59 protein-coding genes and 1 rRNA gene (1 of these 60 only partly in view) are annotated in these 53,124 nt (G+C 71.7%); 22 read left to right on the forward strand and 38 right to left on the reverse strand.

The features are described from left to right. Positions 1-148: 148 nt before the first annotated feature. Both rrf and ACWC9R_RS18710 read left to right on the forward strand, forming a co-directional pair. A 5S ribosomal RNA gene (rrf, locus tag ACWC9R_RS18705) occupies positions 149-265 on the forward strand. Between the two features lie 84 nt (positions 266-349). After that, entirely contained in the window at positions 350-883 is a 534-nt protein-coding gene (locus tag ACWC9R_RS18710) for a GNAT family N-acetyltransferase (RefSeq protein WP_450732818.1), read from the forward strand. Between the two features lie 12 nt (positions 884-895). Here ACWC9R_RS18710 and ACWC9R_RS18715 read toward each other — a convergent pair whose 3' ends face one another. The 6 genes from ACWC9R_RS18715 to ACWC9R_RS18740 all read right to left on the reverse strand — a co-directional run bounded on the left by ACWC9R_RS18715 (position 896) and on the right by ACWC9R_RS18740 (position 8,477). Continuing rightward, entirely contained in the window at positions 896-2,530 is a 1,635-nt protein-coding gene (locus tag ACWC9R_RS18715) for a type VI secretion protein (protein ID WP_450732819.1), read from the reverse strand. Then, positions 2,497-3,939 (reverse strand): ATP-binding protein, encoded by a 1,443-nt coding sequence (locus ACWC9R_RS18720; RefSeq protein ID WP_450732979.1) that lies wholly within the window; start codon positions 3,937-3,939, stop codon positions 2,497-2,499. The genes ACWC9R_RS18715 and ACWC9R_RS18720 overlap by 34 nt, the downstream gene beginning before the upstream one ends. 29 nt (positions 3,940-3,968) lie before the next feature. Beyond that, a complete protein-coding gene (locus tag ACWC9R_RS18725) occupies positions 3,969-5,531 on the reverse strand; it encodes an SCO6880 family protein (protein WP_362611311.1) in 1,563 nt (520 codons plus the stop codon). After that, complete coding sequence (locus tag ACWC9R_RS18730) at positions 5,528-6,844, reverse strand: hypothetical protein (protein ID WP_450732821.1); 1,317 nt, start codon at positions 6,842-6,844, stop codon at positions 5,528-5,530. The genes ACWC9R_RS18725 and ACWC9R_RS18730 overlap by 4 nt, the downstream gene beginning before the upstream one ends. Beyond that, positions 6,834-7,688 (reverse strand): hypothetical protein, encoded by an 855-nt coding sequence (locus ACWC9R_RS18735; RefSeq protein ID WP_450732823.1) that lies wholly within the window; start codon positions 7,686-7,688, stop codon positions 6,834-6,836. Before ACWC9R_RS18735 ends, ACWC9R_RS18730 begins: the two co-directional genes overlap by 11 nt. A 480-nt stretch (positions 7,689-8,168) precedes the next feature. Further along, positions 8,169-8,477 (reverse strand): hypothetical protein, encoded by a 309-nt coding sequence (locus tag ACWC9R_RS18740; protein ID WP_362611306.1) that lies wholly within the window; start codon positions 8,475-8,477, stop codon positions 8,169-8,171. A gap of 442 nt (positions 8,478-8,919) precedes the next feature. On the opposite strand from ACWC9R_RS18740, the gene ACWC9R_RS18745 reads away from it, so the two are divergent. After that, positions 8,920-9,909 (forward strand): C40 family peptidase, encoded by a 990-nt coding sequence (locus tag ACWC9R_RS18745; RefSeq protein ID WP_450732826.1) that lies wholly within the window; start codon positions 8,920-8,922, stop codon positions 9,907-9,909. 206 nt (positions 9,910-10,115) lie between these two features. Next, complete coding sequence (locus ACWC9R_RS18750; RefSeq protein ID WP_450732828.1) at positions 10,116-10,829, forward strand: phosphatase PAP2 family protein; 714 nt, start codon at positions 10,116-10,118, stop codon at positions 10,827-10,829. 122 nt (positions 10,830-10,951) lie between these two features. Here the strand turns inward: ACWC9R_RS18750 and ACWC9R_RS18755 are convergent, their stop codons facing one another. Together ACWC9R_RS18755 and ACWC9R_RS18760 are read right to left on the reverse strand one after the other, a co-directional pair. Next, on the reverse strand, positions 10,952-12,550 hold the full coding sequence (locus ACWC9R_RS18755) for an FAD-binding oxidoreductase (protein WP_450732830.1): 1,599 nt from the start codon (positions 12,548-12,550) through the stop codon (positions 10,952-10,954). A gap of 250 nt (positions 12,551-12,800) precedes the next feature. Further along, on the reverse strand, positions 12,801-12,995 hold the full coding sequence (locus ACWC9R_RS18760; protein ID WP_450732831.1) for a hypothetical protein: 195 nt from the start codon (positions 12,993-12,995) through the stop codon (positions 12,801-12,803). A gap of 172 nt (positions 12,996-13,167) precedes the next feature. On the opposite strand from ACWC9R_RS18760, the gene ACWC9R_RS18765 reads away from it, so the two are divergent. Together ACWC9R_RS18765 and ACWC9R_RS18770 are read left to right on the forward strand one after the other, a co-directional pair. Then, positions 13,168-14,031, forward strand: coding sequence for a hypothetical protein (locus ACWC9R_RS18765; protein ID WP_450732833.1), 864 nt, complete (start codon positions 13,168-13,170; stop codon positions 14,029-14,031). A gap of 145 nt (positions 14,032-14,176) precedes the next feature. Further along, positions 14,177-14,395: a hypothetical protein gene (locus ACWC9R_RS18770; RefSeq protein ID WP_362611292.1), complete on the forward strand. Its 219-nt coding sequence runs from the start codon at positions 14,177-14,179 to the stop codon at positions 14,393-14,395. 34 nt (positions 14,396-14,429) lie between these two features. Here the strand turns inward: ACWC9R_RS18770 and ACWC9R_RS18775 are convergent, their stop codons facing one another. Continuing rightward, positions 14,430-14,846, reverse strand: a complete 417-nt coding sequence (locus ACWC9R_RS18775; protein WP_362611291.1) for a metal-sensitive transcriptional regulator — start codon at positions 14,844-14,846, stop codon at positions 14,430-14,432. 194 nt (positions 14,847-15,040) lie between these two features. On the opposite strand from ACWC9R_RS18775, the gene ACWC9R_RS18780 reads away from it, so the two are divergent. Continuing rightward, the gene (locus ACWC9R_RS18780; protein WP_026170326.1) at positions 15,041-15,661 is read left to right on the forward strand and encodes a DUF47 domain-containing protein; all 621 of its coding nucleotides are present in this window, start codon (positions 15,041-15,043) and stop codon (positions 15,659-15,661) included. 9 nt (positions 15,662-15,670) lie between these two features. Then, positions 15,671-16,669, forward strand: coding sequence for an anion permease (locus ACWC9R_RS18785; RefSeq protein ID WP_450732835.1), 999 nt, complete (start codon positions 15,671-15,673; stop codon positions 16,667-16,669). A 161-nt stretch (positions 16,670-16,830) separates the two neighbouring features. On the opposite strand, the gene pstB is transcribed toward ACWC9R_RS18785, so the two are convergent. The 4 genes from pstB to pstS form a co-directional block, all read right to left on the reverse strand. After that, the gene (gene pstB / locus ACWC9R_RS18790) at positions 16,831-17,607 is read right to left on the reverse strand and encodes a phosphate ABC transporter ATP-binding protein PstB (protein WP_093484528.1); all 777 of its coding nucleotides are present in this window, start codon (positions 17,605-17,607) and stop codon (positions 16,831-16,833) included. A gap of 55 nt (positions 17,608-17,662) precedes the next feature. Then, entirely contained in the window at positions 17,663-18,742 is a 1,080-nt protein-coding gene (gene pstA / locus ACWC9R_RS18795; protein WP_450732838.1) for a phosphate ABC transporter permease PstA, read from the reverse strand. Then, positions 18,739-19,734 carry a phosphate ABC transporter permease subunit PstC gene (pstC, locus tag ACWC9R_RS18800; RefSeq protein WP_450732840.1) on the reverse strand — a complete coding sequence of 332 codons (996 nt, stop codon included), beginning with the start codon at positions 19,732-19,734 and terminating at the stop codon, positions 18,739-18,741. Before pstC ends, pstA begins: the two co-directional genes overlap by 4 nt. A gap of 137 nt (positions 19,735-19,871) precedes the next feature. Further along, positions 19,872-20,984 carry a phosphate ABC transporter substrate-binding protein PstS gene (gene pstS, locus ACWC9R_RS18805; RefSeq protein ID WP_450732842.1) on the reverse strand — a complete coding sequence of 371 codons (1,113 nt, stop codon included), beginning with the start codon at positions 20,982-20,984 and terminating at the stop codon, positions 19,872-19,874. Positions 20,985-21,395: 411 nt separating this feature from the next. Here pstS and ACWC9R_RS18810 point away from each other — a divergent pair, with 411 nt between their 5' ends. Both ACWC9R_RS18810 and ACWC9R_RS18815 read left to right on the forward strand, forming a co-directional pair. Continuing rightward, positions 21,396-22,481 (forward strand): C40 family peptidase, encoded by a 1,086-nt coding sequence (locus tag ACWC9R_RS18810; protein ID WP_362611279.1) that lies wholly within the window; start codon positions 21,396-21,398, stop codon positions 22,479-22,481. Between the two features lie 322 nt (positions 22,482-22,803). Beyond that, on the forward strand, positions 22,804-24,174 hold the full coding sequence (locus ACWC9R_RS18815) for a PP2C family protein-serine/threonine phosphatase (protein ID WP_450732844.1): 1,371 nt from the start codon (positions 22,804-22,806) through the stop codon (positions 24,172-24,174). Positions 24,175-24,214: 40 nt separating this feature from the next. Here ACWC9R_RS18815 and ACWC9R_RS18820 read toward each other — a convergent pair whose 3' ends face one another. The 3 genes from ACWC9R_RS18820 to ACWC9R_RS18830 all read right to left on the reverse strand — a co-directional run bounded on the left by ACWC9R_RS18820 (position 24,215) and on the right by ACWC9R_RS18830 (position 25,873). After that, positions 24,215-24,559 carry a DUF2516 family protein gene (locus tag ACWC9R_RS18820; RefSeq protein WP_450732846.1) on the reverse strand — a complete coding sequence of 115 codons (345 nt, stop codon included), beginning with the start codon at positions 24,557-24,559 and terminating at the stop codon, positions 24,215-24,217. Between the two features lie 186 nt (positions 24,560-24,745). Beyond that, positions 24,746-25,393: a hypothetical protein gene (locus tag ACWC9R_RS18825; RefSeq protein ID WP_450732848.1), complete on the reverse strand. Its 648-nt coding sequence runs from the start codon at positions 25,391-25,393 to the stop codon at positions 24,746-24,748. A 33-nt stretch (positions 25,394-25,426) separates the two neighbouring features. After that, complete coding sequence (locus ACWC9R_RS18830; protein ID WP_362611269.1) at positions 25,427-25,873, reverse strand: helix-turn-helix domain-containing protein; 447 nt, start codon at positions 25,871-25,873, stop codon at positions 25,427-25,429. A gap of 132 nt (positions 25,874-26,005) precedes the next feature. Here ACWC9R_RS18830 and ACWC9R_RS18835 point away from each other — a divergent pair, with 132 nt between their 5' ends. Then, positions 26,006-26,860 (forward strand): GNAT family N-acetyltransferase, encoded by an 855-nt coding sequence (locus ACWC9R_RS18835; protein ID WP_450732850.1) that lies wholly within the window; start codon positions 26,006-26,008, stop codon positions 26,858-26,860. Between the two features lie 229 nt (positions 26,861-27,089). Continuing rightward, on the forward strand, positions 27,090-28,514 hold the full coding sequence (gene rox, locus ACWC9R_RS18840; protein ID WP_450732981.1) for a rifampin monooxygenase: 1,425 nt from the start codon (positions 27,090-27,092) through the stop codon (positions 28,512-28,514). Between the two features lie 98 nt (positions 28,515-28,612). Here rox and ACWC9R_RS18845 read toward each other — a convergent pair whose 3' ends face one another. Together ACWC9R_RS18845 and ACWC9R_RS18850 are read right to left on the reverse strand one after the other, a co-directional pair. Next, a complete protein-coding gene (locus ACWC9R_RS18845) occupies positions 28,613-29,590 on the reverse strand; it encodes a maleylpyruvate isomerase N-terminal domain-containing protein (RefSeq protein WP_450732852.1) in 978 nt (325 codons plus the stop codon). Between the two features lie 90 nt (positions 29,591-29,680). Beyond that, entirely contained in the window at positions 29,681-30,538 is an 858-nt protein-coding gene (locus ACWC9R_RS18850; protein ID WP_450732854.1) for a putative protein N(5)-glutamine methyltransferase, read from the reverse strand. Between the two features lie 447 nt (positions 30,539-30,985). Here ACWC9R_RS18850 and ACWC9R_RS18855 point away from each other — a divergent pair, with 447 nt between their 5' ends. The 3 genes from ACWC9R_RS18855 to ACWC9R_RS18865 all read left to right on the forward strand — a co-directional run bounded on the left by ACWC9R_RS18855 (position 30,986) and on the right by ACWC9R_RS18865 (position 33,083). Then, entirely contained in the window at positions 30,986-31,405 is a 420-nt protein-coding gene (locus tag ACWC9R_RS18855) for a hypothetical protein (protein WP_450732856.1), read from the forward strand. Continuing rightward, entirely contained in the window at positions 31,402-31,728 is a 327-nt protein-coding gene (locus tag ACWC9R_RS18860) for a winged helix-turn-helix domain-containing protein (protein WP_450732858.1), read from the forward strand. The genes ACWC9R_RS18855 and ACWC9R_RS18860 overlap by 4 nt, the downstream gene beginning before the upstream one ends. A gap of 326 nt (positions 31,729-32,054) precedes the next feature. Then, positions 32,055-33,083 carry an aldo/keto reductase gene (locus tag ACWC9R_RS18865; RefSeq protein WP_450732860.1) on the forward strand — a complete coding sequence of 343 codons (1,029 nt, stop codon included), beginning with the start codon at positions 32,055-32,057 and terminating at the stop codon, positions 33,081-33,083. A gap of 109 nt (positions 33,084-33,192) precedes the next feature. Here ACWC9R_RS18865 and ACWC9R_RS18870 read toward each other — a convergent pair whose 3' ends face one another. Together ACWC9R_RS18870 and ACWC9R_RS18875 are read right to left on the reverse strand one after the other, a co-directional pair. Beyond that, entirely contained in the window at positions 33,193-33,567 is a 375-nt protein-coding gene (locus ACWC9R_RS18870; RefSeq protein ID WP_450732862.1) for a VOC family protein, read from the reverse strand. Next, entirely contained in the window at positions 33,567-34,157 is a 591-nt protein-coding gene (locus ACWC9R_RS18875) for a TetR/AcrR family transcriptional regulator (RefSeq protein ID WP_450732983.1), read from the reverse strand. The genes ACWC9R_RS18870 and ACWC9R_RS18875 overlap by 1 nt, the downstream gene beginning before the upstream one ends. A gap of 224 nt (positions 34,158-34,381) precedes the next feature. Between ACWC9R_RS18875 and ACWC9R_RS18880 the strand changes: the two genes are divergently transcribed. The 3 genes from ACWC9R_RS18880 (at position 34,382) to ACWC9R_RS18890 (ending at position 36,400) form a co-directional block, all read left to right on the forward strand. Then, positions 34,382-34,792, forward strand: a complete 411-nt coding sequence (locus ACWC9R_RS18880; RefSeq protein WP_450732864.1) for a VOC family protein — start codon at positions 34,382-34,384, stop codon at positions 34,790-34,792. Positions 34,793-35,126: 334 nt separating this feature from the next. Then, positions 35,127-35,957 (forward strand): class I SAM-dependent methyltransferase, encoded by an 831-nt coding sequence (locus tag ACWC9R_RS18885; RefSeq protein ID WP_450732866.1) that lies wholly within the window; start codon positions 35,127-35,129, stop codon positions 35,955-35,957. A 146-nt stretch (positions 35,958-36,103) separates the two neighbouring features. After that, positions 36,104-36,400, forward strand: coding sequence for a hypothetical protein (locus tag ACWC9R_RS18890; RefSeq protein WP_450732867.1), 297 nt, complete (start codon positions 36,104-36,106; stop codon positions 36,398-36,400). Between the two features lie 259 nt (positions 36,401-36,659). Here the strand turns inward: ACWC9R_RS18890 and ACWC9R_RS18895 are convergent, their stop codons facing one another. Beyond that, positions 36,660-37,073 (reverse strand): VOC family protein, encoded by a 414-nt coding sequence (locus ACWC9R_RS18895; protein ID WP_450732869.1) that lies wholly within the window; start codon positions 37,071-37,073, stop codon positions 36,660-36,662. A gap of 192 nt (positions 37,074-37,265) precedes the next feature. On the opposite strand from ACWC9R_RS18895, the gene ACWC9R_RS18900 reads away from it, so the two are divergent. Next, a complete protein-coding gene (locus tag ACWC9R_RS18900; RefSeq protein WP_450732871.1) occupies positions 37,266-37,865 on the forward strand; it encodes a TetR/AcrR family transcriptional regulator in 600 nt (199 codons plus the stop codon). Positions 37,866-37,869: 4 nt separating this feature from the next. Here the strand turns inward: ACWC9R_RS18900 and ACWC9R_RS18905 are convergent, their stop codons facing one another. The 4 genes from ACWC9R_RS18905 to ACWC9R_RS18920 all read right to left on the reverse strand — a co-directional run bounded on the left by ACWC9R_RS18905 (position 37,870) and on the right by ACWC9R_RS18920 (position 41,639). Beyond that, positions 37,870-38,436, reverse strand: a complete 567-nt coding sequence (locus ACWC9R_RS18905; protein WP_450732872.1) for an NADPH-dependent FMN reductase — start codon at positions 38,434-38,436, stop codon at positions 37,870-37,872. Positions 38,437-38,597: 161 nt separating this feature from the next. Beyond that, positions 38,598-39,029 carry an ankyrin repeat domain-containing protein gene (locus ACWC9R_RS18910; protein ID WP_450732874.1) on the reverse strand — a complete coding sequence of 144 codons (432 nt, stop codon included), beginning with the start codon at positions 39,027-39,029 and terminating at the stop codon, positions 38,598-38,600. Between the two features lie 775 nt (positions 39,030-39,804). Beyond that, positions 39,805-40,851, reverse strand: a complete 1,047-nt coding sequence (locus ACWC9R_RS18915) for an asparaginase (RefSeq protein ID WP_450732876.1) — start codon at positions 40,849-40,851, stop codon at positions 39,805-39,807. A gap of 47 nt (positions 40,852-40,898) precedes the next feature. After that, positions 40,899-41,639, reverse strand: coding sequence for an RsiG family protein (locus ACWC9R_RS18920; protein ID WP_450732878.1), 741 nt, complete (start codon positions 41,637-41,639; stop codon positions 40,899-40,901). Between the two features lie 175 nt (positions 41,640-41,814). Here ACWC9R_RS18920 and dtd point away from each other — a divergent pair, with 175 nt between their 5' ends. Beyond that, the gene (gene dtd, locus ACWC9R_RS18925) at positions 41,815-42,240 is read left to right on the forward strand and encodes a D-aminoacyl-tRNA deacylase (protein ID WP_450732880.1); all 426 of its coding nucleotides are present in this window, start codon (positions 41,815-41,817) and stop codon (positions 42,238-42,240) included. A gap of 90 nt (positions 42,241-42,330) precedes the next feature. Here dtd and ygfZ read toward each other — a convergent pair whose 3' ends face one another. The 6 genes from ygfZ to ACWC9R_RS18955 form a co-directional block, all read right to left on the reverse strand. Next, on the reverse strand, positions 42,331-43,311 hold the full coding sequence (ygfZ, locus tag ACWC9R_RS18930) for a CAF17-like 4Fe-4S cluster assembly/insertion protein YgfZ (RefSeq protein WP_450732882.1): 981 nt from the start codon (positions 43,309-43,311) through the stop codon (positions 42,331-42,333). 31 nt (positions 43,312-43,342) lie between these two features. Next, positions 43,343-43,780 carry a Fur family transcriptional regulator gene (locus ACWC9R_RS18935; protein ID WP_450732883.1) on the reverse strand — a complete coding sequence of 146 codons (438 nt, stop codon included), beginning with the start codon at positions 43,778-43,780 and terminating at the stop codon, positions 43,343-43,345. A gap of 51 nt (positions 43,781-43,831) precedes the next feature. Then, complete coding sequence (locus ACWC9R_RS18940; protein ID WP_450732885.1) at positions 43,832-44,848, reverse strand: ABC transporter substrate-binding protein; 1,017 nt, start codon at positions 44,846-44,848, stop codon at positions 43,832-43,834. A 10-nt stretch (positions 44,849-44,858) separates the two neighbouring features. Continuing rightward, positions 44,859-45,635, reverse strand: coding sequence for an ABC transporter ATP-binding protein (locus ACWC9R_RS18945; RefSeq protein WP_450732887.1), 777 nt, complete (start codon positions 45,633-45,635; stop codon positions 44,859-44,861). Next, positions 45,635-46,729, reverse strand: a complete 1,095-nt coding sequence (locus tag ACWC9R_RS18950) for a FecCD family ABC transporter permease (RefSeq protein WP_450732889.1) — start codon at positions 46,727-46,729, stop codon at positions 45,635-45,637. Before ACWC9R_RS18950 ends, ACWC9R_RS18945 begins: the two co-directional genes overlap by 1 nt. A gap of 236 nt (positions 46,730-46,965) precedes the next feature. Next, positions 46,966-47,553, reverse strand: a complete 588-nt coding sequence (locus ACWC9R_RS18955) for an FABP family protein (protein ID WP_362613635.1) — start codon at positions 47,551-47,553, stop codon at positions 46,966-46,968. Positions 47,554-47,837: 284 nt separating this feature from the next. On the opposite strand from ACWC9R_RS18955, the gene ACWC9R_RS18960 reads away from it, so the two are divergent. Beyond that, positions 47,838-48,203 carry a DsrE family protein gene (locus ACWC9R_RS18960; RefSeq protein WP_393907676.1) on the forward strand — a complete coding sequence of 122 codons (366 nt, stop codon included), beginning with the start codon at positions 47,838-47,840 and terminating at the stop codon, positions 48,201-48,203. Positions 48,204-48,229: 26 nt separating this feature from the next. Here ACWC9R_RS18960 and ACWC9R_RS18965 read toward each other — a convergent pair whose 3' ends face one another. The 7 genes from ACWC9R_RS18965 to ACWC9R_RS18995 form a co-directional block, all read right to left on the reverse strand. Then, complete coding sequence (locus tag ACWC9R_RS18965) at positions 48,230-48,517, reverse strand: DUF3099 domain-containing protein (RefSeq protein ID WP_362613638.1); 288 nt, start codon at positions 48,515-48,517, stop codon at positions 48,230-48,232. A gap of 177 nt (positions 48,518-48,694) precedes the next feature. After that, positions 48,695-48,982: a DUF1416 domain-containing protein gene (locus ACWC9R_RS18970; protein WP_030085405.1), complete on the reverse strand. Its 288-nt coding sequence runs from the start codon at positions 48,980-48,982 to the stop codon at positions 48,695-48,697. 43 nt (positions 48,983-49,025) lie between these two features. Then, complete coding sequence (locus ACWC9R_RS18975) at positions 49,026-49,871, reverse strand: sulfurtransferase (protein ID WP_450732892.1); 846 nt, start codon at positions 49,869-49,871, stop codon at positions 49,026-49,028. Positions 49,872-50,064: 193 nt separating this feature from the next. Further along, entirely contained in the window at positions 50,065-50,172 is a 108-nt protein-coding gene (locus ACWC9R_RS18980) for a putative leader peptide (protein ID WP_360054210.1), read from the reverse strand. Positions 50,173-50,398: 226 nt separating this feature from the next. After that, entirely contained in the window at positions 50,399-51,100 is a 702-nt protein-coding gene (locus ACWC9R_RS18985; RefSeq protein ID WP_450732894.1) for an LmeA family phospholipid-binding protein, read from the reverse strand. Between the two features lie 182 nt (positions 51,101-51,282). After that, positions 51,283-52,590, reverse strand: coding sequence for a hypothetical protein (locus ACWC9R_RS18990; protein ID WP_450732896.1), 1,308 nt, complete (start codon positions 52,588-52,590; stop codon positions 51,283-51,285). A gap of 10 nt (positions 52,591-52,600) precedes the next feature. After that, complete coding sequence (locus tag ACWC9R_RS18995; protein WP_362613651.1) at positions 52,601-52,846, reverse strand: MoaD/ThiS family protein; 246 nt, start codon at positions 52,844-52,846, stop codon at positions 52,601-52,603. Between the two features lie 206 nt (positions 52,847-53,052). Between ACWC9R_RS18995 and ACWC9R_RS19000 the strand changes: the two genes are divergently transcribed. Then, positions 53,053-53,124, forward strand: partial view of an ABC transporter ATP-binding protein gene (locus ACWC9R_RS19000; RefSeq protein WP_450732898.1) — the 5' portion only. Its footprint extends 1,662 nt past the window's final position; only the first 72 of its 1,734 coding nucleotides appear in the window; its start codon is at positions 53,053-53,055; its stop codon lies beyond the right edge, outside the window.

The raw sequence follows: 53,124 nt of genomic DNA on the forward strand, positions 1-53,124 counted from the left end.
GGTTGATAGGCCAGATATGGAAGCCCGGTAACGGGTGGAGTTGACTGGTACTAATAGGCCGAGGGCTTGTCCTCAGTTGCTCGCGTCCACTGTGTAGGTTCTGAAGTAACGACCTGTGTCCATGCCGGGTTGGTTAACTTCATAGTGTTTCGGTGGTCATTGCGTTAGGGAAACGCCCGGTTACATTCCGAACCCGGAAGCTAAGCCTTTCAGCGCCGATGGTACTGCAGGGGGGACCCTGTGGGAGAGTAGGACGCCGCCGAACAATCATTGTGGGAAAGCCCTGCACCTTATGGTGCGGGGCTTTTTCGCGTTCCCGGCGGATGCAGGCGCTGCGATGCTGAGCGGTATGGGGTATGTGATCAGGCCGGTCAAGGCGGACGAGTGGGAACGGCTGAAGGAGCTGCGGCTTGCGGCGCTGGCCGACCCAGTGGCGCGGGTGGCGTTCAACGAGACCCTTGAGGGCGCCGTGGGCCGGCCGGATGAGCTCTGGCAGCAGCGGGCGGCGATGAGTGACGAGGGGCACACAGCTGTGACCTTCATCGGGGAGGACGCCGACGGGAGTTGGGGCGGCATGGTGGTGGTGCTCGTCGAGACGGACGAGGAGGCGCCGCAGACGCATGTGGTCGGGGTGTATGTGCGGCCCGAGCACCGGGGAACGGGGCTGGCGCGGGAGTTGCTCCGGGCGGCGATCGGGTGGTCGTGGAGCCGTACCGAGCCGGTGGTCGAGCGCGTACGACTGTGGGTGCACGAGGGGAATGCGCGGGCCGCGGCGTTTTACCGGGGGATGGGCTTCGTCGGGACGGGGCGGGCCATGGCCGATCCGAAGGACCCCGCGGCCGAGGAGCGGGAGATGGTGCTGCGGCGAGAGATGAGGCCCTGAAGGGCTGTCTCGTCAGGCCTGGAGGGTGTGGTGGGGCCAGCGGGCGCGGGCCTGTTCCTGGGAGCGCAGGGTGGCGAGGGTCAGCAGGCCGCGGGCGTGGCCCGTTTCGAGGAGGCCGGGGAGGGCGGGCAGCGGGGCGAGGGCCGCGATGTCGTCCAGGACCAGGGTGAGTGGTGGGTCGAGCCGACCGTCAGATGACCGTTCGGCCATGCGGCGGCCGTGCTCGACCACGCTCGAGAGGAGTGCGGTGAGCAGTGGCATCGCACCCGGGTCGGTACGCGGGTCCTCGATGGGCTCGCCTACCACGTAAAGCGTTCCCCCTTCAGCGAGGAATGATTCGAGAAGGACCGAATCCGCGCGAAGAGGGGTGCAGGCGTCCCGGATGTGGATCGAGGAGAGGGCGGTCAGCGCACGGCCGATCAACGCCTGGGCGGCTTCCCGGCGTTCGGGATGTGCCGTGAGCACCGACTCCAGTTCGCCGGCCTGGCCCGCCGAGGCCTTGGGGCTGGTGCGCAGGATGCGTACGGGTTCCTGGGCGGCTCCGGTGGCGTGTGCCCAGCGGTGCAGCTGGCGGAAGGGGCGGCCGTCCACCGCGGCGGCGTGCAGCCAGCAGCGCAGCAGGGTCTGGGCGGCGTCCGCGACCGCCGAGTCCAGGGCGGCGGTCGGGCGTACGGGGGCCAGCAGGGCGGTGGCGCGGTCGGTGGCGGTGGCGAGGTCCGTGCAGCCGGAGGTCGGCGACCAGCGCAGCCGGGCCGGGGTGTCGAGGCGGTGGGCCGGGTCGTAGGTCAGCAGCGGGCCGAGTTTGGCGCGGGCGTCCTTGGTCTCGGCCCAGACCGCGGGGTCCGTCGTGGCGACGATCAGTGCGCCCGGGGCGGCGGCCGCGGTGGCGACGGAGGAGGTGACGGCGGCGGCGCGGTCGGTGGTGAACTGGACGCGGGGGAGGCTGAGTTCGGCGGGGGTGTCGGTGGCCGGGGTGAGCGGGGGCGCGGTGCGCTGCTCCGGGACGGGGCCGGCGGCGACGAGGTCGAGGGGCAGCGGGGCGGGGACGGCCGGTGTGGCGGGAGCGTCGTCGCCGGGGGGCGCGGGCGGCTGGGTGGCGGGGAGGGGCTTCCGGAGTCTTTCGCGGGCCTCCCCGGCCTGTTGTGCCTCCCGTTCCGTCGCCAGGGCCTCGTGCGTCTTCCGGCCCTCCGTACGGGCCGCACGCTCCTTTCGGGCCTCCGTCCGGCGGGCCGCCCGTACGGCGCGGTAGCGGGTGACCGTCCCCAGCGTGAAGATCACCAGGACCAGCAGCACCATCAGCTCGCCGATGAGGATGCCCCAGAAGAGGCCGTAGCCGGAGAGCTGGCCCCTGGGGGTGTCGGGCCAGGCGGCGGGCATGTCGTGCGGTGCGGAGACCAGGTGACGCAGTGCCATCGGCGTCCCGGAGTAGGTGACGCCCGGGGGCCACGCGCCGTGGGCGAACAGGCCGGCCAGTCCGGTCGCCGTCCACACCAGCACGGTCATGCCCAGCAGGAAGACGAGCAGCCCGATCAGCAGGGAGTCGGGGACGCCGCGCCCCCGGGGCCGGCCGGCGCCTCGTGCGTCGTCGAATCCGCCGTTGTCGTATCCGCGGGTCACGCCACCGTCTCGCTCGACTCGTCTCGCCACTGCCGCTCCATCGCCATGGCCTCGGCGCGTGCCTCGGCCTCGGCGTCCGCCGCCGCCTGGACGGCGCGCGCCTCGTCCGTCGGCATCGCGGAGGCCTCGCTGACCGCGGACGCCTCGGTCATCGCCCGGTCGGTGAAGACCAGCGGGCGTTCGGCCTCGGTGATGAGGTGTTTGACGACCTGGACGTTGCCGTTGACGTCCCAGACCGCGATGCCGGGGGTGAGGGTCGGGATGATCTCGACGGCCCACCGTGGCAGGCCCAGCACCCGGCCGGTGGCGCGCGCCTCGTCGGCTTTCTGGGCGTAGATGGTGCGGGTCGAGGCCATCTTGAGGATCGCCGCGGCCTCCCGTGCGGCGGCGCCGTCGACCACGTCGCTGAGGTGGTGGACGACGGCCACGAACGACAGGCCGAGCCGTCGGCCGAACTTCAGCAGCCGCTGGAAGAGCTGGGCCACGAACGGGGAGTTGATGATGTGCCAGGCCTCTTCCACCAGGAAGATGCGCTTCCTGCGGTCGGGCCGAATCCAGGTGTGCTCCAGCCAGACGCCGACGATCGCCATCAGGATCGGCATCGCGATGGAGTTGCGGTCGATGTGCGACAGGTCGAAGACGATCAGCGGGGCGTCGAGGTCGATGCCCGCCGTGGTCGGCCCGTCGAACATGCCGCGCAGGTCACCGTCGACGAGGCGGTCGAGCACCAGCGCCACGTCCAGACCCCAGGCCCGGACGTCGTCTATGTCGACGTTCATCGCCTCCGCCGACTCCTCCTCCGGGTGCCGCAGCTGCTCGACGATGTCGGTCAGGACGGGCTGCCGGTGGGTGATGGTCTCGGTGACGTAGGCGTGCGCGACCTTGAGGGCGAAGCCGGAGCGCTCGTCCAGGCCGTGGCCCATCGCGACCTCGATGATCGTGCGCAGCAGGGCCAGCTGGCCGGTGGTGGTGATCGACGGGTCGAGGGGGTTGAGGCGGATACCGCCGTTGAGGGCGGCGGTCGGGTCCAGGCGGATGGGAGTTATCCCCAGCTCCTGCGCGATGAGGTTCCACTCGCCGACGCCGTCCTCGCCCTGCGCGTCCAGCACCACGACCTGGCGGTCCCGGAACCTCAACTGCCGCAGGACGTAGGTCTTCTCCAGTGCCGACTTGCCGTTGCCGGACTCGCCGAGGACGAGCCAGTGCGGGGCCGGCAGCTGCTGTCCGTACAACTGGAAGGGGTCGTAGATGTAGCCCTTGCCGCTGTAGACCTCACGGCCGATGATCACGCCGGAGTCGCCGAGACCGGGGGCCGCGGTGGGCAGGTAGACCGCCTGGGCCTGGCCGGTGGAGGTGCGTACGGGCAGCCGGGTGGTCTCCACCTTCCCGAACAGGAAGCTGGTGAACGCCTCGGTGAGCGCTCCGATCGGGTCGAGCATGGCCATGACGTACGCGCCTCCCAGCGGCTTTAGCGGCGGATTCCGGTCGCGAACGGCAGGGTGTTGACGAACGCCCGGTGGTGCTCGCGGTCGCACCACTCCAGCTTCAGATAGGACTTGCCGGCCGAGGCGCGAATGGTGCGCTTGTCGCGGGCGAGGGCCTCGGGCGAGCGGGAGGACACCGTGAGGTAGCCGACGAGGTTGACGCCGGCGGCGCCGGAGGCCAGGTCCTCGCCCCGCTGGTCGACGCGGCCGTGGTGGGCGACGTCCCGCGGGTCGACGACCCGGTTCATCTTCGCGGCCCGGCTGGCCTCGGCGTCGTCGTTGGTCTTCTCCGTCAGCATCCGCTCGATGGCGATCTCGGTGGGCTCCAGGTCCATGCAGACCGCGACCGTACGGATCACATCGGGGGTGTGCACCAGGAGGGGCGCGAGGAAGTTGACGCCCACCGGGGTCAGCGGCCACTCCTTGACCCAGGCGGTGGCGTGGCACCAGGGCGCGCGGGTCGTCGACTCCCGCGTCTTGGCCTGGAGGTACGTCGGCTCCATCGCGTCCAGCTCGGCCGGCCAGGCGTTGCGCTTGCTCATCGCCTGGATGTGGTCGATGGGGTGGTCCGGGTCGTACATGGAGTGCACGAGGGAGGCGAGCCGGGCCTGGCCGAGCGGCTGGCGCACCCGGATGTCGGCCTCGGCGAGCCGGGCGCAGATGTCGGTGAGCTCACGGGCCATGACGACCGCGAGACCGGCGTCCCGGTCCAGCTTCTTGCGCAGCAGCCCGCCCTGGTGCATCCGCGCGGCGCGGGCCATGGTCTGCGCCTCGGCGGCCAGCTCGCGGGTGTAGTGCATACAGGCGACCAGGTAGGCGCGGTGCTGCTCGGAGGAGGTGGAGACCATCGACTGGAGCTGGTCGTAGGACTCCCGCAGCCAGTCGGGGGAGCTCTTGTCGCCGCGCTGGGCGACGTCCTTGGCGTGTGCGTCCGGGTCGGCGGGCAGCGTACGCGCCAGCATCTGCAGCCGGGTCACGAAGCCGTCCCCGTTGGCCACATGCTTGAGCAGCGTCCCGAAACGGTCGACCAGCGCCTCCTGGTCCTCGCTGTCCCGCAGGCCGACGCCCGGCCCCTCGATCTCGATGGCGGCCGTCACCGTCTTGCGGTCGGCGTGCAGCAGCACCGCGATCTCGTCCGGGCCGAAGGGGGCGGACAGCCAGTTGATCCGGCCGATGCCGGGCGGCGGGCCGATCTCGACCTCCCGGCCGTCCAGCCGGACGCCCGCCTCGGCGGCGCCGGAGCGGTAGGTCGCGCCGCGGCGGACCGTCCGGCGGAAGCTGCGCCGGATCTCGAACCACTTGTAGAACGTGCGGCCCTTGTACGGCACGTAGACGAGGGCGAGGCCCAGCATCGGGAAGCCGGTGAGGGAGGCGATCCGCAGCGGCAGCATGGGCACCAGCAGCCCGCACATCATGCCGAGGAACGCACCCGCGATGATCAGCGCGATCTCACCGGTCTCGCGGTTCTTGCCGACGATGGCGTTGGGCCGGGCGCGGCCGATGAGGTAGGTGCGGCGCGGGGCGATCGGGTGGGACTGCGTACTCAACGCCCCTCACCTCCTGAGGTCTTGCCGGAGCGGGAACCGCTGCCCGGGTGGGGGTTCGTACGGGGAGCGGGGGTGGCGGGCGCCGAGGAGCGGCCGCCGCGGGAGCTGTGCGCGGCGACACCGCCGGCCACCGCGTCGGCCGGCCGGGACTGGCCGCCCTGCGCGCCCTGCGCCTGCCCGCCGTCCCCGCCGGACCGGCGGGAGCTGTGGGTCTTGATGCCCTGGGACACCAGCGCGGCGGGCGAGGAGATCATCGCGGCGGCCTGGCTGCCGTCGGTGGCCCGGCCCTTGTTCGTACGGGCGGAGATCATCTCGTCGCCGAAGCCGGGGACGAAGCGGTAGATCACCGCGCTGGCGAAGATGGCCAGGACGATGATCGAGAGGCCGGAGACGACCGCGGAGAAGGCGTTCGGGCCCTTGTCGTGGGAGAGCGCGCCGGCCACGCCGAGCACGATCACGATGACCGGCTTCACCAGGATCACCGCGATCATGATGCCCGCCCAGCGGCGCACATGCCCCCACATGTTCTTGTCGACCAGCCCGGCGTAGACGACCGTGCCGAGCAGCGCCCCGACGTACAGCAGCGCGGCCCGGATCACCAGCTCCAGCCACAGCACACCGGCGGCGAGCACGGAGACCAGCGACACCACGATCAGCATGATCGGGCCGCCGCCGATGTCCGTGCCCTTCGTGAGCGCCTGGGAGAAGGCCCCGAAGAAGGTGTCGGTCTGCGCGCCGGTCCCCTTGGCGATGATCTCGGTGACTCCGTCGGTGGCCGAGACGACGGTGTAGAGGATCAGCGGGGTGAAGGCGGAGGCGAGCACGGTCAGCCAGAGGAACCCGACCGCCTCACTGATCGCCTCCGTCAGCCGCACCCCGCGCACCGCGCGCTTGGCGACTGCCAGCAGCCACAGCACGAGGGTGAGCACGGTGGAGGCGGCGAAGACGACGGCGTACTGCCGCAGAAAGGCGGCGTTGGTGAAGTCCACCTGCGAGGTGGCCTTCACCGCGTCGGAGAGCTTGCTGACGATCCAGGCGGCGGCTTTGGCACAGCCTTTGGCCAGGGATTCGAGGGGGTCCAGGGGGTTGTTGTCGGTGAGGCCGCCGCCGCCCGGAGAGGGAGTGCTGCCGCTGCCGCCGCCCCGGTTCTCGCAGAGTTCCTTGGCCTTGTCCGACAGCAGGTCGCAGGCGCCCTCGGTCGGCTTGGGGGTGGGCGCCGCGAACGCGCGGGCCGAGAGGAGCACCAGCGTGGTTTGCAGGCCGGTCAGCACAGAGGCGACGGTGAGGGCATGGCGTCGGTTGTTACCTCGCATAAGTGAACCCTCCGAACCCTTGGACGGCCTTGGACATGTCCTTGGCCGTCGCAGCGGCCTGGTCGCCGCCGATCGGCGCCGGCCCGGCCTTCTGTGTGAAACCGGCGACCTTCCAGTCACCGCCGACCCACCGCAGCTGCATCGTGGACGTGTACCAGCTCTCCGCGACCGGGTTCTGGGAGCCCGTGCCGGCGAGGCCGAACAGCGTGGAGTACCAGACCGCGACCGTGGCGGTGGTGCCCTCGAACTTCTCGGTCTTCGTGCCGACCGGGTTGGCCCGGGACACGAAGGTCATGCCGCCGGGCGCGCTGCCGTCCGGCTTGAGGCCGACCCGGCCGAGGAACTTGGGGTCCGTGTAGATCTTGCGCAGGCTCTCCTTGCGGTCCGCGGCCGCGGCGGGGGTGTAGACGGCGTCGACGATCGCGTCACGCCCGGCGGACTTGTACATCGCGCTGCTGGAGAACGCGACCACGTAGTTCGCCGCCGCCGACTGCGCCCCCTGCTCCGTCTTGGCGAAGCCCGACGCGATGCCTCCGGTCTTGCCGTTGACGGCCTTGGTGCCGGTGGGGGCGGTGGGCTGGGCACGGCCGGGGTCCTTGGGGGAGTCGGTCGCGGTGGTTTCGCTGTTGCCGCTTCCGCCGCGGTTGGCGAAGGCGATGGCCGCGAGCAGCAGGACGATCACGCCGACGATGGTGACGAGGTTGCGGCTGGACATGCCGCCCCGGGAGCGCCGTCCCTGGCCGTAGAGGTCGCCCTCGCTGTCGGGAAGTCTGGTCCGGGTCTGGCCCGTCCCGGGACCACGGTGGCCGTCGCCTCCGTAGCCGCCGTCGTCACTGAGACTCATCGCGCCTGTGCCCCCTCTGCCGCCGTCGCGTGCGTGCCGTTGGTTGTGCCGCCCTCATATGACCGTAGCCGCGCGGGCGGCGGCTCGGGTGCAGCGGTACGAGTACATCTCACCGTGACGGGTCCTCAGATGCGGTACGACAGAGGCGAATGGGGGACTCTGGGTTATTTGTGCGCATCGTCTGCTCCGCGGTCGCCGGTCGCCTTCTTGCCCCCGGGTTCACCTGTCCCCGCGCGGTGCCCGGCCCAATCGGGCCGCTGGTGGCGGGGGTGACGAGGGTGTGCCGCGGTTCCGTCGGGCCGGCGTGAGCGGGCGTCAGCATGGGGCCTCGGCAGGGGAGGTGGGGCCGGTGAGAGCGAGTGGGGGCACGGGACGGCGGAGAGAGGGTGGGCGGGGGCGCACGGGGGGCGACCCGGGGACGGTCGGGTGCCGGGGGTGCGCCATCCGGGCGGCGGCGGGGGACGGGCGGTCAGGGGTGGCCTAGACCGCCATGCCGTAGACGATGGTGAACAGCGTCCCCAGGGAGCCGATGATGAAGACGCCGGTCAGGCCGGCCACGATCAGGCCCTTGCCCTGTTCGGCGCTGAAGGTGTCGCGCAGCGCGGTGGCGCCGATGCGCTGTTTGGCGGCGCCCCAGATCGCGATGCCGAGGCACAGCAGGATCGCCACCGCCATGATGACCTCGATCATCACGCGTGCCTCGTTGCCCAGGCTCCCGAACGGCCCCCAGTCCGGGGCGATTCCGCCGATGATGGTGGTGATGTCGCCTTTTTCGGCCGCAATGAACATGTGTGAACTCACCGCCCCTTGATGGGTAGTTGTGTCCGTGCCGACGCGGCACAGGTCGGTCTCTATCTTCGCTGACGAATGGACCGTCAGCTGTCGACTTGGCGGCTTTCTTTGAAGGATCTCCCGTGCGGGTGGGGTGTGGCCGCGGACGCACGTCCTCCATTGAACCGACTGGTCTCACCGTGTGTATCACGGGGGATAACCCTGGGCAATGATCATCGGGAGCACCGGTGGCCGGTCCGGCGCGCCGGATGGCCCGTAGCCCGTCCGGCGGTGTACGGGGCGTCATCCGGCGCGGCACCGCACCCCGGACGGAGCGCCCCCTGCGCCGCCGAATGCGCCGCCGTGCGGCACCCGGCGCGGCGGCGCGCGCGGGAGCGGCCGGAAAAGGGCAGTGAACCGGGGCTGAATGGGGGAGGGTTGGGGGGTGCGGAAATTCTGGGTGGCCGGTGGGCTCGGGGCGGGGCTGGTGCTCTGTCTGCTCGGGCTGCTTGTGGTCGGTACGTATATGGCCGCGGCCGGGCTGGCCGGGGCCGGCGGGCGGGCGCTCGGGCTGGCGAAGGGTTCGGTGCCGGCCGAGTATCAGCGGCTGGTGCAGAAGTGGGGGACGCTCTGCCCGGCGATAAGCCCCGCGCTGCTGGCGGCGCAGCTCTACCAGGAGAGTGGCTGGAACCCCAGGGCACAGAGCCCGGCGGCCGCGCAGGGCATGGCGCAGTTCATCCCGGGGACCTGGCAGACCCATGGCGTCGACGGCAACGGCGACGGCAAGAAGGACGTGTGGGACCCGGAGGACGCGATTCCGTCGGCGGCCTCGTACGACTGCGAGCTGGCCGGCTATGTGAAGCGCGCGCCGGGCAACGCCACCCACAACATGCTCGCCGCCTACAACGCCGGGGCCTATCGCGTCATCCAGTACAACGGGGTGCCGCCGTACCGCGAGACACGGAACTACGTGAAGACGATCACGACGCTGGCCAAGAGTTTTGAGGCTCCGTCGGGTCGGGTGGAGCCCTCGCGGCAGGCCGCGGCCGCCATCTACTTCGCCCAGCAGAAGCTCGGTACGCCCTATCTGTGGGGTGGCACGGGAACCGCGGCGCAGGGCGGCCGGTTCGACTGTTCCGGGCTGTCCCAGGCCGCGTACCGCTCCGTGGGCATCGAGCTGCCCCGGGTGGCGAACGACCAGTGGAACGCCGGGCCGCACCCGAAGCGGAACGAGTTGCTGCCGGGGGATCTGGTGTTCTTCGCTTACGACCTCAAGGACCCGCGGTCGATCCACCACGTGGGGATCTACGTGGGAGGCGGGTACATGATCAACGCGCCGTACACCGGGGCCAAGATCCGGTTCGACAAAATCGACACGCCGGACTACATCGGTGCGACCCGCGTCACGTCGGATGGCGCAAAAGCGCTGCCCGGCACGAACGCTGCGTGAACATAGGGCCCTGAACTGCGGTGATGAGTCAAGCTTCGATAACGTCCTGGTGATCATCCGGTGGAGAGTGGAACGCCAGGGGCGGACATCGCGTTTCCTTGGCGTGGTGACGTAGCAGCGCTTGACACAGCACACGCTCGACGACCACGGGGGCAGGCAGCACACGAAGGCGCTCGCGCGCGCGAAAGATTAAGGGGCCGCTGCAGATGGCTGGACTCGCATTCGAGGGGTCGAACCCCGACGTCGACGTGCTCGACGGCGTCAACGGCCTCGCGAAGGACGCCCCCCACTGGGTCAACAAGGCCATGGAGTACATCGGCGAGTACGGCCTCATCGCCGGTCTCGCCGTGCTGTGTCTGATCGCCTGGTGGTCCGCGCGCCGCAGGCCGGGCGCGCCGGCCGCCGTCGCCGGTCTGGTCTGGGCGCCGCTGGCCGCGGGCATCGCCCTGCTGGCCAACATCCCCATCCGGTCCTTCGTGGAACGGCCGCGCCCGTTCAAGGACCACGCCGGGCTCGAGGTGCTGATCCCCGGCAAGAGCGACTTCTCCTTCGTGAGCGACCACGCGACGCTCACCATGGCGGTCGGTGTCGGACTGTTCGTCGCCCACCGGAAGTTCGGCCTGATCGGGATCGCGCTGGCGCTCGCCGAGGGCTTCTGCCGCGTCTACATGGGCGTGCACTACCCGACCGACGTGGTCGGCGGCTTCGCGCTGGGCACCGCCGTCGCGCTGCTGCTCGCCCCGCTCGCGCAGGCGCTGCTGGTGCCGCTGACGACGGCGATCAGCCGCTCCAAGCTGGCGTGGCTGGTGTGCGCGCCGGGCACCGAGGCGGACGCGGACGGCGAGGGCAGCCGGGTGGTGGCCACGGGATCGGCGGTGCCGGGCGGCCACAAGGAGCGGGACAAGGATCTGGCGGCCTGAGGGCGGGCCGGGCGGTTCGCCGAATCGCCCGGCCCGCGCCCGGGACACACGGCCTGGCGGATGCGGACGGCCCGGCCCCTCGCGGGGACCGGGCCGTCCGTGTGTCCGGGCGCGGGGAGGCCTCAGAGCGCCTGCGGGAAGGTGCTGAACAGCCGCTGCGGGTCGTAGGTCCGCTTCACCTCGGCGAGACGGCCGGCGGCGGCGCCGTAGTAGGCGGACTTCCAGTTGGTCAGGCCCGGGTCGGTGTAGTTCTGGTAGGCGGCGCCCGAGGAGTAGCGGCGCATCGCGTCATGGAAGGAATTCAGCCACGCTGTGCGGGTGCCGGACGAGCCGCCCGCCGACCAGGACGTCAAGTACTGGGCGAGGAACCGCGAGCCGCGGTGGACGAAGGCGGTGTCGGTGCTGCCGACGCGGTTGATCGCGCCGCCCAGCGCCGTCAGCGCCACATCCCCGCCGACGCCCTTGCGGCCGCCCGCCTCGATCTGGTCCATCAGCGTGCGGATACCGGCCGCGGACAGCGAGCGGTCGAAGAAGTGCGAGCGGGCGGCGTAGGTCTCGCGGCCCAGCTGGCCGGCCTTGTTCTGGCCGGGCAGCGAACCCGGCGTGTGGCACTGCGCGGTGGACTTGCTCGAACAGCCCGCATAGGACTCCATCGCGTCCAGGTAGCCGGTCGGCGTCAGGCTGACACTCTTGGCGGGGCCGGGGCCGCCCGGCTGGTCGGCGAGCTTGTCGAGGGCGTTCTTCAGGTCGCCGTAGCCGCCCAGGGAGAAGGCCACGACGTAGACGGCCGGGGTGTTGCCGGGGCGCGCCTGGAGATGGCACGCGGACCATATCTCGTCGTCCTGCACCGGCCCCCACTTCTGCCAGGAGGCCACCACCTTCGCCGCCTTGGACCACGGCCAGCTCAGGTACGCCTTCACCGCGCGCGGCGCCGGATGCGTACGGAAGCGGAGCTCGGTGACCACGCCGAAGTTGCCGTTGCCGGCGCCGCGCAGCGCCCAGAAGAGGTCGGCGTGCTGCTTCCGGTCGCAGTCGACGGTCTTGCCGTCCGCCGTGACCAGCGTGGCGCCGACGAGGCTGTCGCAGGTCAGGCCGTAGGCGCGGGAGGCCACCCCGTGGCCGCCGCCGAGGGTGAGGCCGGATATACCGACGGTGGGGCAGGAGCCCCCGGGTATCGTCACGCCGTGCGCCCCGAGGCCCTCGTAGACGTCGATGAGCTTGGCGCCGGCCCCGATGCGGGTGATGCCGCCGGACGGCGCGCCCACCTTGGAGAGGGCGGAGACGTCGACGACGAGCTTGCCGTTGCCGCTGGACCAGCCCGCGTAGGAGTGGCCGCCGCTGCGGATGGCGAGCGGGGTGTCGTACCGCCGGGCGAAGGCGAGGCACTCGGCGATGTCCGCCGGGTGCTTGGCGTAGGCGATGGCCGACGGCTTCAGCGTGTCGAAGCGGGTGTTGTAGAGGCGCCGGGCGCTCTCGTAGGCGGCGTCGGAGGCCCGCACCAGCTTGCCGTCCAGGCTCTTGCCCAGCGCGGTCCAGGCGGACCCGGAGGCCCGGCCCTTGGCGGCGCCCCCGGCGGCGGCCGCGTTGGTCTGTGCCGCGGTACCGGCGGCCGCCTCCGTGGTGGCCGCCGCCGCGCCGGTCTTCTTGTCGCAGCCGGTGGCCCAGGCGACCGACGTCGCCGCCAGTCCGCCGCCGGCCTGCAGGAGTGTGCGCCGCTTCACTGGGATGAATCCCCCTCGATGTCGTACGGTCCTGCCCCGCCTGCCGATGGCCCGGCCGGTGATCGCGGGGCGCGTGCCGGGAACCGCACCGGACCGGTGCGGCGCCGCGCTGCCCCTCGCGTGCCGCTGTGTCCGGTTGTGCCCCGCGCTGTCCGGTGCTGTCCTCGAAGTCCGTTGGCGGCGCGGTGCCGTTGCTTCCCTGATTAGGCAGATGCGGCAGGGGCGTGAGGGGTTCCCGGAACGGACTGCCTCATTCCAGCGGGCGCCCGGTTCCGTCGTCGTCGGTGCCGGAACCGGCCTCGACTTCGGCCAGATGGCGCTCCGCGTCCGTACGCGCCTGAGAGCGTGCGCGGCGGGCCGGTCCCCGCCATCCGCAGTCGCAGCGGGCCGTGCAGAAGGCGCCGCGTTCGGTGGTGGAGGTCGCGTGAGGGGCTCGGTCGGGCACCCCGTCACGCTACGCGCCCCAGGTGCCCGGGCGTGACGAGCCCCCTGGACGGTCGTTGAACGGAACGGTCGACGGAACGTCAGAGGCGGCGCGGCGGAACGTCCGACCCTCCCGAGCGGACCGGCCGTCCCAGGCCGTTCCCGAAGACAGCGGCCGAGGGGGCTCGTACGCGATGGTGGTGCAGGACAGGCGAGGCGGCGGCACGGTCGCCGTGGCCATGGCGTGCGGGACGGGTCTGGCGGTCGGGCTGCTGACATCGGGCTGTTCCCCGGACGGGGCCGCGGCCGACGACCAGGAGCCGGCCGGCCGGGCCGCCCCCGCCGCCGCGGAGGTCCGGGACAGCGCCGACGCCCTGGTGCGGGCCGGCTCCGCCGCCATCCGCACCTCCATGGAGACCGTCAGCGGCGGCACCCTCGTCGCCATCCGCGGCACCGGCGGCTACGACTTCGCCACCAGCACCGGGCGGCTGCGGGTGGTGCTCCCCGATCCGGCGGGCCGGCCCCACGGCGGCCGTCAGCCGATCACGGAGATCCTCGCGCCCGGTGCGCTGTTCATGAAGAACCGCGGGGCCGGGGTGCCCGCCGACAAATGGGTACGGGTGGCCACCGCCTCGCTGTCCGACGGGAATCTGGTCACCGGCGGCGCCACCGATCCGCTGGCCGCCGCCGAACTGCTGCGCGGCGCACGGGAGGTGACCTATCAGGGCGAGGAGTGGCTGGCGGGGGTGCGGGTGCGGCACTACCGCGGGACGACGGACATCCGGGTGGCCGCCGCCGCGGCGTCGCCGCACACCGGGCCGGCGCTGCTCGCCGCGGGGGACGGATTCACCACCGACGAGGTGCCGTTCGACGCGTATCTGGACGAGGCCGGGCTGCTGCGCAAGGTGCGCCAGTGGTTCCGTTTCGCCAACGGCGCGCCGAAGGGGGCTTCGGTGACCTCCACGACGGAACTGTCCGGTTTCGGGACGAAGGTCGCGGTGCGGCTGCCGGACGAACGGGACATCTACGCAGGGAAGATCGCGTCGCCCACGGCATGAGGCCGGGTGCCGCGGGCAGGGCATGTGACAGGGGTGCTTGCCGGATGGCGGAAATGGTCCATCCGTGCCATGCGCGCGGCGCGCGCCCGTCCCTAGGCTTGCGGTAACCACCCCAGGCGTGGGAAGGCGCTCGAAGGAGGAGGTGTTGTACGTGGCCGGACACCGCCCTACGACGGTCCAGGACCTCGTAGCCCTCGTCGAGATCGACCTGACCGGTGAGCTGATGATCGCGGCCGCGGCCGCGAGCGAGGATCGGCTCAGCCCGGACCGTATCGACGAGGTGCTGGAGGTCGACGGGGAGGACGGCGACGGCGCGGACCGGGTGCCGCCCCGGACCGGACCCGCCGGACGCTGCCCCGGTTAGTGCGCCTCGGGCCGCCCGGCGCGAGCCCGCCGGCTCAGGTGCGCAGCATCCGTTCGATCGCCTTGGTGGCCTCCTGGACCTTGGCGTCGATGGCCTCGGGGCCCTTGACGGCCGCGTCGGCGACGCAGTGCCGCAGGTGCTCCTCCAGGAGCTGAAGGCCGAATGACTGCAGGCCCTTCGTGCTCGCCGAGACCTGGGTGAGTATGTCGATGCAGTAGACATCCTCTTCGAGCATCCGCTGCAGTCCGCGGATCTGGCCCTCGATCCGCCGCAGTCGCTTGATGTGTGCGTCCTTCTGCTGTGCGTAGCCGTGCACGCCGGCCGCCGGAGAAGTCTCTGCGTGATCGGTCACGGTTTGAACGCCGCTCGGGGGGTCGGCGTCCGGCTTCCGGGGGTGGCAAGCCGCGGCGGCCGCGGTGCTGCCGTTGGCATCGGCGTCCGTGCTCGTCATGGCCGTCTCCCGTGGTATCTCGGGGATTCATATACCCCCGGTGGGTATATGGTACCGAACTTCTCGGGCACCTGTGGTACCCCGTGCAGAGCATGCTGCACGATGGGCGACACTGAAGGAATGCCGGTTAGCAGTGGCTGGATGATGCGCCTAGCATCATCCCGACCGAATCCGATGCACCCCGAGGATTTCACGTGCGCTTTCGTCTGACCCCCAGGGAGACGAGCTTCTACGACATGTTCGCCGCCTCTGCGGACAACATCGTCACGGGCTCCAAGCTCCTGATGGAACTGCTCGGGGCGGACGCCTCCGCCCGGGCAGAGATCGCCGAGCGTATGCGGGCGGCGGAGCACGCGGGTGATGACGCGACCCACGCGATCTTCCACCAGCTGAACTCCTCGTTCATCACGCCGTTCGACCGCGAGGACATCTACAACCTCGCCTCGTCGCTCGACGACATCATGGACTTCATGGAGGAGGCCGTCGATCTGGTCGTCCTCTACAAGGTCGAGGAACTGCCCAAGGGCGTCGACCAGCAGATCGAGGTGCTGGCGCGGGCGGCGGAGCTGACCGCCGAGGCGATGCCGCACCTGCGGACGATGACCAACCTCACCGAGTACTGGATCGAGGTCAACCGCCTGGAGAACCAGGCCGACCAGATCCACCGCAAGCTGCTGGCGCACCTCTTCAACGGCAAGTACGACGCCATCGAGGTCCTCAAGCTCAAGCAGATCGTGGACATCCTGGAAGAGGCGGCGGATGCCTTCGAGCACGTCGCCAACACGGTCGAGACCATCGCGGTCAAGGAGTCCTGAGCGCCGCCCATGGACACCTTCGCGCTCGTCGTGACCATTGCGGTCGCGCTCGGATTCACCTACACCAACGGCTTCCACGACTCCGCCAACGCCATCGCGACCTCGGTCTCGACGCGGGCGCTGACCCCGCGGGCGGCGCTGGCGATGGCCGCGGTGATGAACCTCGCCGGTGCCTTCCTGGGCAGCGGGGTCGCCAAGACCGTCAGTGAGGGGCTGATCTCCACTCCCCACGGCAGCAAGGGGATGGGCATTCTCTTCGCCGCGCTGCTCGGCGCGGTGGTCTGGAACCTCGTCACCTGGTACTTCGGCCTGCCGTCGTCGTCCTCGCACGCCCTCTTCGGCGGCATGGTCGGTGCGGCCCTCGCCGGCGGCACCACCGTGATCTGGTCCGGGGTGATCGAGAAGGTCGTCCTGCCGATGTTCATCTCGCCCGTCATCGGCCTGGTGCTCGGCTTCCTGGTGATGGTCGTCATCCTCTGGATGTTCCGGAAGGCCAACCCGCACAAGGCCAAGCGCGGCTTCCGGATAGCCCAGACGGTGTCCGCAGCGGGCATGGCGCTCGGCCACGGACTGCAGGACGCCCAGAAGACCATGGGCATCGTGGTGATGGCCCTGGTCATCGCCGATGTCGAGGACCAGAACGCGGCCATCCCGCTGTGGGTGAAGCTGGCCTGCGCCATCACCCTCTCGCTCGGTACGTACGCGGGCGGCTGGCGCATCATGCGCACCCTGGGCCGCCGGATCATCGAGCTGGACCCGCCGCAGGGCTTCGCCGCGGAGACCACGGCCGCCTCGGTCATGTACACCGCGTCGTTCATGTTCCACGCGCCCATCTCCACCACCCATGTCATCACCTCCGCGATCATGGGTGTGGGCTCGACCAAGGGCACCCGCGCGGTGCGCTGGGGCGTCGCCAAGAACATCGTGATGGGCTGGTTCATCACCATGCCGGCCGCGGCGCTGGTCGCCGCGCTCGCGTACTGGGTCGTGGAGCTGGCCTTCGGCTGACCGTGCCGGACCGCTCGTACGGCAGCTGACGAGCACGGCAAATGGGCCCGCCCCCCGGGAAGTGGGGGCGGGCCCTTCGTCGTGCGGTGGCACCGCCATGCAGCACCGCAGGACGCTGGTGGGGGCGGCCCGGCCGCCGTGGGCCGGGCCGCGCGTGCCGCTCAGCCGAAGCGGCCGGAGATGTAGTCCTCCGTGGCCTGGACCGAGGGGTTGGAGAAGATCCGCTCGGTCTCGTCGATCTCGACCAGCTTGCCGGGCTGCCCGACGGCGGCGAGGTTGAAGAACGCCGTACGGTCCGAGACGCGCGCGGCCTGCTGCATGTTGTGCGTCACGATGACGATCGTGAAGCGCTCCTTCAGCTCGCCGATCAGGTCCTCGATGGCGAGGGTGGAGATCGGGTCGAGCGCCGAGCAGGGCTCGTCCATCAGCAGCACCTGCGGCTCGACGGCGATGGCGCGGGCGATGCACAGCCGCTGCTGCTGGCCGCCGGAGAGGCCGGAGCCGGGCTTGTTCAGCCGGTCCTTGACCTCGTTCCAGAGGTTGGCGCCCTTGAGGGAGCGCTCGACGATGTCCTTGAGCTCGCTCTTCTTGTACGAGCCGTTCAGCCGCAGACCGGCCGCGACGTTGTCGAAGATCGACATCGTGGGGAACGGGTTGGGGCGCTGGAAGACCATGCCGACGGTGCGGCGGACGGCGACCGGGTCGACCCCGGAGCCGTAGAGGTTCTCGTCGTCCAGCATCACCTTGCCCTCGACGCGGCCCCCGGGGGTGACCTCGTGCATCCGGTTCAGGGTGCGCAGGAACGTCGACTTGCCGCAGCCGGACGGGCCGATGAAGGCCGTCACGGAGCGCGGCTCGACGGTCATCGAGATGTCGTCGATGGCCTTGTGGCTGCCGTAGTAGGCGGAGAGGCCGCTGACGTCGATTCGCTTGGCCATGGAAATCACTGCTTCTTTCTCACGCGGCGGAGCCGCACATCGAACGGGGCGCTGGTCAGCGGCCGGATTTGGGGGCCTTCCAGCGGGCGATGCCGCGGGCCACCAGGTTGAGGATCATGACGAAGGCGATAAGGACCAGTGCCGCGGCCCAGGCGCGGTCGTACGAGGCCTCGGAACCCTGCTGCCACTGCTGGAAAACGTAGAGCGGCAGCGACTGCTGGGCATCCTCGAAGGGGTTGTTGTTGATGGTCTTGGCGCCCCACACCAGGAGCAGCACGGGCGCCGTCTCCCCGGTGATACGGGCGATGGCGAGCATCACGCCGGTGGTGATGCCGCCGATCGAGGTGGGCAGCACGACCTTGAGGATGGTGCGCCACTTGGGGACGCCGAGGGCCAGCGAGGCCTCGCGCAGCTCGTTCGGGACGAGCTTGAGCATCTCCTCGGTGGAGCGGACCACGACCGGCATCATCAGGATCGCCAGCGCCATCGCGCCGGCGAAGCCGGACGGGCCGAAGCCGAGGATCAGAATCCACACGGAGAGGATGAACAGGCCGGCCACGATCGACGGGATGCCGGTCATCACGTCGACGAAGAAGGTGACGGCCTTGGCGAGCCGGCCGCGGCCGTACTCGACGAGGTAGATCGCGGTGAGCAGACCGATCGGCGCGGCGATCAGGGTGGCCAGGCCGACCTGCTCCAGGGTGCCGATGATCGCGTGGTAGATACCGCCGCCGGGCAGCGCGTCCGGGGTGGTGCCCATCGAGTGCTGCAGGAAGTAGACGTCCAGGACCCTGGTGCCGCGACTGACGGTCTCCCACAGGAGGGAGGCCAGCGGGATGACGGCGGTCAGGAAGGCGATCCAGACCAGGCTGGTGGCCAGCCGGTCCTTGGCCTGCCGGGCGCCCTCGACGGCCGCCGACAGCACGAAGCCGCCGAGGACGAAGAGCGCGGCGGCGATCAGGCCCCACTGGACCGTGCTGTCCAGGCCGGCGCCCAGTCCGATGCCGCAGCCGGCGCCGGCCGCGACCAGCGCGAGGGCCGGCGGGGTCCAGCGCGGCAGCCGGGCCTGCTTGAGGGAGACCGGAAGCGGGCTGCCGCCGTTGGAGACCGCGGGGCGGTCGGTCGTGATACTCATGCGGCGGCTCCCGAGTACTCCTTGCGACGGGCGATGATCAGGCGGGCCGCGCCGTTGACGAGCAGCGTGATCACGAAGAGGACGAGACCGGAGGCGATCAGGGCGTCCTGGCCGAACTGGTCGGCCTCGCTGAACTTGCTGGCGATGTTCTGGGCGAAGGTGCCGCCGCCCGGGTCCAGCAGGCTGGCGTTGATGAGGAAGCTGGGCGAGAGGACCGTGGCGACGGCCATCGTCTCGCCCAGGGCGCGGCCCAGGCCCAGCATGGAGGCGCTGATGATCCCGGAGCGGCCGAAGGGGAGCACCGACGTCCGGATGACTTCCCAGCGGGTGGCGCCGAGGGCCAGCGCGGCCTCCTCGTGCATCTTCGGGACCTGGAGGAACACCTCGCGGCTGACGCTGGTCACGATCGGCAGGATCATGATCGCGAGCAGGATGCCGACGGTGAACAGCGAACGGGCCGCTCCGCCGCCGTACTCGAAGATGCCGGTCCAGCCGAGGTAGTCGTCCAGCCAGGTGTAGAGGCCGGTCAGATGCGGCACGAGGAAGAGCGCGCCCCACAGGCCGTAGATGATGCTGGGCACCGCGGCGAGCAGGTCGATGACGTAGCCGAGCGCCGAGGACAGCTTGCGCGGGGCGTAGTGCGAGATGAACAGCGCGATGCCGACCGCGACCGGGACCGCGATGGCCATCGCGACCACGGAGCTGACGACGGTGCCGAAGGCGAGCACCGCGATGCCGAACTTCGGCTCCGCCCCGCTCGCGTTCCAGTCCAGCGTGGTGAAGAAGTTGGCCGTGTCGCCGGAGAGGGCGAGCACCGAGCGGTAGGTGAGGAAGACCGCGATGGCGGCCATGATCACCAGGAGGGCGATACCGGAGCCCCGGGAGAGCCCGAGGAAGATCCGGTCACCGGGGCGGACCGCCTTGCCCGATATGGCCGAGGGGCCGTCGTGGGGTGGCGGTGGGGTGTCGAGTGTCGAGGAGGCTGTGTTCATGGGTTCTCCGGTCTGCGGAGCCGGGTGGGGCTCCTGGCGCGGCGGTGCACCGGACGGGCGGCGGCCCGAAGGGGGCCCTGGTGAAGGGGCCCCCTTTTGTGGACCGTACGGCGGTTCATGGGCCGCCGCCCGGTAGGTCAGGAGATCTTGGCGACGCTCGCGCGCACCTTGTCGGCGATCTCGGTGGGCAGCGGGGCGTAGCCGAGCTGCTTGAGGGCGCTCTGGCCGTCCTTGCTGGCGATGTAGGTCAGGAAGGACTTGGTGGCGGGCAGCGTCTCGGCCTTGTTGCCCTTGTCGCAGGCGATCTCGTACGTCACCAGGGTGATCGGGTAGGCGCCCTCGGCCTTGGTGGTGTAGTTGAGGTCCAGGGCCAGGTCATCGCCCTTGCCGACCTGCTTGGCCTCGGAGATGGCCTTGGAGGCGTTGTCGACGGTGGCCTCGACCGGCTCCTTGGCGCCGGTGTCCAGCTTGGCCGTCGCGATCTTGCCGGCCGTGGCGTACGACAGCTCGAAGTAGGAGATCGCGCCGCTGGTCTGCTTGACCTGCGAGGAGACACCGGCAGAGCCGGAGGCCGCCTGGCCGCCCTCGCCCTCCCACTTCTTCGCCGGCTCGTGCTTCCAGCCGCCGGCGGCCTTGAGGTACTTGGTGAAGTTGTCGGTGGTGCCCGAGTCGTCGGAGCGGTGGAACGGCTGGATCTTGAGGTCCGGGAGCTTCGCGCCCGGGTTCAGCTGCTTGATCGCCGGGTCGTTCCACTTCTTGATCTCCGAGTTGAAGATCTTCGACAGCGTCTTGGCGTCCAGCACCAGGTCCTCGACGCCGGGGACGTTGTAGCCGACCGCGACCGGGCCGCCGACCATCGGCAGGTCGATGGCCTTGCCGCCCTTGCAGACCTGCTTCGACTTGGTGACCTCGTCGGGCTTGAGGGCCGAGTCGGAGCCGGCGAAGGCGGTCTGGCCCTGGAGGAAGGTGGTGACACCGGCGCCGGAGCCCGTGGGCTGGTAGTTGATCTCGGTGCCCTTGCAGGCGCCCGAGTAGTTCTGCACCCAGACGTCCATGGCGTTCTTCTGCGCGGACGAGCCGGAGGCAAGCAGCTTGCCCTTGCCGTCGCACTTGATGTTGGACGGCTTGGCGGCGGCGCCACCACCGGCGCTGGTGTCGTCGGAGCCGCACGCGGACAGGGCCAGGGCACCGGAGACGGCGAGAGCGCCAACGGCGAGGGCGCGAACCCGGTTCTTGCGCTGAAGCTTCACTGTCGAGAGTTCCTTCCTGGGGCGCGCCGCTTCGTCGGCGTGCGGGATGAGGGCATTGGCGGTCGCGGTCGTGCGAGGCCAGCTAGCCGTGTCGCGCTTGCGCTGAGGGCAGGACGCGCACTCGGTACGGCTGAAATTAGGTAGATCAGGTGAAGCGGCCGATGGAGCGGAGTGAACGCAGGGTGAACCTCGGCCATCGGCTGGGTGCGGGGGGATAACTGCTCACCGACTGGTGCGAAACGGCCCGTCACCCTGTTGAATTACCAGTCGGTATGGCAGCATCCGCGCCTGAGAGAAGGCGCATCGGTGCGGAACGACCGGAGGTGGCTGGTGGGGAGCCAGGGGGCACGGCAGGGCGTTCGGGACGTACGGGGCATGCGGAGGTCACGCGGGGTGAGGGGCGGGCGGCTGGTGGCGTGCACCGCCGTCGTGCTGTGCGTCACGGGGCTGCTCGGTGGCACGGCGACGGCCGCCTACGCCGATGACCCGAAGAACCCCGCGGCCGACGCACGGCGGGCCGGGGAGGCGGCGGCCGCCGCGGACGCGGACGCCCGCCGTCTCGACGACATCCGCAAGAAGATCGAGGGCCTCTACCGCAAGGCCGAGCAGGCCACCGACGCCTACAACGCCGCCGAGGAGCAGGTCGAACTCCAGCAGAAGGAGATCGTCCGGCTCGCGCGCAGCATCGACAGCACCCAGCGCAAGCTGACCGCCCTCAAACGGCAGGCGGGCTCACTGGCCAGCGCCCAGTACCGCGGCGGCGGGCTGCCCTCCGAGGCGAAGCTGATGCTCGACGCCGACCCGGAGGGCTTTCTCGACAATGCCACCCTGGCCCGCAAGGGGCAGCTGGCCGCCAAGCGCGTGATACACCAACTCGCGCTCCTCAAGGGTGACTTGGAGCGGTATTCGGACTCCGCGACGGACCGCTGGGAGCAGCTGGAGGCGCACCGCAAGAAGAAGGAAAGCGCCCGGCGGGACATCAAGAAAAAGATCGACGAGGCAAAGCAGCTGGAATCCCGGCTGGCCGTCAAGGAAAAGGACCGGCTGAAGAAGCTGGAGGACGAGCAGGCCTTCAAGCGGCAGCAGAAGTGGCTCGACTCCGGCGTGCTGAATGACATCAGCAACAAAGCGTCGGCGGCCGGCAAGAAGGCGATTTCCTTCGCCACCGCCCAGCTCGGCAAGGATTACGTGTGGGGCGCCGAGGGGCCGGACACCTTCGACTGCTCCGGACTGACGCTGCGGGCCTGGCAGGCCGGTGGCCACACGATTCCGCGCACCTCGCAGGAGCAGTGGCGGCAGCTGCCCCGGGTCGCCCTGAAGGATATGCGGCCGGGCGATCTGATCATTTATTTCTCGGACGCCAGCCATGTCGGGATGTACCTCGGTAATGGCGCACTTGTGCACGCACCGCGCCCCGGCCGGCAGGTGACGATCACCGGCGCCGGCTCGATGCCGATCCTCGGTGTCGTACGCCCCGATCGGGCGGGCGGACGGTGATGGCGCGCATCACACGGGCGGATAACGACCGGATTGCTTGCTGTCTGAGGGTTGTCGTGGCGTAGCTGAATGCACTCAAGCGGGGTGATGTTCGTCATTCCGCATTCCGCCCTCCCCAGGTCAAATGGCTTATCGGCTCCGGCATATGACGATGGCCGATTGCCGCCGGGCATTCCATACCTCTCCATACTGACGCTATGGTCGCCTGTCAGTGCCCGGTGTACGCCTCACTCATTTGACCGACGAGCGAAGGGAGCCGGGCACGGTGGTGCGCCGGTCGGTGCCCATTGCGCCCCTCGGGGGGAGGGAAGGAAGCAGATCAATGCCCGTACCCGTACCGCACCAGCGGACGGTCGTGCTGCCGCACCAGGCAGGACCGGCGGACGACGCCTGCGCGGACACCGCGCGGGTCGCCGACGCGCCGGGCGCGGGAGACGCGGCCGCCCGGAGCACCGGTGCCGGCCAGGAGCCGGCCGAGGAGCGACTTTCGGCCGACCGCGGACCCCTGCACCAGGGCCTGACCCTGCTCCTCATCGGCGAGAACCCCAACAGCCATGTCCCCGAGATGTGGGACTGGGCCGGCCGCAAGGTGCGCCTGCGGACCGCCCGTAACCTCACCGAGGCCGAGCGGCTGCTCACCGACGACGTGCACTGCATCCTGCTCGACCTGCCCCCGGCGGAGCGCACCGCCGACCGTGACACCGGCGAGACCGGCGCGCCCGGCGACGAGCTGGGCATCCTGCGTGACGTGCTGCGCATGGCGACCTCGCACGCCGTCCTCGTCCTCACCTACGAGACGGACGCCGAGCGCGCCGCCGACGCCGTCCGCGTCGGCGCCCAGGACTACCTCTTCCGCGACGAGCTGGACGGCGCGGTCCTCAGCCGCGCGGTCCGCTACGCCGTCGAACGCAAACGCGCCGACCTCGCCCAGCGCCAGCTGACCGAGTCACGGATGCTCGCCCAGGAGAACGCCCGCCTGGAGCGCGGCCTGCTGCCCACGCCGCTGCTGGACGGCTCCGACCTCCGGTTCGCCGCCTGCTACCGCCCCGGCCGCAGCCGCGCGCTTCTCGGCGGCGACTTCTACGACACCGTCCGCACCCCGGACGGCACCGTGCACGCGATGATCGGCGATGTCTGCGGCCACGGCCCCGACGAGGCCGCCCTCGGCGTCGAGCTGCGGATCGCCTGGCGCGCGCTGACCTTCGCCGGGCTCTGCGGCGACGAGCTGCTCGCCACCCTCCAGAAGGTGCTGGAGCACGAGCGTGCCGACGACGAGATCTTCGCGACGCTGTGCACCGTCGACATCTCCGCGGACGGCCGCCGCGCCGGGCTGTGCCTGGCCGGCCACCCCGCACCGCTGCTGGCCCGGGCCGGCGAGCGCCCGGCACTGCTGCCGTACGAGTTCGGCGGCCCGGCGCTCGGCCTGCTCCCACACGCCCGCTGGCCGCGCCGGCAGGTCGAGCTGGGCGGCTCCTGGAGCCTGATGATGTACACCGACGGCCTGATCGAGGGCCGCATCGGACAGGGCAACCAGCGCCTCGGCCAGGAAGGCATGACCGAGCTGGTCAGCCGGCAGATGGCGGCGGGTCTCAGCGGGGAGGAACTGCTGGACGCGTCGGTCAGGGAGGTCCGCGATCTGAACGGCGGCGAGCTGACGGACGACGTCGCCGTGCTGCTGCTGGACCGGCGGTAACGGAGCCCGCGGGTCCTCCGGGGCGGGAGCCCGGTGCGGGTCAGCGCCCGCCGTTGTAGGGCCCGTACGGCCCGTCCGAGCTGGAGCCGCCGCGGCGCGGGCCGCGGCCGCCACCGGTGACCTCGCGGAGCGCGGGCCGGACGTCAACGGTGTAGACGATCACCGCGATCATGCCGATGACCGGCAGGAACGACATGATCGGCAGAATGAACAGCAGCGCCGTGGCCAGGGCGAGGAAGATCAGCCACATGCCCTTGGTCTGCTTGCTCGCGGCACGGTAGGCGTCCTCACGCCGCACCGCCGCATCGATCAGCATCACCGCGGCATAGACGCCCAGGGCGAGCTGCACCCAGCTCAGAAAGCTCTGGAACCCGTAAATCAGCACGCCTTGCACCGCCCGTTCGCCCGTTGTGTCGTCTCGGTCTCTGCCGCGGCCGTCAGCCGCCCGTGCGGCCCCACCGTACCCGGACAACGGGCCGGGCACCTGAAGTGTGCCCGGCCCGTGCGGTGAATCGGCGCCCCTGGCGCCCTGTGAGCGAGCTCACAGCCCGCTACCTCCTGCGTTCCGCGGTCACTTGGCGGACGGCGGGGTGCTCTTCTTCGCCGGGGCCGGCGCCGGCTTGCGCTGCGCCACCGGCTTCTTCGGCGCGGCCGGCTTGGGCTGCGTCGACGGGGTGGCCTTGGTCTCCGCCTTGGTCCCGTTGGCGGCCTGGGTCTTCGCGCCGCTCTTGGCGGCCGGCTTCTGTGCCGGCTTCTGGGCGGGCTTCCGCACCGGCTCCGGCTCGATCGCCACCGCGAGGTCCTCGACCTGGTCGGCGGCCTCGCCACGCCAGGTCGCCACGGCGCCCCGGCCGCGCTCGGCCAGCTCCTCGTAGCCCTCACGGGCCCGGACGACGGCCTCGGCGGCCCGGCCCACGCCCTGCAGCGCCAGCTCCTGGGCCTGGTCACGGACCTTCTTGATGTCGCCGTCCAGCGACCCCAGCAGCTCGGAGAGCTTCTCCTGCGCGTCCTTGGCCTGCTTGCTGACCAGGGCCTGCACGTCCTTGGGGTCGGTGCTGCGGACGGAGTCGAAGCGCTTGGGCGCCTCGCTCCGGATCTTCTCGACGAACTGCGGGACCTCGCCGAGCTTCTCGGCAGCCAGGTCGACGGTGCCGGCCAGGGCGTACAGCGGGGTCGCGTCGGTCAGGGCCTTGCGGAGGTCATCGGTGTTGATGGCCATGACGTTGTTCCTCCTGGAAACGAAATCGGTTGCTCAGGTGGCGTGCGGGCCGCCGTCGGCCTCTGTCTCTAGGGAGTCCGTGCCGCGCCCGTCCTCATGTCCGCTCGCAGCGGCGTCCTTGCCGCCGTTCCCGAGCCCGTTCTCCTTGCGGAAGGACTCGTAGATCTGCAGCAGGACCTGCTTCTGCCGCTCGTTCAGCGCCGGGTCGGTGAGTATCGCGGTCTGCACCTCGACCCCGTCCAGACCCTGCCGCTCGTCCAGAATCCCGGCCTGGACATACAGCGTCTCCGCGGATATCCGCAGCGCCTTGGCGAGCTGCTGCAGGATCTCCGCGCTCGGCTTGCGCAAGCCGCGCTCGATCTGGCTGAGGTACGGGTTGGACACCCCGGCGGCATCCGCGAGCTGCCGGAGGCTCAGCTGCGCGGTGCGCCGCTGCTCCCGCAGGAACTCGCCGAGATTGCCGACGTTGAGTGATGCCATGCCCCGATGGTGCCTCGGAGTGCTAACTATTGCAAGCAAGCGCTAGCAATAGTGCTCCGGCCGGGTGGGGCGAGGCCGCTCACCCTGGCGGAAAAGCACCGGGCTCACCCCTGGCGCGGGGAACCCTGAAGCATGCGCCCGGACGACTGGTACCTCACCGAAGACCCCGACGACTTCCTCGCCCGCGCCGGAGACTTCCTGCGCTCGCGCCCCGCCCTGCACACCATGCCGCTGACGGTGCTCGAGAAGCTGCGCACAGACGGGGCGGAAGCGTACGGCCCCGGAGCCACCGTCCTCGGCCGGCTGGAGCGGGCGGGCACGGTCCACGCCACCTTCCACCACCTCCCGTCCCGCGGCCTGAGCGTCACCGCGCTCACCCCCGAGCACGCCGACACCCTCGCCGCCCACCTGGCCGCCCTCGGACACGTCCTCCCCTACGTCAGCGCGGACCACGACACCGCCACGGCCTTCGCCGAGGCCTGGCGGCGCCACACCGGGGCGGAGCCGGCGCTCAGCAAGCGGATTCGTCTGTACCGCCTCGGCACGCTCACCCCGCAGGAGCCGGCCCCGGAGGGCCGGGGCCGCGTCGCGGGCGGGCCGGACCACGAGCACGTCGTGCGCTGGTGCGGCGAGTTCACCGACACCGTCGGAGAGGTCCCCGCCGTGGACGCCGGCTCCTGGGCCGGCTCCCGCTTCGCCGACAAGCACTTCACGTTCTGGGAGACCCCGGACGGCACTCCCGTCTCCATGGCGGCCGTGACCTCGATGATCGCCGGCATGGTCCGGGTGGACCCCGTCTACACCCCGGCGCGCCTCCGGGGGCGCGGCTACGCGGGCGCCGTGACGGTCGAGGTGAGCCGGGCCGCGCTGGCCGCGGGCGCCAAGGACGTCGTGCTGTTCGCCGACCCCGCCAACGCCACCAGCAACGCCCTCTACCGGCGCCTCGGATACGTCCCCGTCACCGACTTCGCCGTGTACGACTTCTGAGGGCGGGGGCGTCGCCCGCTTCCGTGGCCCCACAAGGCCCACCGCGCGCCGCCGCTTCGGGAGGAGAGGGCCGTCCGTCCACAGCGGACGGCCTCAAAAAACAAAGGCAAGGAGGTCACCGACTCCTTGCCACTCTCAAGGTATAGCTCACAGGGGGCCTTGCGGCAAGGCCCCCTGCATGCCGCAGAATCGCCCGCCGAAGCAAGGACCTGCGGAAATGGGGGTTGTGATGATCGATGTGATCGTCGTCGGCGGGGGACCGACCGGCTTGATGCTCGCCGCCGAACTGCGGCTGGCCGGAGTCCAGGTGGTCGTGCTGGAGAAGCTCACCGAGCCGACCGGGGAGTCCCGCGGGCAGGGCCTGCACGCACGCAGCGTCGAGATGATGGACCAGCGCGGCCTGCTGGACCGGTTCCTCGCGGTCAGCGAGAAGTTCCAGGTCGGTGGTCTCTTCGGGGGCATCATGAAGCCGTGGCCGGAGCGGCTGGACACGGCGCACCCGTACGGTCTCGCCACCCCGCAGCCGGTCACCGAGCGGCTCCTCAACGAGCGTGCCCTCGAACTCGGTGCCGAGATCCGGCGCGGCTGCGAGGTGGCCGGACTCAGCCAGGACGAGGACGGGGTGACCGTCGAGACCACGGACGGCACGCGCTTGCGTGCGCGCTACCTGGTCGGCTGCGACGGCGGCCGCAGCACGGTGCGCAAGCGGCTCGGCGTCGCCTTCCCCGGTGAACCCGCCACGGTCGAGACGCTGCTGGGCGAGATGGAGGTGGCCGAGGACCCGGAGACCGTCGCCGCCGTCGTCGAGGAGGTCCGCAAGACCCAGCTGCGGTTCGGTGTCGCCCCCGTGAAAAACGGCGTGAGCCGCGTCATCGTGCCCGCCGCGAGGGTGTCCGAGGACCGTGCGGCCCCGACCCTCGACGAGTTCAGGCAGCAGCTGCGGGCCTACGCGGGCACCGACTTCGGTGTGCACTCGCCGCGCTGGCTCTCCCGGTTCGGTGACGCCACCCGGCAGGCCGAGCGCTACCGGGTCGGCCGGGTCCTGCTGGCCGGCGACGCGGCGCACATCCACCCGCCTACGGGCGGGCAGGGACTCAACCTCGGCATCCAGGACGCGTTCAACCTCGGCTGGAAACTGGCCGCGGAGGTCAACGGCTGGGCGCCGGACGGGCTGCTGGACAGCTACCAGACCGAACGGCACCCGGTGGGCGCCCGCGTACTGGAGAACACCCGGGCGCAGATCACGCTGCTGGGGTCCGAGCCGGGGCCGACGGCACTGCGGGGGCTGCTCACGAGGCTGATGGACTTCGAGGAGGTGAACCGGTACGTGACCGAGATGATCACCGCGGTCGGGGTCCGCTACGACCTCGGCGAAGGCCATGACCTGCTCGGCCGCCGGCTGCGGGACGTGCAGCTGAAGCGGGGGCGCCTCTACGAGCTGATGCACGGCGGCCGCGGCCTGCTGCTCGACCGCACCGGGCTGCTCTCGGTGGCGGGCTGGGAGGACCGGATCGACCACATCGTCGACGGGAGCGGGGAACTGGACGTGCCCGCGGTCCTGTTGCGCCCGGACGGCCATGTGGCGTGGGCCGGTGAGGAGCAGGAGGATCTGCTCGGCCCGCTGCGGAAGTGGTTCGGGGCGGCGGCCGGCTGAAGTAGGGGGCGGGCGAGGGGCCGGGCGAGAGGGGCGCGCCGGGGAGGTGGCATGGGCGCCGGGGTGGGGCGCTCACCAGGGACGCTCCCCACGGGCGCTCACTCCTTGAGCCAGAAGCTGACGCCGTCGAGCCAGGCGTCGAGCAGCGGCACCTCACCGGTGATCTCGATGGCGTTGCGCCTGCTGCCGCCGCTGCCGCTGCCGCTGCCGTTGCCGCTGACGCCGTCCCGGCCGTTCCCGCTGCCCGTTCCGGCGTCGTGCGTGGAGCGGCGGCCGTAGAGGAGCAGCAGGAGTTCGGCCAGCGGGGCGCGTACCGCGACCGTGGCCGGGGCGGGCGTGCGGCTCCAGGTGAGGGTGTCGTCGCCGAGGTCGATCAGCCAGTCCGCGGCGGTCTCCGGGGCGGCGTCGGTGGCGTGGAAGTGGAGGGTGCGACCGCCGGACATCACCCCGCGCAGCCCCGGTGTGGTCGCGAAGACCTGCGGCAGGCAGGCGAAGTCCATCCACTCGTCGAGGGCGTCCACGGCGACGTCCCGGTCGACGGCGAAGCCCGGAGCGTGGCCGCCGCTCACGGTGGGAGCGCCGGTGGCGGGAGTCGGTCCGGCGGCGCCAGGCGCGTCGGAGGCGGTGCGCGCACCGCGCAATACGGCAGCATCCACCGTGAACAGCGCGTCGGCGCGGTGGATGACCGTCTCGTGCACCATACGGCGGGCCCAGAACGCCGGCGTCCCACCGGGAGCCACGGTCCACACCCGCGCGTCGGGGCCCGCCGCCCGCAGCGTGTCCGCCAGCTGCCCGGCGCCTTCGGCGAGCCAGGCGTCGAGCGCGGCGAGGTCCTGGCCCGCGGCGCCGGAGACCTCGTTGACGAGTTCCTCGGAGACCGGCCCCGCCGCCCGGGTCCGTACGATCGTCTCCGCCCAGCGATGCGCCCCGCCCAGATGCCACATCAGCTGGCCGAGGTTCCAGCCGGGGCAGGTGGGCACGGGCGTCGTCAGGTCGGCGCCCACGACGCGGGTCCTCAACAGGTCGGTCTGAGCGATGATTTCGGCACAGTGACGGGCATAGCTCAGCGAAGGCATGCCGCCACGGTAGAGCGCCGCCCGGCCGGGACCCAGCGCATTTCCCGGCCCGGCGGGGCTCGGCACGCGCCTACCGCGCCGCCGCCCTGCTCACCGCCCGTCTGCGGGCCGGGCCCCGATGATGACCGTGGCGTACAGCTCCTCGGACTCGGCCACCCTGGGGAGCAGCCCCTCGCGGGCGAAGGCTTCGACCGCCCGCTGTGCCTGCCGCTCGCTCGTCTCGACGAGCAGCTGGCCTCCTGGCGCCAGCCATCGCGGCGCGTCCGCGGTCACCCGTCGCAGCACGTCGAGCCCGTCCGCACCGCCGTCCAGCGCCACCAGCGGTTCGTACTCACGGGCCTCGGGCGGCAGCAGCCCGACCTCTTCGCTCGGTACGTAGGGAACGTTGGCCACCAGGACGTCGATACGTCCCCGGAGCCCGGTGGGCAGCGCGTCGAACAGGTCGCCCTCGTGGACCTCACCCCCGGCGGGAGTGACATTGCGGCGGGCGCAGCGCACCGCGGCGGGCTCGATGTCCGCCGCGTACAGCTCGACCGGGTCCAGGGCGGCGGCCAGTACGGCGCCCACCGCGCCCGATCCGCAGCACAGGTCGACGACGACCGGGGCCCGCCCGGTGCGGTCGGCGGCCCGGCGTCCGAGGCCGACGGCCTGGCCGACGAGGAACTCGGTACGGCGGCGCGGCACGAAGACGCCGGGATCGACGGTGACCCGCAGTCCGCAGAACTCGGCCCAGCCGACGACCTGTTCCAGGGGAAGACCGATGACGCGCCGCTCCACCATGGCGGCGAGTTCGTCCGCCGTGCGTGCGGTGGAGAGGAGCAGCTCCGCCTCGTCCTCGGCGAAGACACAGCCGGCGGCGCGCAGCGTGGAGATGACGGTGGAGCGGGAGTGCGGTGCGGCGAGGGGCGCCGCGAGGGGTGAGGAGAGAGGCGATGGGTGGGACCGCATCGGAGATGACGACATGTGAGCCTTTCGGGGCGCCGAGCGCGCTTCCCGGGTCACCTGTGCCGGACGGTCACCTGCATCGGGCGGACCGCACGGGCGTGAGCCGGGAGCACCTGCCTGGTCTGGCGGGGAATCGGTCTCACCTCCTCGGTCCGTCCACTTCTGGGGGCGCCACACTACCTGACCTGGACCTCGACGCACAGGCGGACGTGGCGCGGACGGCGGACGACTCCCCATCAATTCTCAATGGCTGGAAAGTACTTGTCAGATTGGAAAGTACTTGGCACGCTGAATGAAGGAAGTCGGGGGTAGCTCGGAAACACCCGAGCGCGACGCGCAGACCGGTAGACGCGAGTCGGGCGGCGCGGGGCGCGACTCCACGACTCCCGAAGGGGAACGGCGGCGCCGGAGGAACCGGCGCTGACGGGGCATCAGTCAGGGGGGACTGGCATGACGGAGTACGCCTCACGGGACGCGGCGGCCGCACTGGCCCGGGTGAAGGAGCTGGGCTCGACAGTGCGGAACGGCACGAAGTGGTACGTCTGGTATCAGGTGATCTTCGGGTGCGCGGCCGCGGTCATGGTGCTGTGCATCGGCCTGCTGGGCCGGCCTCACGGGGTGGCGATCGGCACCGGCGCCTGGGTCGCCGTCGTCGTGGCACTGTCGGTCTACGCTTCCCGGCAGCGCGTCTCCCGGCGCGGATTCGGGCGGTGGCACGCCGGTCTGATCACGGCATGGGCGGTGCTCTACCTCGCGGTGCTGCTGCCCGGCGTCTTCTGGTTCGAGGGTGCCGTGTCGTGGTGGGTGCCCGGCGCAGTGGTGGTGGCCCTTCCCGGGCTGATAGGCGGCTATGTGGAGGCGCGACGGTGACCGAACCGCGTCACGGGGCACATCCGCGTCATGAGCTGGACGAGGTGATCCACGCCCCGGTCCGCTTCTCCATCGTGGCGACCCTGGCAGCCGCCGACAAGGCCGAGTTCGCCTTCGTCCGCGACACCGTCGAGGTGAGCGACTCGGTCCTGTCCCGGCAGGTCACCACCCTGGAGAAGGCCGGCTATGTCGCCGTCACCAAGGGATACGTCGGCAAGCGCCCACGGACCTGGCTCGCCCTGACGCCCGGCGGCCGCACCGCCTTCGCCGCACACTGCCAGGCGCTACGGGCCATAGCGGGGGAGGCGGCTGACGGCCGCTGACGGCGGTCGACGGCGACTGGCTGCGGCTGACGGCAGTCGACGGCAGGGGACGGCGGGTGCGGCTACTGAGGTCGGGTGCGCCGGGGCGAGCACGCCACGCGGAATACGTCGATCCCGCCGCCCCAACCCACTCCCACGGATGGCTTGTTGACTTGGAGAGCGCTCCAACTCATACCGTCCGGGACAGGGTTCCGCGACCGGCCGACCTGTGGATACCCGACTCGGGGCAGTTCAGGGCTCAGCGGTTCGCGGCCGGGACCAGAGCGCTGGGCTCAGCTTCCGGGGCCCAGATCCATCCGCCGTACGTCCGAGAGGTAGCAGCAGCCATGACCACGACGAGCAACCCGACGAACGCCCGGGCGCGGGTCCCGGCCGAGATCCCGACGCGTCGCCTCGGTGACCTGGAGGTTTCCGCGCAGGGCCTCGGCTGCATGGGTATGAGCCACGGCTACGGCGCGTCCGACGACGCGCAGTCGGCCGCGACCATCAACCATGCGCTCGACCTCGGCGTCAGCCTCCTGGACACCTCCGACTTCTACGGCGCGGGACACAACGAGGAGCTGATCGGCCGGGCCATCTCCGGCCGGCGGGACGAGGTGGTGCTGGCGACGAAGTTCGGATTCGCCAACCGACTCGGCGAGCCGACCGCGATCCGGGGCGACGCCGCCTATGTACGCGAGGCCTGCGAGGCCTCGCTGCGCCGGCTCGGCGTCGATCACATCGACCTCTACTACCAGCACCGCGTCGACCCCGAGGTGCCGATCGAGGAGACCGTCGGCGCGATGGCCGAGCTTGTCGCGGCCGGCAAGGTGCGCCACCTCGGCCTGTCCGAGGCGAGTGCGGCGACCCTCCGCCGGGCGCACGCGGTGCATCCGATCGCCGCGCTGCAGAGCGAGTGGTCGCTGTGGACCCGCGACCTGGAGGACGAGATCGCACCGGTGTGCCGTGAACTCGGCATCGGCCTGGTGCCGTTCTCCCCGCTCGGGCGCGGATTCCTGACCGGGCGCTACACCTCGGTGAAGGGCCTGCCGGAGTCCGACGTACGCCGCAGCCAGCCACGCTTCGCCGACGGCAACCTGGAGCAGAACCTGGCCATCGTGGAGAAGCTCGACGAACTCGCCGCCGAGAAGGGCGTCAGCGCCGGACAGCTCGCCCTGGCCTGGGTGCAGCACCGTGGCGCCGATGTCGTACCGATCCCCGGCACCCGGCGCCAGAAGTACCTGGAGGAGAACCTCGGCGCCCTCGCCATCGACCTGACCCCCGAGGAACTCACCGCGATCGACGCCGCCGCCCCCGTGGCCCGCATAGCCGGAACGCGCTACGACGCGGCCAACATGACGTTCGTCGAGGGGTGACGGGGCGCGGACGTCGACGGGTGACGGGCAACGAGGGGGAGGAAGGGGGGAAGCGGGCCAGGAGCCAGATCCCGGAGCCGGAAGCCGGAGCCAGACCCCGGAGCCGTCCTCACTCCGGGGGCATGACCTCGTACAGGTTGTGGGAGTCGTCGCTGAAGAAGAGGCCGCGGGCGCACAGGGGGTGGTCGGTGCGGCCGTTGTCCGGGGCGGCGGGGTCGTTGCCGTACGGGATGCCGGCGGCCTGGAGGCGGGCGAGGATGCCGTCGAACGTCTCGGGGTCGACGTCGAAGGCGAGGTGATGGCCCTCGGTGTCCGGTGCGGTCATGAAGTCGAGGGTGAGGGTCTCGTTCACCCGGACCGGCAGGAAGTGCCCCCGGCGGCCGGCGGGCGGGAGTTCCGGCAGGCCCATGACCGAGGCGAAGAAGCGGGCGGCCACGCGGTGATCGGTGGCGGGGACGATGGTGTGGTTGAGGGTCACGGCCATCAGGCGCTCCCTGGGGCGTTGAGGGTGCCGTGCAGCAGTACGGCGATGAGTTCGTCGGGTGTGAGCGGTGCGTCGGCGTCCGGCATCGGGGTCTGGAGCTGGGTGAAGAGCAGGCCCAGAAAGGCGGCGGCGACCTTCTCGGGGCTCAGGCGGAAGGCGGCCCGGTCGGGTTCGAGCAGCTCGACGACGGCGTTGCGCAGGGCGACGAGGGACTGCGCCCGGCTGTCCGGCGGAGGCGCCTCACCGTCCGGGGTGGCGTCCGGCCCGGCGCCGGGGCCGCGTGCCCGGCGGTGCCCCGAGGCGTGGAGGGCGCGGACGACGGTGCCCATACGTTCCATATGGGCGCGCAGTGCCTCGGCGGCCTGGGCCAGTCGGTCGGCGAGCGGTTCGTCCAGCGAGACCGAGGCGAGTTCGCGCAGCACATGGTCGGTGCCGACCGCCTCGGCGACGCAGGCGTCCAGCACCTCGTCCTTGTCCTTGAAGGCCCGGAAGATCGTGGCTTCCCCGATACCGGCGGCCCGGGCGATCCGGCTGGTGGTGACGGCCGCGCCGTACTCCGCCACGAGTGGCAGCGCGGCAGCCACGATCATGGCCCGCCGCTCCTCGACGCTCATGCCGGGGGCGCGCTTGCGGGAGGTGGGTGGTGTCATGCCCCCATAGTGCGGAGTGAGTACTCACTCCGCACTATGGGGGCGCGACTTTCCGCCCCGCTCCTTAGACTTCTTTCAGCGCGACAGGCTTCTTGCAGTGCGACGAGGCCGGTCCCGACGGCCGCTGTTCCCGGGCCGTCGCCCGTACGGAAGGACGGCGCGCCATGGACTGGAAGCTCGAACTGGTGCCGGTTCCGGTCACCGATGTGGAACGGGCGAAGCGCTTCTACAGCGAGCAGGTGGGCTTCGCCGTCGATCACGACATGTGCATCGGCGACGAGGCGCGCATCGTGCAGCTGACGCCGCCGGGGTCGGGCTGCTCGATCGTCATCGGCGCGGGCAGCGGCGTCACGGAGGTACCGCCCGGCTCGCTGCAGGGGCTTCAACTGGTGGTCTCCGACATCGCCGCGGCCCGCGCGCAACTGGTCGAACGGGGAGTGCCGGCCGGCCCCGTGCAGCACGTCGAGGACGGCACGATGGCCGACGGCCCCGGCGGGGCATGGAACTCGTTCGTCTACTTCACCGACCCCGACGGCAACGGCTGGGCGCTCCAGGAGCGACCCTCGGCGGGCTGAGGCGACGGACGGGCGCTTTCTGGGCGGCGGGCTGAGGTGGGTTGAGGCGACGGGTGCTTGCGGCGGTGGGTTGAGCCGGCTGGCCGAGTCGGCAGGTTGAGACAAGGAGTTGCGTCGGCGAGCGGGTGGCGGGCTCGAACGGGCCGGGCGGACACTCGGCGGAGTCGGATCGCGCGGTGGGCGGGATCGCTGCAACGCTTCGCGCCACGCCCTGGCTGGGACTGGCGGACTCGGCGGACCGGGTGGAGTCGGCGGACCGGGTGGAGTCGGCGGGCGTGGGTGGGCTCACGCGATCTGCCGGCACCTCCTTGTCCGCGGCTCCTACGATCGGCGCATGACGACGGTTCAGGAAGACTTTCTGCGGACCTTTCATGCCGCCCACCCCTCGGTGACCGCACGGGCGATGGCTCACGGGCGGGCCGCCGACGGCCGTTCCAGTTACGAGCTGCTGCGGGACCGGGTGTCGGCGTGCGACCGGGTGTTGGACCTCGGCTGCGGCGACGGGTTGTTGCTGGAACTTCTCGCCGGGCGGGCAGCGGGCGCGCCCTCGGTGCTCGCCGGAGTCGACCTTTCCGTCGAGGAGTTGGCGTTGGCCCGTCGTCGTCCGGGCGTGGGCCGGGCAGCGCTCCTGGCCGGCCGGGCGCAGCAACTTCCCTTCACCAACGCCCGGTTCGACGGCTGCGTATCCCATATGGCGCTGATGCTGATGAGCGAGGCGGAACGGGTCGCGACGGAGTTGGCGCGGGTGCTGGAGCCGGGGGGCACGCTGGCCGCCGTGCTGGGGGCCGGTGCGGCGGGTGGCGGGGCGGTCGAGCGGTTTCTGCAACTGGCGCGCCCGCTGTTCGAGGCGGCGCCCGAGGCGCAACGGATTCCGCCGCTCGGGGACCGTCGGCTGCGGACCCGCGAGGGCTTCGACGCGGTCTTCGGCCCGGCCGGATTCGGCCCGGCGGAGTGGGAGACCGTACGGATCGACCTGACCTGCCCGCCGGAAAGGGTCTGGCAGACGGCGGGCACGTACTACGACGTCGGGCCGCTCGACGCCGTGGTCAGGGCGGATCTGCGGGCCCGCTTCGAAGCGGAGTTGGCGGGGATGGCGCTGCCGGACGGGAGCATTCCGTGCGGGATGAACGTGCATGTCGTGACGGCGGTGCGGCAGGGCTCCTGAGGGGCGAATTCGGGTTGCCCGGGCCCGTTCTGATGCGCTTGCATTGGAACGGCCCGCGACGCATGAACGGGGCCTGGGCCGGGCCTGGTTCAACGGGCGGGGCCGACAAAGCGGCGAAGAGCTGACGAGCGGTGAGGCGGGGCGGTATGGCGTCGATGGCGAGCGACGAGGAGCGGGTGGCGCGGGCGGAGGAGATGCTGCGGGTGTACGGGCTGTCCGAAGCGGGCTGGCGGCGGAGCCCGGGCGGGAATCTGCGGGAGGTGCTGCGGGACCTCATGCAGTGGTGCGACGCCACGCAGCACGACTTCGAGCGGGCCCTGACCGCCGCTCGCGCGGAGCGTGCGGCGGAATCCGCCGGGGCGGCCGGGGGTGCCGAAGTGGCCGGGGGCGCCGGAGATACGCGGTCCGCCGGGGATGCTCGGGCTGCCGGAGCCGCCAACTGAGTGCGGTCGCCGAGGCCGAGACCTGGGGGCAGTCGCCGAGGCCGACGGCTGGGGGAGTCACCGAGGCTGACAACCGACTGCAGCCACCGAAGTCGACTGCCGACCACAGGCGCGAAAGCCGACGGCCGACGGCCTACCGTCGCCGTCGCCGTCGCCGTCGCCGTCGCCGTCAAAGTCGGCAACTGGGTGCGCGCCCCTCGCTGACCAGGTGCTCGGCTGCGTCGAGCGGGCCCGTAAGGGGCGTGTGGCGCGTGGGTGTTCACAGGCCCTGGGCGGCCATCCACTCCGGGTCGGGGGCGATGTTCTGGAGTACCTCGATCAGGGTGCCCTCGGGGGCCCAGACGTTGAAGCGGCGCTGGCCCCACGGCTCGTCCCGCAAGGGTTCGGCGAGGGGGACGCCCTTGGCGCGCAGGGTGGCCTCCTCGGCTGCGGCGTCCGTCACGAGGAAGCCGAGCAGGGCGCCGCCGGTCTCCTGGGTGCGGAAGCCCGCGGGCATGGCCTCGTGGCCCCGCTGAACGAAGTCCAGGGTGTAGTCCGTGTGTTGGGGGTGCTGGAGGGAGGTGTACCAGCCCAGTTCCGCCAGGGGGCGGAAGCCGAAGTGGTCGGTGTAGAAGCGGGTGCTGGCGGCGACGTCGTCGGTGAGCAGGGCGGTGCCGAGTTTGGCGATGCGCATGGTGATCCTCTCCGTTGGCGACGGACGGCCCGCGCGCAACAACTCCAACTGTAGTACTTCGTGTGTAGTGGTTGCTGGGAATTTCGGGAGGAGTTTTTCGAGGGTGCCGGAGCAAGCCCGGGAATCCGGAGCAGGAGAGAGGAGATCCGCGAGATGGAGCGGGATAGAGCGAGGTGGAGCGAGGTGGACGACATGGTGCGTGACCCCGAGAGGCGGGTCGTGCTGGTGGATGCCGCGATCGAGGTGCTGGCGCGGGACGGTGCGCGCGGGCTGACGTTCCGGGCCGTCGAGGCGGTCGCGGGTGTGCCGGACGGCACCGCCTCCCGCTGCTTCGCCGACCGGGACGATCTGCTGGCCCAGGCCACCGCGCGGATACACGAGCGCATCGCGCCGGACCCGGGCGAGGTCACCGCGGTGATGGCCGTGCCGCCGAGCCGGGAACTGGTCGCCGAGCTGATGCGGTGGATCAACCGCCGGGTGGCCGAGAACCGCACCGGCTATCTGGCGATGCTGGAGCTGCGCCTGGAGGCGACCCGGCGGCCCGAACTGCGGGCGGAGCTGGCCCGGGTCATCCGGGCGACGCTCCATGACGACATCCGCTGCCACCTGGAGGGCGGGCTGCCGGGTGACCGTACCGGCGTGATGCTGATCTACCTCGCCATGACGGGGCTGACGCTGGAGCAGCTGACGCTGCCCGGGGTGGTTGTGCCGGACGAGGAGGCAGAGGGGCTGATCTCGGCACTCGTCGACCGTGCGATCGGTCCGGAAGAAGAGAAGGAGCGGGTGTCCTAGGGGGCTAGACGCCGTACGGGCGGGTCGCGCGGGCCTCGCGGAGGGTTACCGCCCACCAGGTGAGCTGGTGGAGCAGGGCGTCGGCCGCCTGTGCGGCGGGGGCCGGGTCGTGCAGTCGGCCCGTGTCGTCGAAGAGGTTGCCGGCGAGCGGGAAGCTCACCGTTTCGCGCACCGTCGTGGCGTGCAACTCGGCGAAGACCAGCCGCAGTTGCTCGACGGCGCGGAGGCCGCCGGAGATCCCGCCGTACGACACGAAGCCGACCGGCTTGGCCTGCCACTGGCGGTGCAGCAGGTCGATGGCGTGCTTGAGCGGGGCCGGGAAGGAGTGGTTGTACTCCGGGGTGATCACGGCGAACGCGTCCGCCTCGTCGACGCGCTTGGCGTAGGTCTCGAACTCCTCGCTGCCGTAGCGGAGTTCGTAGGGGCGGACGGCGTCCAGGTCGATGACGTCGACGTCGATGTGCGGGTGGCCCTCGGTCTGCCGGGTGAACCAGTTCGCGATGACGGGCGCGAACCGGCCCTCCCGGGTGCTGCTGACGATCACGGCGAGACGGTACGGGTGCTCGGACATGCGGGGCCCTTCATGGAGCGAGGCGGTGAACGGCGGGGTGCCGTTCGGGGGCCGACGCTAGGACCTCATGTTCGCTTGAGGTCAAGCCTGGTGGGCCGTGTGCCGGTGCCTCGCCCCATGGGCGGTGGGTCTGCGCCTCACCTACCGGGCCGTCTGCCGGGTCACTCCGCCCCGAACAGCTTCAGCAGCTCCGCCTTCTCGAACATCCGGGCCGTGTCGATCGCCGACGGGGTACCGGCCGTCGGGTCCGCGCCGTGGGCCACCAGGACCTTGACGACCTCGTCCTCGGCCTTGAACACCGCGCCGGCGAGCGGGGTCTGGCCGCGGTCGTTGGGGCGGTCGGCGTCGGCGCCGCGCTGCAACAGGGCCTCCACGGTGGCGGGGTGGCCGTGGTACGCCGCCAGCATCACGAGCGAGTCGCCCTTGTCGTTCGTCAGGTTGGCCGGGACGCCCGCGTCCACGTAGGCGGCGACGGTGTCGGTGTCGCCGTGCCGCGCGAGATCGAACACCTTGGCCGCGAGCTGCAACACCTCGGGGTCGTGTGCGTGCTCGATCGCCTCGGGCCCCTGCGGCTCGGAATTCGCGTCGCTCATGGTCGCCGGCCTCCTGCTGTCGTGGGTGATGCGTGCGTGCCCTGTCATCGCCACTTTATGCAGGCCATCGCGGTTGCGGCAGCGGGCGCGACAGTTGCCGTGGGCTGGGCGTCGGGGTGGGTGGGGTTTGTCGGTCGCTGTGCGGGTTGCCGGTGGGTGGGCGTCGTGCGCCTACGGGGGGGGGGTGGGTGGTGGGTCGGAGGGGACGCCCGGTAACCCGTCCTCGGCGCGGGCGGCCCTGGTCCCTGAGGTTCGGAACCCCGTTGTTCGCTCCGGGTCCTGCGGGCGGCTCACCGGGCATCCCCTCCGACCGCCGTCCGTGGGCGGCTGTCCCGCCGTACGGATCACCGTTACGGCAGACCCGTACGGCATCCCCTTGGCAGGCAGCTGGTTCGGCCCACCCCAGGATTGGGCGCGGGCGCGTGTGGGGCTGTGACGCGCGGTGTCACCGTCCGGCAGCCGGCAACGGGGGACGGTCGGAGGGGATGTACCGGGGCCCGCCCGCAGGACCGGAGCGAACACCGGGGCACTCAATCGCTCGTACCCGCGTCGCCCGCGCCGATGGGGGCACCTCCCGGCCGAAGGCTGGGGGAGGGCCCCGGTGCGTCCCCTCCGACCCCCGCGGCAACCACAAGCCCCGTACGGCGCAAGCCCCGCAGGGCCCGCACCAAACCCCGAGGCAGCGACCAGATCGCGCCCCAAAGGGGCGCGGGGAACTGCGCGCCCAGCCCCAACCGCACCCGCAGCCGAACGAAACGCCCACAAGCCCAATCGCTCAGAACGCCGCCCGAATCTCCCCCACCCGCGCCCCGCCGCCCAGGAGCGGTGCGTCCGCGAGGCGGGTGAGGATGGGGTCGTCGAGGCCCATGAGGTGGAGGGTACGGGCGAGGACGGGACCGAGGGTGCGGGTGGCGCCGTCGTCGATCTTGAAGGCGAGGGCACGGCCGTCGGGGAGGGCCACGGCCTGGACGGCCTCGGCGCCCATCTTGGAGAGGGTGCCGGGGAGGGCCCGCATCAGCCAGGTGTCGGGGCGGCGGGTACCGGCGACGTACTCCGGGTGGGCCCGCATCGCATCGGCGACCCGTCGCTCGGGGCTGCCGGGCTCGGCCAGGACGAAGTGCCGGAAGGCGCGGGCCAGACCGGTCAGCGACAGCGACAGCAGGGGCGCCCCGCAACCGTCCGTGCCGACATGGGCGACGTCCTCGCCACTCGCGGAGCGCACGCCGTCGGCCACCAGCTGCTGGAGTGGATGGGCCTCGGAGAGGTACGTGTCGAGCGGCCAGCCGTTCCGCGCCGAGGCGGCCAGCATCGCGGCGTGCTTGCCCGAGCAGTTCATGGTGAGGCGGTCGCGGACGTGGCCCGAGGCGAGGTAGGTCTCCGCCTCCTCGGGGTCCAGCGGCAGGTCGGCGGGCGTCTGGAGCTGGTCGGCGGTCAGGCCGTGCTCGGCCAGCATGGTCCGTACGAGGTCGAGGTGGAACGGCTCGCCGGAGTGGCTCGCGGCGGCCAGCGCCAGCCGCTCGCCGGAGAGGTCCAGGCCCGCCCGCAGCACCGCCGCGGCCTGCATCGGCTTGTTCGTGGAGCGGGGGAAGACGGGGGCGGTGACCTCGCCGAGCGTCCAGTCCACGCTGCCGTCGGCGGCGAGCACCACGAGGGAGCCGCGGTGCCGGCCCTCGACGAAGCCGGAGCGGACGACCTCGGCGAGGACGGGGGAGACCGCGGAAGCGGGAGACGCGGGAGACACGGGGGAAAGCGCAGCCGTCGGGGAATCCGGGGACGGCGCGGATTCCGGGCTCGGCTCGGATATCGGGGTGGGCGAGGTCATCGTCGGCCTTCCGGGAGTGGCCCGTGCCCCGGAGGCTTGTGGCCCGGTCAGGACAGCAGGTCGTCTACTTGCGCTTCGCCTTCACGGTACCTGCGGGCGATTTCGGCGCTGCACTCGTCGGTCGTGCGCTGCAGCGACTGACGGCGCCGGGACACCTGCTGTTCGTAGCGGACCAGCCGGCCCATCCCGTCGTGCAGCTCCTGGTCCGTGCGCGCGGTGAGGTCGGACAGCTCCACCTCGCCGAGCATCTCGTCGGCGAGCCGGCGGTACTCCTCGCTGTGCGGCGTACCGAGCGTCACGTGCCGGGCGGAGGAGCGGTGGCGGGACGGCAGGTCCGTCAGGATCTCCGGGAGCCGGTCCAGCAGCGGTGACTGCTCGGCGGACCGGCGGCCGATCTCGGCCCGCAGGATGTCGATCCGGCCCTGCAACAGCCGCCGCAGATAGCTGAGATCGGCCTCTTCCTGCTGGGAGTCACGCCGGAGCACCCGCAGCTCGGGCAGCCCCAGGCCGGACAGGTCGGGGATGGTGGCCGGCAGGCAGTGGTCGCGCTGCTGCGGGGGGCGGGGGTGCTGCGCCTGGCCTGCCTGGAGCATGGGGCCGTCCTCGGTGCCGGGGGGCTCGACGCGAGCCGTCACTGTGGTGGTCGTCAGGGCGCTGGGCGGTGGTGGGGTGGCGGGCGCCGGAGGTGCGGGGTCGGGTGCGGGGGTGGTCGATGTCGTCCGTCCGGTCGGTGTCGTACGGGCGGTTGGTACGGGACCGGGTGTCTGTCCGGCGCCGAGAGTGTTCATGAATCGTTCCGTCCCCTCGTCCGGTGCCGCGTCCTGGGCATGTTGTCCATGAAACGCACCACGTGCACGCATCGTGCCACTCTGGGCGGTCCTTCTGCAGGGCCATGGCACCCGAACGGCCCCCGTGGGGGTACGGCTGTCCGAAGGCGGCTGGCCGCCCGGCATGATGGCGGGTATGCGAGCTGTGGTGCAAAGGGTGGACGGTGCCCGCGTCGAGGTGGCGGGCGAGACGGTCGGGGAGATCGTCGGTGAGGGACTGTGCGTGCTGGTGGGGGTCACGCACGAGGACACCCCGGAGAAGGCGGCGCAGCTCGCCCGCAAGCTGTGGTCGGTGCGGATTCTGGAGGGGGAGAAGTCCTGCTCGGACACCGGGGCGCCGCTGCTCGTGATCAGCCAGTTCACTCTCTACGGTGACGCCCGCAAGGGCCGCCGCCCCACCTGGAACGCCGCCGCACCGGGGCCGGTCGCCGAGCCGCTGGTCGACGAGGTCGTCGCGCAGCTGCGGGCGCTGGGCGCCCAGGTGGAGACCGGCCGCTTCGGTGCGTCCATGAGGGTGTCGCTGACGAACGACGGGCCGTTCACGGTGCTGGTCGAGGTCTGAGACCGGCCCGGCGGCCAGGGCCGGACCAGGCCCCGCCCCGCGCACCAGGGGCCCGCGCCGGAGCCGCGGGCCCCTACGGCTCGACCACGACTACGGCTCGACCACGACCTCCTGCGCGGCGGCCGTGGTGCCCGCCAGCAGCGGCGCGTCCACCGGCACGTTCCGCTTGACCAGGGCGAGCGCGATCGGGCCGAGCTCGTGGTGGCGGGCCGAGGTGGTGAGGAAGCCGAGCTGCCGGCCCTCCTCGCCGTCCGCGGCGAGCCGGACGGGGGTGCCGTGCGGCGGCAGCTGGACCTCGCTGCCGTCCAGGTGCAGGAAGACCAGCCGGCGCGGCGGCTTGCCCAGGTTGTGGACCCGGGCGACGGTCTCCTGGCCGCGGTAGCAGCCCTTCTGGAGGTGGACGGCGGTGCCGATCCAGCCCAGCTCGTGCGGGATGGTGCGGTGGTCGGTCTCCAGGCCCAGCCGGGGACGGTGGGCCTCGACGCGCAGCGCCTCCAGCGCCAGCACACCGATCGCGGGGCCGTGGGAGGCGGCGAAGGACTCCAGACCGGCGCGCGGCAGGAACAGTTCGCGGCCGTGCGCGGTCTCGCGCACCACGGCCTTGTCGGGCACCTCGGCGATGGAGCCGGCCGGCAGGTGGACCACGGCGATCTCGTCGGTGCGGTCGGTGACCTCGACCCGGTAGAAGAACTTCATGCTCTCCAGGTAGGCGATCAGCGCCTCCTGGTTACCGGGCTCGGTGTGCATCCAGGTCGTCTCGCCGTCGTCGACGAGGGAGACCGCGTGCTCGACGTGGCCGTGCGCGGACAGGATCAGCGCCTCGGTGGCCTGGCCGGGCGGCAGGTCGCTGAGGTGCTGGGTGAGCAGCAGATGCAGCCAGCTCAGCCGTTCGGGGCCGGTGACGGTGACCACGCCACGGTGGGAGAGGTCGACGAAGCCGGAGCCGTCGGCGAGGGCGCGCTGCTCCCGGAAGAGGTCGCCGTAGTGCGCGGCGACGCCTTCGTCGGGGGCCTCGGCGGGGACTGCGCCGGGCAGCGAGAGCAGGGGGCTGGCGAGTGAAGGTCGCGGCATGGGCCCAGCCTACGACCCGGGGGCGACCGCCTCAGCCCTCGCCCTCGGTTGCCTTGGCACGGCAGGCCGCACAGCGCCCGAAGATCGCGAAGTGCTTCATGTCGGTCTCGAAGCCGAACTGTTCGCGCAGCATCGCCGTGAACGGCTCGGCCACCGACAGATCCGCCTCGATGACGTCCGTGCAGTCCCGGCAGACCAGGTGCATGTGGTGGTGGCGGTCGGCGAGGTGGTAGGTCGGGGCGCCGTGTCCGAGGTGGGCATGGCTGACCAGGCCCAGCTCCTCCAGGAGCTCCAGGGTCCGGTAGACCGTGGAGATGTTCACCCCGCCCGCCGTCTTGCGCACCTCGGTGAGGATGTCGTCCGGGGTGGCGTGCTCAAGGCTGTCCACAGCCTCCAGCACGAGCTGACGCTGCGGGGTCAGGCGGTATCCGCGCCTGCGGAGGTCGCTCTGCCAGTCGGTGGTCACCACATCGCCAGTGTAGAAGGGCGGGCGCCCGGGTGGTGTCCGTACGGCGCCGGATCAGCCGCCCGCCCGCACCCCGCGCAGGTAGCGGGCCAGGTCGCTGACGGCGCCGGGGTTGCGGGGGCTCTCGACGAGTTCGGCGTAGTCCATGACGTAGATCCGGTGGTGCCTGACCGCAGAGACATGGGCGAGCGGGGCGTACGACATCAGGAACTTCTTCTTCTGCGCGGCGGAGGTGTCGCCGTAGTCGTTGATGACGATCACGTCGGGGTCGCGGGCCACGACGGTCTCCCAGCCGACGGTCGTCCAGGAGTCCTTGAGGTCCCTCATCACGTGGTCGCCGCCGGCCTTGGTGATGATGTCGTGCGGTCCGGCGTACCTGCCGGAGGTGAACGGCTTGTCGCGGCCGTCGTCGTAGAGGAAGACGGAGGGCCTGTCGGCGGGTGCGGGGGCCTTGGCGGCGGCGTCGGCCACCTGCTTCCGGTACTTCCTCACCAGGGCGGCGGCGCGGTCCTCGACGCCGAAGATCTTCCCGAGCGTCGTCAGGTCGGTGTAGAGCGCGTCCAGGGGCGGCATCACCCCGCGGGCGCCGTCCCGGCCGTTGTGGCAGGACTCGGTCAGCACATAGCTGCCGATGCCGAGCTTCTTGAGGGAGGCGGGGGTGAGACCGGTGTCCTCACCGAAGCCGTAGTTCCAGCCCGCGAAGACCAGGTCGGCCCGGGCGTCGAGGGCGATCTCCCTGGTCAGCGACTTCTTGGCGAGCCAGGGGACCTTGCCGTACGCGTCCTTCCAGGGGACGTCGCCGAGGTCGCCCTTGTCGTCGGGCATGACATAGCCGGCCATCCGGTCCTCCAGGCCGAGCGCGAACATGATCTCGGTGATGCCGACGTCGTTGGTGACCACGCGGGCGGGCGGCTTGTCGTAGGTGGTGCGGACCCCGCAGTTCTCGACGGTGACGGGGGAGCGGCCGGAGCCCTTGGCGGCCTTCCGGCCGTCGTCGGACACCGTCGCGCCGCAGCCGGTCAGGGCGAGCGCGAGGGCGAGGGCGGTGAGCGGGGCGGCGGTGCGGCGCATGGGCGGGTCCTCAGGAGTCGGCGGGGAGGCGGTCGAACAGCAGCTGGACGGCGCCCGTTTCGGGATGCCGTACGCGGTGGGCGCGGACGCCGAAGACCTCGGCGAGCAGCTCCGGGGTGAGCACGTCGTGCGGCGGGCCCGCGGCGGCGATCCGGCCGTGGGCGAGGACGTACAGCTCGTCGCAGTGCAGGGCGGCCAGATTGAGGTCGTGCAGCGCGGTCAGCACCGTCAGCCCGCACTCCCGCACCAGCGTCAGCACCGCCAACTGCTGGGCGATGTCCAGGTGGTTGGTCGGCTCGTCGAGGACCAGCACCCGCGGGTCCTGGGCCAGCGCGCGGGCGATCAGCACCCGCTGTTTCTCGCCGCCGGACAGGCTGAGGAAGCCGCGCCCGGCCAGGTGGCCGGCGCCGACCCGGGCCAGCGCCCGCGCGCAGTGCCCGTCGTCCGCCGCGCTCGCCCGGCCCGAGCCGCGCTGGTGCGGCAGCCGCCCCATTGCGACGACCTCGGCCACGGTGAAGTCGAACTCGGTGCTCGCCTCCTGGGGCAGCGCGGCCAGCAGCCGGGCGCCGGTGCGCGCGTCCATGGCGTGCAGCTCCGCGCCGTCCAGCCGTACGGTCCCGGCGGCCGGGTGCAGCGCGCGGTAGACGCAGCGCAGCAGGGTCGACTTGCCGCTGCCGTTGGGGCCGACCAGGCCGGCCACCCGGCCGCTGCCGGCCCGCAGCGTGATGTCGTGGACCAGCCGCTGCCCGGCCACCTCCACGGACAGGTCCGTGACGTCCAGCCGCATCAGGCGCCGCCTCCGAAGGTGTAGCCGCGCCGCCGCATCAGCAGGACGAAGCAGGGCACGCCGATGACGGCGGTGAGCACGCCGACCGGCAGTTCGACGGGCGCCAGCAGCACCCGGGAGAGCAGGTCCACCCACACCAGCAGCACCGCGCCGAGCAGCGGGGCGACGGCCAGCACCCGGCGGTGGTCGGCGCCGACCAGCATCCGGGTCACATGCGGCACCATCAGCCCGACGAAACCGATCGCGCCGCTGACCGCGACCACCGCGCCGGTGCCGGCGGCCGCGACGACGAACAGCTCGTGGCGCAGCCGGCGGACGTCCACCCCGAGGGCGGCGGCGGTCTCGTCGCCCATGGCCAGCGCGTTGAGCCGGCCCGCGGAGAGCAGCAGATGGGCCAGCCCGGCGGCCACCGCGGCCGCGGCGATCGGCACCGAGCCCCAGCCGGCCCCGCTCAGGCTCCCGAGCAGCCACATCATCGCCGAGCGGGCCGCCTCGCCGCGGTCGGCGGTGAACACCATCAGGGTGGTGAGGGCGGAGAAGCCGTAGTACATCGCGCTGCCGGTCAGCACCAGACGCAGCGGGGTGAGCCCGTGGGCGGTGCGCGCGGCGGCGTACACCAGGGCCATGGCGAGCAGCGCGGAGACGAACGCCGCCGCCGACAGCGCCCAGACGCCGAGCGCGCCGAGCGCCCCGAAGAGGAGGACGGCGTTGGCGCCGACGGCGGCCCCGGAGGAGATGCCGAGCACGAACGGGTCGGCGAGGGCGTTGCGGACCAGGGCCTGGACGGCCACGCCGAGGGCGGCGAGCCCGGCGCCGACCACGGCCGCCAGCAGGGCCCGCGGGAAACGCAGCTCCCACACGATGGTGTAGGCGGCGACCTCGTCGGACGAGAGGGTGCCGCCGGTCAGCCCGGCACCCAGAGAGCGCAGCACCTCGGCCCAGCTCAGCCCGGCGGCGCCGAGCCCGGTCCCGCACAGCAGCGAGCCGAGCAGGACGGCCGTGAGCACGGCGAGCAGGGGCGGTACGGGCAGCCGTCCGCGGCCCGGCGGCGCGCCGGTCCCGTCGGTCGTCGGGTGCGCGCGGGTGGTCGCCACGGTCGGCCGCCTCGGGGTCGGGCCGCGTCCGTACGTACCAAGGGGCGGCCCGGGTCCGCGAGGGCCGGGCTGCGTCCCCTCGCAGTCCACGGCGAGTTGAGCGGGAAGCTGCGCGCGCCGCGGGCGATCGGGCTCGCGGAAGGGACCTTCCGCCTACCGTTGCGGGTCAGCGCCGGACTTCGACCGGCTTCCCCCGCGGGGCGCTGGTGGGGAGAGCGGGACTCTCCCCGGTGTGGTCACGGGTTGTAGGGCGTGCCGTCCGGACGGAAGAAGGAGACGCCGTCGGGCATGTCCTCGGGCAGGCTCTCCGCCCACTCCTTGAGGTCGGCGACCTTCTTCAGGTGCGCGGACATGTACGGCCGCAGCGGGACGTCCGGGGTGGACTTCTCGCCGACCCACATCAGGTCGCTGTTGACGTATCCGTAGAGCCGCTTGCCGCCGCTGTACGGGCCGGAGGCGCCGGTGCGCGCGATGGCGTCGGTGGCCAGGTCGATCTGCGGCTTCTGGTCGGCCAGCTCGCCGTACCAGACCTCCACCACGCCCTGGTCGCGGCACATCACGATCTCGACCTTGCGGTCCGCGTCGATGCGCCAGAAGCCGGTCTCGGTCTCCAGCGGGCGGACCTTCTTGCCTTCGGCGTCGAGCACCCAGCTGTGCGAGGTGTACTCGAGGAAGTCACGGCCGTCGTGGGTGAAGCTGACCTCCTGCCCGAAGTTGCACTTCTCGGTGCCGGGGAAGTCGGCGACGCCGGCGCCCTCCCAGTTGCCGAGGAGGAAGGCGAGCGGCACCAGGGCCGGGTTCAGGTCGGACGGGATCTCGATCATGAGAGCTCAGACGATCTATAGAGAGGGGGACCGACAGGGGCGCGGGCGGCGCTCCTGCGACGGGTGGTGGGCGAGGGGCTCAGCGCTGGCCCTGGTACAGCTTCTTCCAGGTCAGACCGGCGAACGCGATGACGCCGATGCCGACCAGAACCAGCAGGGTGGTGAAGAATGCCTCAAGCACGAGCGCGCCCCTTGTACGGATGAGGGTGTAACGGACCGCCTGCGAGTCTAGTCGGCGGCGGTGACTGCGGCGCTGTGAGGTCCGCCGCGCCTACTCTGGCCTCATGGCGAAGAAGCTCGTGATCAAGGTGACGGCGGGCGCGGACGCGCCCGAGCGGTGCTCGCAGGCGTTCACGGTGGCGGCGGTGGCGGTGGCCAGCGGCGTCGAGGTGTCCCTGTGGCTGACCGGGGAGTCCGTGTGGTTCGCGCTGCCGGGACGGGCGGCGGACTTCGAGCTGCCGCACGCGGCGCCGCTGCCGGAACTCATCGACGGAATCCGCGCGGGCGGTGGGGCGATCACGGTCTGCACCCAGTGCGCGGCGCGGCGGGACATCGAGCAGAAGGACCTGATCGAGGGGGCCGGGATCGCCGGTGCCCAGGTGTTCGTCAGTGAGATCATGCCGGACGACGTCCAGGCGCTGGTGTACTGAGCGCTCCCGGCGGGGGCCCGCCCGGCCTACTGCGGGTGTCTGTCGTCGCCCCGGTCGTCCAGCTCCCGCCACCAGCGGTCGGACTCCGGGTCGCCGGACTCGTCCCACCAGCGCTCACCGGGCTCGCGGCGGTTGCCGATGACGGCCGCGACCGGCGGGATGACCATGGCGACGACGCACATGCCCACCGCGACCGGGACCGACCACAGCCGCACCACGCCCCAGGCCAGGACGAACAGCAGCAGGCACACACCCATCAGCACGAAGTACCGGCGATGACGGCGCTGTGCGGGCGAACGGCGGTGCGCGTCCATGTCTCCACGGTAAGTCCGCGCGGGGCGGGACAGAAGCCGGGGAGCGGCCCCGGCCGCGCACGGCACGGAGGGCCGCACCCCAGCCAAGGCGTCCAAACCCCTGGGGTGCGGCCCTCCGGCCGTAGGAGGGGCGGCGGCGGTCCGGGTGCCCCGGGAGCGCCGCCACTCCTGCCGCCGTCAGACGGCGATGGCAACCTCCGCCAGGCCGCCCTGCTGGGCGACGACGGTGCGGTCGGCGGTGCCGCCCGGGACGAGGGCGCGCAGCGTCCAGGTGCCCTCGGCCGCGTAGAAGCGGAACTGTCCGGTCGCGGAGGTGGGAACCTCGGCGGTGAACTCGCCGGTGCTGTCCAGGAGTCGGACGTAACCGGTGACGGGCTCGCCGTCGCGGGTCACGCTGCCCTGGATCGTGGTCTCACCGGGCTTGATGGTCGAGGCGTCCGGGCCGCCTGCCTGTGCTCCACACATGGGGGTACTTCCTTGAGGGGTCGGGGGAGAGAAGCGTGCTTGCTTACTTGGCGGCGCCGAGCTCGATCGGGACACCGACGAGCGAGCCGTACTCGGTCCAGGAGCCGTCGTAGTTCTTGACGTTGGTCTGGCCGAGCAGCTCGTGCAGCACGAACCAGGTGAGCGCGGAGCGCTCGCCGATGCGGCAGTAGGCGATGGTGTCCTTGGCCAGGTCGACGGACTCACCCTCGTAGAGGGCCTTGAGCTCGTCGTCCGACTTGAAGGTGCCGTCGTCGTTGGCGTTCTTCGACCACGGGATGTTGCGGGCGCTGGGCACGTGGCCGGGGCGCTGCGACTGCTCCTGCGGGAGGTGCGCCGGGGCGAGCAGCTTGCCGCTGAACTCGTCGGGGGAGCGCACGTCGACCAGGTTGAGGTTGTCGATCGCGGCGACGACGTCGTCCCGGAAGGCGCGGATCGCGGTGTTCTGGGCCTTGGCCTTGTAGTCGGTGGCCGGGCGCTGGGGAACCTCGGAGCCGTCGACCAGGTCGCGGGAGTCCAGCTCCCACTTCTTGCGGCCGCCGTCGAGGAGCTTGACGCTGCCGTGGCCGTAGAGCTTGAAGTACCAGTAGGCGTAGGAGGCGAACCAGTTGTTGTTGCCGCCGTAGAGGACGACGGTGTCGTCGTTGCCGATGCCCTTGGCGGAGAGCAGCTTCTCGAAGCCGGCCTGGTCGACGAAGTCACGGCGGACCGGGTCCTGGAGGTCCTGCTTCCAGTCGATCCGGACGGCGTTCTTGATGTGGTTCTTGTCGTAGGCCGAGGTGTCCTCGTCAACCTCGACGAGAACCACCTTCGGGTCCTCCAGGTGGGCCTCGACCCAGTCGGCGTCTACGAGGACGTCGCTACGGCTCATGATTCTTCTCCTCCGGGGCAGTTACGGGGGGCAGTGGCAGAGTTGCACGCGGGTATGCCGGGTGCGCGCCGTGGAGTTCCGGGCGGCCCGTGTCGTGGGTACGGGGCCGGCATGGCGCTGTGGGGACATACGGAACGGCCAGGGGGCCGGCCGGGCACGGGACACCCCCAGGGGCTGGGGTGCGGAAGGCCCGTCAGGCAGGGCGACAGAGCATGGCGGCGACGCGGCACAGGTCTACTGCCCGCCGCTTCGTCAGGACCGCCCGTCCCCGCGGACGGAGACCGCTCAATGAGCTCTGCATGGCTCCGATCGTAGGGACGCGGAGCGGGGCGTGTCACCGGCGTGTCGCATGGTGAGACGCGTTTGTCCGTAAAGTGGGACGGGAGGGCGCGCGGCGCGCTGCCGTACGGGCTCCGGGCGCCCGTACGCCCGTGGGGGGTCTGGCGTACGGACCGGGCCGTCTCAGGAAATGGACGGCGGGTGGATGCGGCGGCGGACCGGTGGGGCGGCCCGCCGTGCGTGTCCGGTCAGCCGGGGAGCTTGACGTCCCTGCCGGAGGCGGAGATCGACAGGCCCTCGTTCATCAGCACGACCTTGTCCAGTTTCAGGTTGCCGGGCAGCTGGTCCAGCTTCCAGTCGTGGTCGGTCTGGGCCCGCACCTTGCTCTCACAGCCCGGCAGGACCTTGCACATCGTGGGCAGCCCGTCGGCCCGCAGCCGGACGGTGGTGCCGCCCACGATGCTGATGGAGCCGGTCACCTCCAGCGAGCTGAGCAGCGGGACCTTCGGCGCGATCTTGACCTGGCTGCGGCCGTTCTTCTCCCCGCCGTAGCTGATCTTGACGCCGCCGCCCGCCGCCTTCGTCAGGTCGGCATAGGTGATCCGGGCGTTGCCGGTGGCCGAGGCGGCGCTCTCGATGGAGGTGTAGTCGCTGGTCAGCCCGACGTCGTAGAAGTGCGCCGACAGCTGGTCGATGCGCAGCGTGCGCCCCTCGGCACGGGCTTCGAGGCCCCCGAGGTCGGCGTCCACCTCCTGGAGGCTGCGGCCCGCGACCTGGGTCAGGAACGGAAAGCCCTTGATGGCGACGGTCGGGGTCCTGTCCAGCCCCTGGCTGGCCCGGATCTTCTCCGCGGCCTTGTCCTCGGCCAGCCCCACGGCCACCCGGTCGGCCGCCACGAACAGTCCCCCGAGTATGACCACGAGGACCACCAGCACACGTAGTGCACGCATCGAACCACTTCCCCCACACTGGGCCGGATTACGGCCGACTCGTCCCGGCAGGCCCCCTGCCTGCGTTCCGGGGGAGCCTAGACGACGGCCTCGGGCAAACGGGAGCGGCGGCGGCCGGAACGCACAGGGTGCGCCACCGGCCGCCGCCGCTCCGTCCGGCCGTCGTACGGCCCCGGCGGGCGCTACCCCAGCGTCCGCCCCAGGACGTACACCGCGGGCGCGGCCAGGGCCAGCGGCAGGGCCACCCCGGCCGTCATGTGCACGAAGCGGGACGGGTAGTCGTAGCTGGCCACCCGCAGGCCGATCAGCGCGCAGCCGCCGGCCGCCAGCCCCAGCAGGGCTCCGGCGGCGCCCAGGCCGGTCAGCTGCCCGGCCCCGATGCCGGCGCCCGCCGCGGCCACCAGCGCGATACCGACCGAGGCGACGGGCGGCAGCGGCAGCGCACGGGCCAGCGTGGCCACCGCGACCGCGGCGGCGCCGACCACCACCGCGTGCGGGCTCGCCGCGAGCTGCCCGGCGGCCAGCACCGCGAGCGCGGACGAGGTCAGGCCCGCGGTCAGCGCGTACATCCGCTCGTCGGCGCTGCTGCGGTTGCGCAGCTGGAGGACGAGGACCAGCAGACACCACACCCCGAGGGTGCCGATGCCGACCAGCGGCGCGCTCGCGCGGTCGGTGGCCAGCAGCGCGACATCGGTGGTCAGGCCGCCCAGGAAGGCCAGCGCGATGCCCTGGCGGGCCGGCCACATGCCGTTGAGCCGGAACCAGCCGGCGGCGGTGACGGCCTGGAGCAGCGCCACCGGCACGGCGAGCACCGGACGGGCCAGCGGCGCGGTCAGCGCGAGCAGCAGGGCCAGTCCGGCGGTCAGCGCGGCCGGCTGGATGCCGGGCGGGATGATCGGTGAGCGGCCCTCGGCGCGGGCGCGCTGGTTGGCCGCGAGCGGGGCGCTGGAGACCACCGCGGCGGCCGGTGCGGGCGCGGCGGGCGCCGGGCGGGACTGCTGCGGGTGCCGGCGGGCGGGCGGCTCGTCGGCCGGTGCCGCGGTCTGGTGCTGGGTGGGCAGCGGCGCGGGCTCGGCGTGCGGACCGCGGTAGCCGTCCTGGCCGGGCTGGGGCTGCTGTGGCTGCTGGGACGGCCGGGCGTGCTGCGGCTGCCCGTGCCGGGGCTGCCGGCCGTACGCCTCGTACCCGTACGGGTCCTGCGCGGGCCGGCCGTAGGGGCCGGGGCCCGGCTGCGGCGCGGGCTGCTGCTGCCCGTAGGGGGCTTGGGGCGGCTGCCCGCCGTACGGCGGCTGCCGGTCGTACGGCGGGTGCGCCGCAGCCGGCGGTGCCTGCTGCGGGTACGGGGCCGGCCGGCCGTACGGGTCCTGCTGCCCGTAGGGGTCGTGCTGGGCGTACGGGTCCTGCGGCGCGTACGGACCGTAGGGCTCCTGCGGTGCGTACGGGTCGTGCGGGTCGTGGGAAGGGCGGTGCTGCGGCTGGTGGTCGCTCATGGTCGTCGGCTCATCCTCCCGCGAACGGCGGCAGGACCTCGACGGTGCCGCCGTTCGCCAGCGACACCGCCCCGTGGTCACGGGTGCCGACCGGATCGCCGTCCACCAGGAATGAGCAGCGCAGCAGCACGCGCGCGAACTCGGGGTTCGCGGCATGCGCCGCACGCGCCGCGTCGAGCGCCTCGGCGAGCGTCGCCGCCGTATAGGGCTCCTCTGCCGTGCCGGCGGCGGCCTTGGCCGCGGCCCAGTAGCGCACGGTGCCAGTTGTTGTCACGGCGGCCTCTTCGTCGTGTCGGTCGGGGGGCTTCCGTGGTGGCGGTCGCCCCGTCGTTGCCGCCTCCATGATGGCGTACGCGGCGGCCCGTCCGGTGCCGGGCACGTTCCGGTAAAGGCTCGGGCACCGGACGGCGGCGAACACGGAAACTCGATTGCCGGGGGCAAGTGTTCGCCTAGGCTCACGATGTGTTGGTCCGACTCGCGCGGGCGCATCTGCGGCCCCACAGGCGCTCGATATCCCTGATCGTGCTGCTCCAG

This window comes from Streptomyces sp. NPDC001219 (assembly GCF_053597915.1).

What these genes read in the sequence shown, in the direction of transcription:
- ACWC9R_RS18960 (WP_393907676.1), top strand. Translation starts at nt 47,838, where the DNA reads ATGGCGAAGAAGCTCGTGATCAAGGTGACGGCGGGCGCGGACGCGCCC.
- pstC (WP_450732840.1), bottom strand. Translation starts at nt 19,734, where the DNA reads ATGAACACAGCCTCCTCGACACTCGACACCCCACCGCCACCCCACGAC.
- rox (WP_450732981.1), top strand. Translation starts at nt 27,090, where the DNA reads ATGATCGATGTGATCGTCGTCGGCGGGGGACCGACCGGCTTGATGCTC.
- ygfZ (WP_450732882.1), bottom strand. Translation starts at nt 43,311, where the DNA reads ATGCCGCGACCTTCACTCGCCAGCCCCCTGCTCTCGCTGCCCGGCGCA.
- ACWC9R_RS18815 (WP_450732844.1), top strand. Translation starts at nt 22,804, where the DNA reads ATGCCCGTACCCGTACCGCACCAGCGGACGGTCGTGCTGCCGCACCAG.
- ACWC9R_RS18730 (WP_450732821.1), bottom strand. Translation starts at nt 6,844, where the DNA reads ATGCGAGGTAACAACCGACGCCATGCCCTCACCGTCGCCTCTGTGCTG.
- ACWC9R_RS18880 (WP_450732864.1), top strand. Translation starts at nt 34,382, where the DNA reads ATGGACTGGAAGCTCGAACTGGTGCCGGTTCCGGTCACCGATGTGGAA.
- ACWC9R_RS18910 (WP_450732874.1), bottom strand. Translation starts at nt 39,029, where the DNA reads ATGAGCGACGCGAATTCCGAGCCGCAGGGGCCCGAGGCGATCGAGCAC.
- ACWC9R_RS18895 (WP_450732869.1), bottom strand. Translation starts at nt 37,073, where the DNA reads ATGCGCATCGCCAAACTCGGCACCGCCCTGCTCACCGACGACGTCGCC.
- ACWC9R_RS18855 (WP_450732856.1), top strand. Translation starts at nt 30,986, where the DNA reads ATGACGGAGTACGCCTCACGGGACGCGGCGGCCGCACTGGCCCGGGTG.
- ACWC9R_RS18975 (WP_450732892.1), bottom strand. Translation starts at nt 49,871, where the DNA reads ATGAGCCGTAGCGACGTCCTCGTAGACGCCGACTGGGTCGAGGCCCAC.
- ACWC9R_RS18990 (WP_450732896.1), bottom strand. Translation starts at nt 52,590, where the DNA reads ATGAGCGACCACCAGCCGCAGCACCGCCCTTCCCACGACCCGCACGAC.
- ACWC9R_RS18985 (WP_450732894.1), bottom strand. Translation starts at nt 51,100, where the DNA reads ATGCGTGCACTACGTGTGCTGGTGGTCCTCGTGGTCATACTCGGGGGA.
- ACWC9R_RS18870 (WP_450732862.1), bottom strand. Translation starts at nt 33,567, where the DNA reads ATGGCCGTGACCCTCAACCACACCATCGTCCCCGCCACCGATCACCGC.
- ACWC9R_RS18720 (WP_450732979.1), bottom strand. Translation starts at nt 3,939, where the DNA reads ATGCTCGACCCGATCGGAGCGCTCACCGAGGCGTTCACCAGCTTCCTG.
- ACWC9R_RS18865 (WP_450732860.1), top strand. Translation starts at nt 32,055, where the DNA reads ATGACCACGACGAGCAACCCGACGAACGCCCGGGCGCGGGTCCCGGCC.
- ACWC9R_RS18835 (WP_450732850.1), top strand. Translation starts at nt 26,006, where the DNA reads ATGCGCCCGGACGACTGGTACCTCACCGAAGACCCCGACGACTTCCTC.
- ACWC9R_RS18890 (WP_450732867.1), top strand. Translation starts at nt 36,104, where the DNA reads ATGGCGTCGATGGCGAGCGACGAGGAGCGGGTGGCGCGGGCGGAGGAG.
- ACWC9R_RS18750 (WP_450732828.1), top strand. Translation starts at nt 10,116, where the DNA reads ATGGCTGGACTCGCATTCGAGGGGTCGAACCCCGACGTCGACGTGCTC.
- ACWC9R_RS18850 (WP_450732854.1), bottom strand. Translation starts at nt 30,538, where the DNA reads ATGCGGTCCCACCCATCGCCTCTCTCCTCACCCCTCGCGGCGCCCCTC.
- ACWC9R_RS18970 (WP_030085405.1), bottom strand. Translation starts at nt 48,982, where the DNA reads ATGTGTGGAGCACAGGCAGGCGGCCCGGACGCCTCGACCATCAAGCCC.
- ACWC9R_RS18775 (WP_362611291.1), bottom strand. Translation starts at nt 14,846, where the DNA reads ATGACGAGCACGGACGCCGATGCCAACGGCAGCACCGCGGCCGCCGCG.
- ACWC9R_RS18765 (WP_450732833.1), top strand. Translation starts at nt 13,168, where the DNA reads ATGGTGGTGCAGGACAGGCGAGGCGGCGGCACGGTCGCCGTGGCCATG.
- ACWC9R_RS18905 (WP_450732872.1), bottom strand. Translation starts at nt 38,436, where the DNA reads ATGTCCGAGCACCCGTACCGTCTCGCCGTGATCGTCAGCAGCACCCGG.
- ACWC9R_RS18875 (WP_450732983.1), bottom strand. Translation starts at nt 34,157, where the DNA reads ATGATCGTGGCTGCCGCGCTGCCACTCGTGGCGGAGTACGGCGCGGCC.
- pstA (WP_450732838.1), bottom strand. Translation starts at nt 18,742, where the DNA reads ATGAGTATCACGACCGACCGCCCCGCGGTCTCCAACGGCGGCAGCCCG.
- ACWC9R_RS18735 (WP_450732823.1), bottom strand. Translation starts at nt 7,688, where the DNA reads ATGAGTCTCAGTGACGACGGCGGCTACGGAGGCGACGGCCACCGTGGT.
- ACWC9R_RS18940 (WP_450732885.1), bottom strand. Translation starts at nt 44,848, where the DNA reads ATGCGCCGCACCGCCGCCCCGCTCACCGCCCTCGCCCTCGCGCTCGCC.
- dtd (WP_450732880.1), top strand. Translation starts at nt 41,815, where the DNA reads ATGCGAGCTGTGGTGCAAAGGGTGGACGGTGCCCGCGTCGAGGTGGCG.
- ACWC9R_RS18830 (WP_362611269.1), bottom strand. Translation starts at nt 25,873, where the DNA reads ATGGCATCACTCAACGTCGGCAATCTCGGCGAGTTCCTGCGGGAGCAG.
- ACWC9R_RS18915 (WP_450732876.1), bottom strand. Translation starts at nt 40,851, where the DNA reads ATGACCTCGCCCACCCCGATATCCGAGCCGAGCCCGGAATCCGCGCCG.
- ACWC9R_RS18710 (WP_450732818.1), top strand. Translation starts at nt 350, where the DNA reads ATGGGGTATGTGATCAGGCCGGTCAAGGCGGACGAGTGGGAACGGCTG.
- ACWC9R_RS18920 (WP_450732878.1), bottom strand. Translation starts at nt 41,639, where the DNA reads ATGAACACTCTCGGCGCCGGACAGACACCCGGTCCCGTACCAACCGCC.
- ACWC9R_RS18885 (WP_450732866.1), top strand. Translation starts at nt 35,127, where the DNA reads ATGACGACGGTTCAGGAAGACTTTCTGCGGACCTTTCATGCCGCCCAC.
- ACWC9R_RS18785 (WP_450732835.1), top strand. Translation starts at nt 15,671, where the DNA reads ATGGACACCTTCGCGCTCGTCGTGACCATTGCGGTCGCGCTCGGATTC.
- ACWC9R_RS18845 (WP_450732852.1), bottom strand. Translation starts at nt 29,590, where the DNA reads ATGCCTTCGCTGAGCTATGCCCGTCACTGTGCCGAAATCATCGCTCAG.
- ACWC9R_RS18900 (WP_450732871.1), top strand. Translation starts at nt 37,266, where the DNA reads ATGGTGCGTGACCCCGAGAGGCGGGTCGTGCTGGTGGATGCCGCGATC.
- ACWC9R_RS18825 (WP_450732848.1), bottom strand. Translation starts at nt 25,393, where the DNA reads ATGGCCATCAACACCGATGACCTCCGCAAGGCCCTGACCGACGCGACC.
- ACWC9R_RS18945 (WP_450732887.1), bottom strand. Translation starts at nt 45,635, where the DNA reads ATGCGGCTGGACGTCACGGACCTGTCCGTGGAGGTGGCCGGGCAGCGG.
- pstB (WP_093484528.1), bottom strand. Translation starts at nt 17,607, where the DNA reads ATGGCCAAGCGAATCGACGTCAGCGGCCTCTCCGCCTACTACGGCAGC.
- ACWC9R_RS18965 (WP_362613638.1), bottom strand. Translation starts at nt 48,517, where the DNA reads ATGGACGCGCACCGCCGTTCGCCCGCACAGCGCCGTCATCGCCGGTAC.
- ACWC9R_RS18955 (WP_362613635.1), bottom strand. Translation starts at nt 47,553, where the DNA reads ATGATCGAGATCCCGTCCGACCTGAACCCGGCCCTGGTGCCGCTCGCC.
- ACWC9R_RS18740 (WP_362611306.1), bottom strand. Translation starts at nt 8,477, where the DNA reads ATGTTCATTGCGGCCGAAAAAGGCGACATCACCACCATCATCGGCGGA.
- ACWC9R_RS18980 (WP_360054210.1), bottom strand. Translation starts at nt 50,172, where the DNA reads ATGCAGAGCTCATTGAGCGGTCTCCGTCCGCGGGGACGGGCGGTCCTG.